The sequence below is a fragment of the Actinomadura meyerae genome, assembly GCF_900188445.1.
Classification (GTDB): domain Bacteria; phylum Actinomycetota; class Actinomycetes; order Streptosporangiales; family Streptosporangiaceae; genus Spirillospora; species Spirillospora meyerae.
Genome location: NZ_FZOR01000010.1, coordinates 1 through 57124, shown reverse-complemented (window position 1 = coordinate 57124; position 57124 = coordinate 1). Strand labels below are relative to the sequence as shown.

The window sequence follows — 57124 nt, the reverse complement described above, 5'->3', positions numbered from 1 at the left end:
TCCCGAAGATCCAGGTAGACGCGAACGTCCTGTACGTGAACAACGGCGACGTGGCGACCAGCGCAGGCGCGGGCGCGGGGATAGACCTCTGCCTGCACCTGCTACGCACCGACCAGGGCGCGGCCTACGCCGCGCACGTGGCAAGGAGCATGGTCATGCCCCCGCACCGCGAGGGCGGCCAACTCCAGTACGCGGCCCCACCACACCCCCGCCAGGTGGACGGTTCCCTAGGCCCGCTACTGGAGTGGGCAACGAGAAATCTGAGCGAACCCCTAACAGTGGAAGCTCTGGCAGCGCAAGCAGGCGTCTCCCCCCGCACCCTGGCCCGCCGCTTCACCGACCAGTTGGGCACGTCCCCAGGCCAGTGGCTGCTGTCCCAGCGCATAGCCGCAGCCCAGCACCTACTGGAGACGACGGACCTCCCCGTGGAGACGGTGGCCCAACGCACCGGCCTCTCCTCGGCCACGAACCTGAGAAGACGCTTCCGAAGAGCGAGAGCAACAACCCCAAGCGCCTACAGAAGACATTTCCAACCCCCGAACCCCCAAAAGGGGGTCTAGGGGCAAAGCCCCAGGGGCGGGCGGGCGGGGGATGGTGGAGGAACGGGGGGCTCCGGGGGGTCGCCCCCCCGGAAAAGGCGAAGGGTCCCCTGGGAAAGCCGCAAAGCGGCGACCAGGAGGACCCTAGGACCAGTAGCGGGGGCAGGATTTGAACCTGCGACCTCTGGGTTATGAGCCCAGCGAGCTACCGAACTGCTCCACCCCGCGGTGATGTCTCAAGTCTATGGCATGTGCGGGAGTGGTTGGGTCGGTGGCGGTCATTTGCAGGCGGGGATGTCGCCGTTGCCGGTGTTGAGGGCGTTGATGGCCTGGATGGTGCCGTGGAGGTCGTCGGCGCGGATGAGGCGGAGGCCGTCGGGGCGGGCGGCGACGGCGTCGTCGCAGTTGTCCTTGGGGGTGAGGAAGACGGTGGCGCCGGCCTTGCGGGCGGCGATCATCTTCTGCTGGATGCCGCCGATGGGGCCGACCCGGCCCTCGGGGGTGATGGTGCCGGTGCCGGCGATGAACTTGCCCTGGGTGAGGGGGCCGGGGGTGAGTTTGTCGTAGATGGCGAGGGAGAACATGAGGCCGGCGGAGGGGCCGCCGATGTCGCCGATGCTGATGTCGATCTTGAAGGGGAACTTGTACTGGTCGGAGAGGACGATGCCGACGACGGCGCGCTCGCCGGAGGGGTCGGCGACGGTCTTGACGGTGGCCTTCTGCTCGGTGCCGCCGCGCCGGTAGGAGAGCGCGACGGTGTCGCCGATCTTGTGCTTGGCCATGGCGCCGGTGACCTGGGAGACGCTGGTGACCTGGGCGCCGTCGAGCCGGGTGATCTCGTCGCCGGGCCGCAGGACGCCGTCGGCGGGGCGGCCTTTCTGGACGCCGTCGACGACGACGCGGGTGGTGAGGGGGATGCGCAGTTCGCGGAGGGCGGCGGCCTCGGCGTTCTGCTGGGAGTCCTGCATCGCCCGGGTGTTCTCCTGGTCGACCTCTTTGGGCGACTCGTTCTTGGGGAAGATCGTCTCTTCGGGGACGATGGCGGTGTCGCCGTCGAGCCAGCCGCGCAGGGCGGTGAAGAGGTCGATGCGTCCGCCGGGCCCGCCGCGGTAGGTGACGGTGGTGAAGTTGAGGTTTCCCTGGGCGGGGTAGGTCTTGCGGCCTTCGATGCGGATGAGGGGCTGGCCCTTGTCGTTCGTGCCGAGGGTGTTGCTCGTGGGTCCCGGCATGAGCGCGACGTAGGGGACGCGCATGAAGGAGCCGATGACGGCGAGCAGGAGGACGAGCACGCTCGCGACGGAGAGCGTGGCGGCACGGCGAGACATGCCGGAAACTCTATGCGGTCGGCGGGCTCAGCAGGCTCCGACCCATTCGTCGCCGCCGTCGGTGAAGGTCTGGTGCTTCCAGATGGGGACGCCGGCCTTGAGGTCGTCGATGAGGCGGCGGCAGGCGTCGAACGCTTCGGCGCGGTGGGCGCTGGAAGCGGCGACGATGACCGCTATGTCGCCGATGCGCAGGTCGCCGACGCGGTGGACGGCGGCGAGGCCGTGGACGGGGTGGTCGGCGGCGACCTTCTCCATGACGGCCCGCAGTTCCCGTTCGACGGTGGGGTGGGCGCTGTAGGACAGGCCGCTGACGGCGCGGGCGTGGTCGTGGTCGCGGACCGTCCCGGCGAACAGGGCGATGCCGCCGGCGCCGGGGGCGCCGACGGCGCGGTAGACCTCGTCGACGGACAGGGGCGTCTCGCGGACGCCGGCCAGCCGGATGACGTCGCCGGCTTCAACGCTGTGGGTCACGTTCGCAGGCTACCTCCCGGTGGCCGCCCTCTCCGGGGTGGGGACGCGCGGGGGGCGCGCTACTCCCGCCCGGCGGCGCCGGGGTCGTCGGGGTCGAAGGTGGCGGCGAGCACGTCGGGGAGGCCGGGGACGAGGTCGGGCCCGCGCAGGACGGCGTCCTCGCTGTCGTGGCTGCGCATGCGGACGGCGGCGTGGCGGGCGCCGTCGCGCAGGACGCCGATGACCATGCGGACCTCTTCGCGCGCCGGGTGGTTGCCGACGAACTCGGCGGCCTCGGCGGCGTCGTCGGGGATCTCGTCCTCGATGTCGGACGGGAGGACGACCCGTTCGATGACGAGGGCGCAGCCGTCGACGGTGTCGGGCCAGACGATGCCCGCGAGGGCCTCTTCGACGCTGCTCCCCTCGGGGAGGGCCTCCTGCTCGATGGGGACGAGGGCGTCGGCGTCGGCGGGCAGCTGGTCGGCGAGGCCGGGCTCGGCGCGGCGGAGTTCGGCGCTGCGGACGAGCGCGTAGAGGCTGGGGGCGCTGTCCCAGCCCCGCTCCGCCGAATGACGTTCAAGATCCAGCACGGCTGTTTCCAAAAGACTCACGGGCCCATCTTTCCCCCTTCGGCGGCGGTGAGTGCCGGAACCTTCGCCGCAGTCGGTAAGTTGCATGTACAGCACCGGCGGGCGGCCGGTGAGCGAGTTTCTCGATCGGAGGGGCCGACTTGACCTTCCGGACTCCCGCTTTCGGGCGCCGGCTCGGTACCGGGCGGACGCGGACCGTCCTGCCCGCTCTGGTGGCGCTGGCCGCGCTGCTGGTCGCGTTCATGGTCTTCACGGCGATGTACACCGACCTCCTGTGGTACCGGTCGATCGGTTTCTCGACGGTGTACACGACGCAGCTGCAGGCGAAGATCGTGCTGTTCTTCGGCGCGGGGCTGCTGGTGGCGCTGGTGGTGGGCGCCAACGTGCTGGTCGCCTACCGGCTGCGTCCGGCGTACCGGCCGCTGTCGGTGGAGCAGCAGGGCCTGGAGCGGTACCGCTCGGTGATCGATCCGCGGCGCCGGCTGATCGCGGTGTCGCTGCTGGGGCTGCTGGGGGTGCTGACGGGGTCGTCGGTGGCCGGCCAGTGGCCGGTGTGGCTGGCGTTCCTCAACCGGACGCCGTTCGGCATCGAGGACCCGCAGTTCCACAAGGACGTGTCGTTCTACGTCTTCACGTACCCGTTCCTGCGGCTCGTGCTGGGTGTGATCTTCGCGACGGTGATCCTGTCGATCCTGGCCGCGGTGATGGTGCACTACCTGTACGGGGGGCTGCGGCTGCAGGGGCCGGGCGACAAGGCGAGCCCGCCGGCGCGCGCGCACCTGTCGGTGCTGTTCGGGCTCTTCATCCTGCTGAAGGCGGTGGCGTACTGGTTCGACCGGTACGGCCTGGTGCATTCCGAGCGCGGGGTGACGACGGGCGCGTCCTACACCGATGTCAACGCGCTGCTGCCGGCGAAGACGATCCTCGCCGTGATCGCGCTGCTGTGCGCGGCGATGTTCTTCAGCAACCTGCTGCGGCGCGGCATGATGCTGCCGGGCGTCGGGTTCACGCTGCTGGTGCTGTCGGCGATCCTGCTGGGCGGGGTGTACCCGCTGCTGATCCAGCAGTTCCAGGTGAAGCCGGACGAGCTGGCCAAGGAGCGCCAGTACATCGAGCGCAACATCAAGTTCACCCGCGCCGCCTACGGCGTGGACGGCGCGAAGGTCGTCCCGTACGGCACGCAGCCCGTCACGGACAAGAAGAAGCTCCAGGAGGACGCCGAGAAGATCGGCGGCGTGCGCGTCCTCGACCCGAACGTGGTCGGCGAGACGTTCCAGCAGCTCCAGCGGATCCGCCCGTTCTACCAGTTCCCCGACACCCTGGACGTGGACCGCTACCAGGTGGACGGCAAGCTCGTCGACACGATCGTCGCGCTCCGCGAGCTGTCGGGGGCGCCGGCCGGGCAGCGCAGCTGGGTGAAGGACCACATGGTCTACACGCACGGGTACGGCTTCGTGTCGGCCTACGGCGACCGGTTCGACTCCCGCGAGCCGGCGTTCATCACCCGCGACATGCCGGCGTCGCCGAGCCAGCGGATCCAGGTGACCAAGCCGGAGATCTACTTCGGCGAGCGCTCGCCGGAGTACTCGGTGGTCGGCGGCAAGGGCCAGCAGGAGCTGAACTACCCCGACAACAGCCCGTCCGGGCAGCAGAGCAGCACCTACTCCGGGCAGGGCGGGGTCCGCATCGACTCGTTCCTGCACAAGCTGCTGTACTCGGCGAAGTTCCAGGACAAGAACCTGCTGCTGTCGGGCGCGATCAACAAGGACGCCAAGATCCTCTACGACCGGACGCCGCGCCAGATGGTGCAGAAGGCGGCGCCGTGGCTCACGCTGGACGGCGATCCGTACCCGGCGGTGGTGAACGGCCGCATCCTGTGGATCGTGGACGGCTACACGACGTCCAGCAGCTACCCGTACTCGGAGGAGATGAGCCTCGGGGAGGCGACCCGCGACACCATCACCGACACCCGGTCGGCGGTGGCGCGGCAGGCGAACGACCACGTCAACTACATGCGCAACTCGGTGAAGGCCACGGTGGACGCCTACGACGGCACCGTGCACCTCTACCAGTGGGACGAGAACGACCCCGTGACGAAGACGTGGATGAAGGTGTTCGACAACACCGTCCAGCCGCGCTCGTCGATCCCGCCGGACCTGGAGGCCCACTTCCGCTACCCGCAGGACCTGTTCAAGGTGCAGCGGAAGGTCCTCACCAAGTACCACGTGACGGACCCGTCGGCGTTCTACAACGGCGAGGGCTTCTGGGAGGTCCCGCAGGACCCGACGGTGCGGGGCAAGCGCCAGCCGCCGTACTACCAGAGCCTGCGGATGCCGGGCCAGGACACCGAGTCGTTCGCGCTGACGACGGTCTTCAACCCGCGCAACAACCCGCAGCTGGCGGCGTTCATGGCGGTGGGGTCGACGCCGGGGCGCGACTACGGGCAGATCCAGATCCTGCAGATGCCGCGGAACGCGCAGCCGCAGGGCCCCGGCCAGGTGCAGAACTCGTTCGAGACCGACTCGAAGGTCAAGGGCGACCTGTTCGCGCTGCGGCAGGGCGGCACGAAGACCGTGGCCGGCAACCTGCTGACGATCCCGTTCGGCGGTGACCTGCTGTACGTCGAGCCGATGTACACCAAGGCCGCGGGCGGCGCGGAGCAGCAGCCGTACCCGATCATGGGCAAGATCCTGGTCCGGTACGGGGAGAACATCGCCGCGGCGGACACGCTGCAGGACGCGCTGAAGCAGGTCCTGGGCGCCGAGGGCGAGTCCGCGCAGCCGGGGGCGCCGCCGGAGTCGCCGGGATCGCCGGGCGGGCAGCAGCTCAGCGCGGCGGCGCAGAAGGCGATCGCCGACCTGAACAAGGCCGTGACCGACTACGAGAACGCCCAGAAGAAGGGCGACTATCCGGGCATGGGCGACGCCTGGAAGCGGATCAAGAGTGCGCAGGCCGCGCTGGCGGCGGCGGGGAAGGCCCCGCCGAAGGCGTCGCCGAGCCCGACCCCGTCGCCGTCCGGGTCGCCCTCGGGGTCGCCGTCGCCGAGCGCCAGCCCGCCGGCGAGCTGAAAGGCGCCGCCAGGCGAGCTGAGCGGGCCCGCCGCCGCTGCCCCCGGGCCGGGGTCAGCGGCGGCGCTTGCGGGCGCGGCGGATCGCGGCGGCGCCGATCGCGGCGACGGTGGCGCCCGCGGCGGTCGCCATGGTGGCCTCCTTGCCGCCGACGCGGCGGCCGACGACCGCGTGCCGCCCGGCGGTCTCCTCCATGATCGCGCGCAGGGCGGCGGCGTTGTCGTGCAGCGGCTTCCACCCGGCGGCCCGCAGGCGGGCGCAGTCGACGACCCACGGGTAGGCGACGTAGTGCAGGTCGGTGGCGGGCGCCGGGGTCATGCCGAGCCGGTGCAGCCGCTGCGCCATGCCGAAGGTGAGGGCGGCGGGCAGCTCGAAGGTGCGCTTGCCGGTGATCTCGGCCACCTCGTCGGGGCCGAGCCAGCCCTCGGAGCCGACGGCGACGGGCCCGCGGACGTCCTCGACGACGACGGTCTCCAGCGCGGACGCGAGGTCCTCGATGTGGCAGAACTGCCAGCCGGGGGTGCTGCCCTTGACCGACAGCAGCCGGGGCGCCTCGAAGTGCCGGGTGATCACGGTGTCGACGCCGGGGCCGGCGAGCGCGGCGGGCCGGACGACGGTGACCTCCAGGCCGGGGTGGGTGACGGGCGCGGTCGCGGCCAGCTCCTCCATCTCCAGGAAGTCGCCGGCGATGCTGGTGCTGGCCTCGGCGAGCAGCGGGGCGTCCTCGCCGAGCGGCACCTCGTTCCCCGGCTCGGCCCCGTACACCATCGCGGACGTGACGAGGACCACCCGGCGGACGCGGGCCGCCGCGGCGGCGGTGACGACCGTCTGGGCGCCGCGGACGTTGTGGGTGCGGCGCTCGCGCTGGTCGGCGTCCGGGGAGCGCTCGATGTCCAGGTTGACGAGCACGTCGACGTCGGAGAGCCGCCCGGACAGCAGCGGGTCGCGGATGTCGGTGACGCGCCAGGTGACGCCGGGCACGTCGCCGCGCTGCCCGTCGATGGCGACGACCTTGCGGATCTCTTCCCGTTCGGCGAGCCGGGCGGCCAGCAGCCGTCCCGCCCCGGAGGCGGCGCCGGTGACGGCGACGACCGGGCCCTTGCTACGCCGAGGGCGAACCTTGCCCGTTGCCACGGGGCTGCCCCCTTCCTTGAGTACGCGACCTTGCCGGGACCGGCTAACGTTGCGGATATGAGCCCATCATGCATCCCAGGGGCGAACCGATGAGTGACACTCCCTTCGGCTTCAACCGTCCCGGCAACGGCGACGACGACGACCGGCCCCAGGATCCATTCAAGGGCATGGGCGGCGACATGGCGCAGTTCGCCGACATGCTGCACCGGTTCGCCGACATGATCGGCGCGCAGGGTGCGGGCGGCGGGGGCGGCGGCCCGCTGAACTGGGACCTGGCCAAGAACATAGCGCGCCACACGGTGGTGGAGCAGGGCGACCCGTCGGTGGTGGACGCCGAGCGCCGCCAGGTCGAGGAGGCGCTGCGGCTGGCCGACCTGTGGCTGGACGAGCGGACGACGCTCCCGGCCGGGATCCGGACGCCGCGGGCGTGGAGCCGGTCCGAATGGATCGAGCAGACGATCCCCGTGTGGGCCAAGGTGTGCGACCCGATCGCGACCCGCATGGTCGAGTCCATGGGCGGGGCGCTCGGCGGCGGCGACATTCCGGCCGACGTGCAGGCGATGGCGGGCCCGCTGATCGGCATGGTCAAGCAGATGGCGGGCGCGATGGTCGGCGGCCAGGCCGGGCAGGCGCTCGGCGCGCTGGCCCGCGAGGTCACCGGCTCGGCCGACGTGGGGCTGCCGCTGGCGCCGGACGGCGTCGGCGCGCTGCTGCCCGCCGGGGTCGAGGCGTTCGGCGCGGGCCTGGAGGTCTCCGACGACGAGGTCCGGCTCTACCTGGCGCTGCGCGAGGCCGCCCACCAGCGGCTGTTCACGCACGTCCCGTGGCTGCGCTCGCACCTGCTGGGCGCGGTCGAGGAGTACGCCCGCGGCATCACCGTCGACCTCTCGGGGATCGAGCAGGCCGTGCAGGGCCTCGACCTGAGCAACCCGGAGGCGATCCAGGAGGCGCTGGGCGGCGAGATCCAGCTCCAGCCGGAGGAGACGCCCCGGCAGAAGGCGGCGCTGGCCCGGCTGGAGACGGCGCTCGCGCTGGTCGAGGGCTGGGTCGACACGGTCGTGAACGAGGCCGCGGAGGGGCGGCTGCCCGGCTCGGTGAAGCTGGCCGAGGCGGTGCGGCGGCGCCGCGCGACCGGCGGCCCGGCGGAGCGGACGTTCGCGACGCTGGTCGGCCTGGAGCTGCGGCCGCGGCGCCTGCGGGAGGCCGCGGTGCTGTGGCGGTCGCTGGGCGAGGCGCGCGGCATGCGGGGCCGGGACGCGGTCTGGGACCACCCCGACCTGCTCCCGACGGCCGACGACCTCGACGACCCGGACGGCTTCGTGCACGGCCGCGACGAGATCGAGGGCCTGTCCGACCTCGACTGGTCCGACCTGACGAAGGCTCCGGAGGAGGGCGAGAAGCCCGACGACGAGAGCCCGGACGACAAGGGCCCGGACGAGAAGGGCCCGGACGGCGAGGGGCCCGGCGGCGGGAGCCGCCCGGACGACGGCGGGCCGCGGGCATGAGCCGCGCACGCCCGTCCCGGGTTCCCGGCTGCCGGTACGAGCCCGGATCGTCCACGAACGCGGTCCGCCGCCGGGTCGCGCGCGCCAGCCTGTGCTGGCAGCGCCCGATCGACCAGGAGCGGCGCCGCCGCCGACCCGACAACTCCCGCTACCCCCGGGTGGGCCGGGCCTGACGTCGGAGCCCTGACGTCGGAGCCCTGACGGAGAAGCACGGTCACGCGGAAGGCGCGGCCCGCGGGAGATCGTGACGATCTCCCGCGGCCACATCCTGCTATCCGGGAGCATCGACCCATCATGAACAAGACCGACGTCATCGAGCGCACGGCCGAGTACGCCAGGGAGACGCTGGAGGCCGACTCGTCGGGGCACGACTGGTGGCATGTGGCGAGGGTCCGCCGGCTGGCCCTGGAGCTGGCCCGCGAGGAGCGGGCCGATCCGTACGTGGTCGAGCTGGCCGCGCTGCTGCACGACATCTCCGACTACAAGCTCAACGGCGGCGACCTGGCCAAGGGGCCGCGCACGGCGTTCGAGTGGCTGGTCGGGCTGGGCGAGCCGGAGAGCCTCGCGCGGGACGTGTCCGGCATCATCGCGGCGATGTCCTTCAAGGGCGCGGGCACGGCGTCGGAGATGGCGACGATCGAGGGCAAGGTCGTGCAGGACGCCGACCGGCTCGACGCGCTCGGCGCCATCGGGGTGGCGCGCGCGTTCGCCTACGGCGGCCACAAGGGCGAGCCGATGCACGTGCCGGGGCTGTCCCCGTACCTGCACACGTCGCTGGACGACTACCTGAACCGGCAGGGCAGCACGATCAACCACTTCTACGAGAAGCTGCTGCTGCTCAAGGACCGGATGAACACCGAAGGCGGGCGCAGGCTGGCCGAGCGGCGGCATCGCGTCCTGGAGCGGTTCCTCGACGACTTCCTCTCCGAGTGGGACGCGAAGGATCTCGGGTGACCGAGGGCCCCGCCCCGCACGCCGACGCGCTCTCGGTCCTGCGGCGCTGGCAGGCGCCCGACGCCCGGCAGGAACGCCTTCGCGAGGCGTTCGTTGAGCATCTGCTGGCCCGTCCCGACGGCACGGGCCGCGGCTGCGACCGCGGTCACGTCACGGTCGGGGTCGCCGTCCTCGACTCGGCGGGCACGAGCGTGCTGCTGACCCACCACCGCGGGATGGGCCGGTGGGTGCAGCTCGGCGGCCACTGCGAGCCGGGCGACCCGACCCTGCGGGACGCCGCGCGGCGGGAGGCCGCCGAGGAGTCGGGCATCGCGGGGCTGGAGGTGGCGGCCGCTCCCTTGCGCCTTGATCGCTATGACGCGCGGTGCGACGGCCGTGGCCTGCCGCATCTGGACGTGCAGTTCACGGCGACGGCTCCGCCCGGGGCCGTGCCGGAGCCGGGGCCCGGCGGGGACGAGGCGCGGTGGTTCCCGGTGGAGGCCCTGCCGGAGTCCGCAGACGAGGGGACGCGCGCTCTGGTCCGGGACGCGGTCGCCGCCGTAACGCGGGGCTGAGCCGTTCAGCGGCCGAGCGGGTGGCCTTCCAGGAGGGCGCGGGTGTTCTCCCAGCCCTCCAGGCCCGGGTCGAGGAAGCGCAGGTCGCCGGGGGTGCGGAGGCGGTGCCAGCCGGGGCCTTGCGGCACCTGGCCGGGGCGGGGCGCGGCGGCGCGCAGCCGGGCCAGGGCGTCCGGGGTGTCGAGGCCGACGCCGTGCAGGGCGGCGTCGAGCCAGCCCGGCACGGGGAGGCGCGCGGCGAGCGCGACGAGGCCCTGCCCGGCGCCTTCGGCCTGGCAGGCGGCGGCCGGGGCACTGCCGAGGGCGCGGAACAGTTTGCCGAGCAGCAGCGGCGGCAGGTCGGGGGCGTCCGCGGCGACCAGGGCCGCGGACCCGGCGCCCAGCTTGTGCAGGGCCGCGAACGCGCCGGCGAGCGTGCCCGCGCGGACGATCGGCGTGCCCGGCCAGGTGACCGCCTCGGCGTCCGGCTGGTCGGGCGGGTCAAGGACGAGCGCGGGCGTCACCAGTTCGAGCCCGGCGACGACCTCGTAGGCGTCCTCCAGCAGCGCGAGGCGGAACTCACCGGGGTCGACACCGGCGGGCGCCGCTCCCCCGTGGCGTGCGGGGAACGACAGCACCGCGGCGAAGCGGGCGGACGCGGCGGGGCCGTCGGTCACCCGGCGGCCTCGCGCGGGAACTCGTCCCCGGGGTGCAGCCCGTCGCCGTGGTGGATGCCGCCGACCTCGTCGCCCGGCGCGTCCGCCTCCAGCGGCAGGTGCGCCGCGGCGGCGACGCCCTCCAGGTAGCCGCGGGCGCGGTCCGCCTTCGGGTAGTTGGCGACCAGGTCCCAGAAGTCGGCGCCGTGCCCGGGGATGAGCAGGTGCGCCAGCTCGTGGACGAGGACGTAGTCGACCACCCAGCCCGGCATGCCGCGCAGCCGCGTCGACAGCCGGATCGTGCCGTCGTCGGGGGTGCAGGACCCCCAGCGGGCGCGCTGGTTGGCGACCCAGCGGACGCTGGTGGGGTCGGCGCGGCCGTCCAGGTAGCGGCGGGACAGCTCGCGGGCGCGCGACTGGAGGTCGGCGTCGGTGGGCCGCCTGCGGCGCTCCCGCTCCGCGAGCCGTTCCAGGATGGTCGCGATCCACTGTTCCTCTTCGGCCTTGCTCAGCCTCGACGGAACCATCACCACCACCTTGTCGCCGTCACGGTAGGCGGACACGGTTCGCCTGCGGCGTGCGCTGCGGCGGACCTCAACGTTTGGGGGCACGCCTGAACCGTACTCGAAGATTTGCCCACGCCAAAGAGGGTGTTTGACGTTGCCGCAGGTCAACGCCTATTTTTTTGCCATCCCCGGTGGTTAGGGCAAATGCCCTCGGGGCGGCTCCGGCGGCTTTACTCGCCGGTGAATTCGGGGCTGCGCTTCTCCCACTGGGCGGCCAGTCCCTCGCGCATGTCGCGGGACGACATCGTGACCGGCTGCGCGAGCGACTCCCAGCGCAGCGCCTCGTCCATGCCGGAGTGCCCGCCGCCGGCGAGCGCGACCTTGGTGAGCCGCGTCGCGATCGGGGCCTGCGCGGCGACCCGGGCGGCGACGCCGAGGGCCTCCTCCAGCAGCGCCGCGCGCGGGAACGCCCGGTTGACCAGGCCGTGCCCGGCCGCCTCGGCGCCGGTGAGGACGCGTCCGGCCAGCAGCATCTCGCGGGCCAGCGGCAGCCCCGCCACCTCGGGGAGCAGCCAGGTCGCGGCCATGCCGGGATGCAGCCCGAGGGCCGTGAACGGGGCGAGGAGCTTGGCGTCGTCGGCCGCGTAGCGCAGGTCGCAGGCGAGGGCGAGGCACAGCCCGGCGCCGACGGCGTGCCCGTTGACGGCGGCGATCGTCGGCACCTCCAGGCCGCGGATCGCCAGCCACGTCCGGTAGAACTCCAGCATCCGGTCGCGCAGCGGCGGGACGGCGACGGAGCCCGTGTCGGCGAGCCAGGACAGGTTCCCGCCGGAGCTGAACGCGCTGCCGGCGCCGGTGACCACGACGCAGCGCAGCCCGGCGTCGCCGCGCAGTTCCGCGATGGCGTCCTTCCAGGCGGCGGTCATCTCGTCCGACATCGCGTTGCGGCGGCCGGGGTCGTTCAGGGTGAGGACGGCGACCCCGTCGGGGCGGCGTTCGACCAGCAGCGGGTCGGCGGAGTCTCCGGGCATGCCCGGCACGGTACCGAACCGGGCTCGGCCACGCCCGCACCGGGCCGTGAGAAAGCGCACACTTACCACATCGCGGCAGGTCAGCGAGGTGGGCCGGATACGGGCCCGGCTTTACCCCGCACTGGTTGTGGCGTGAACGACATCCGATCACCGACAATGTACGGCGTGAGCGATCTTCCCCGCCGCGCGGTGACGCGGTCAGCCAAGCTGGCGTCCCTCCCCATCGGCTTCGCGGGCCGCACCGCCCTCGGCGTCGGGAAGCGGACCTTCGGCAAGCCGGCCGAGGCCGTCGCGATGGAGATCCAGACCCGCACCGCCGAGCAGCTGTTCAAGGTGCTCGGCGAGCTCAAGGGCGGGGCGATGAAGCTCGGCCAGATGCTGTCGATCTTCGAGGCGGCGCTGCCGCCGGAGATCGCCGGGCCGTACCGGGCCACGCTGACCAAGCTGCAGGAGGCCGCTCCCCCGCTGCCGGCGTCGACCGTCCACAAGGTGCTGGAGGAGTTCCTCGGGCCGGACTGGCGCGACTACTTCGAGTCGTTCGACGACCGGCCGGCCGCCGCCGCGTCCATCGGGCAGGTGCACCGCGCCGTCTGGCACGACGGCCGGGCCGTGGCGGTGAAGGTGCAGTACCCCGGCGCCGGGAAGGCGCTGATCAGCGACTTCAATCAGCTCGCGCGCCTCGGCCGGCTGTTCGGCGTGCTCATGCCGGGGCTGGACGTGAAGTCCATGCTCGCCGAGCTGAAGGAGCGGGTGGTCGAGGAGCTCGACTACACGATCGAGGCCGAGTCGCAGTCGCTGTTCCGCGAGGCCTACCTCGACGACCCCGACTTCTACATCCCGGAGGTCATCGCCCAGTCCGGCGACATCCTGATCACCGAGTGGATGGACGGCACCCTCCTGTCGAAGATCATCAGCGATGGTGACCAGGAGACCCGGAACCACGCGGCCCTGCTGTACTGCCGGTTCCTGCTGTCCGGGCCGAAGCGGTCCGGGATGCTGCACGGCGACCCGCACCCCGGCAACTTCCGGCTGCTGGCCGACGGCCGGCTCGGCGTGCTGGACTTCGGCGCCGTCGACCGCATCCCCGGCGGCTTCCAGCAGCGGCTCGGCCTGCTGCTGCGCATCGGCACGATGGCCGACATCGACGAGGTCGAGGACGCGCTGCGCCGCGAGGACTTCATCCGCGAGGGCGTCGAGATCGACACCGAGTCGCTGCAGGCGTTCCTCGCCCCGATCACCGAGCCGTTCGTCACCGAGACGTTCAAGTTCAGCCGGGAGTGGCTGCGCGACATGGCCGCCCAGGTCACCGACCTGCGGCCGTCCAACGTCGTCCGGCAGCTGAACCTGCCGCCCGAGTACGTGATCATCCACCGGGTGCTGTCGGCCGGCACCGGCGTGCTGTGCCAGCTCGAATGCGAGATCCCGGCCCGCGCCGAGTCCCTGAAGTGGGTGCCGGGCTTCGCCGGCGACGAGGACGGGGAGCTCGTCTCCGGCTGACCGTGACCGGCCACGCCGGGCTCGGGCGCCCCGGGTCGGGCGGGGCCGGTGAAGGCGGACATGGCGGAGCCCCGCGCACTGATGGGGTGCGCGGGGCTCCGCTCTTCCTCGCGCGTCCGGTGGAGTGGGGCCATCGGACGCGCTCCACGTGCCCGCCGGGAGGCGCTCCCGTCCGCCAAACCATCCAAGAAGGACGGACGGGGCCTCGACCGGGCGGGCACTTCTTCGTCTCTACACCGTTCGTCTCTACACCGTTCGTCTCCACACGTTCGCCGGAGGCGGAGGCCGGCCCCCGTGAGCGGCCTCCGCGACGGTCAGTCCCGGTAGCGGGGCTTCGGAACGTGCGGGTACCGCTCTCCCCGCGCGGTCGGGGCGAGCAGCACGCGCCGGACGCGGGACGCCCTCGTCCGGGCGTCCCGGCGCGCCCTCCGCAGAGCGCGCACGCGGGCGGCCATCTCGTCCGGCACGGTCGCCGGTATTCGTTCTCTCGACAGGTCCTGGCTGAGCAACGTCATCTCGTTCTCCCGGGCCGCCCGGAGGCGCGGTCCCCGCGTGGGGGCCACGCCTCCGGGGTCGATTCGGCTGAGCGTCGCGGGCATCGCCGCCTCACACCGCCACTTCGTCGGGCCGCGGGTGCTTGCGCGGGCGGCCGCGCGGCCGCTTGCGCGGCACGATCACACCGCGGACGAAGAGCTCACCGCCCCAGACGCCCCACGGCTCCTTGCGCTCGAGAGCGCCGGCGAGGCACTCCTTGCGGAGCGGGCACTCCAGGCACAGGGCCTTGGCGAGCTCGACATCGGCGGGAGCCTCGGCGAAGAACAGCTCCGGGTCGGTCCGGCACGGAAGCGTGAGGTCCTCCTCGCTGATCGCGAGGGCCCCCTGCATCACAGTCACCCTTGTTCCTCTCGTTGGATCTCAACGGGTGTTTCGGTGGGTCTGGGCAAAGAGAAAGGCCGCGGATCCGGTGTCTGGATCCGCGGCCTGGGGGCTTGCCGGTTGTCTTGCTAGACCGGTCGCCTCCAGGGGTACGGACCCGACACGCCACCCTTGGTGGCGCCCATGTGGGCCGTGGCCGGAGCCGGGACGCTGGCGTCCTCGACGAGGAGTTCGAAGACACTCCGCCCCTGGTCGTCCTGGATCAGCTGCTCGAATCGCAGGTCGCGCAGGCCGCGCAGGTTCGCACGCTGCTCGCCGCGCTGGTTCGCACGCTGCTCGTCGCGCTGCCACGCCTGGGCATAGGCGCCGGGCATGGCGAGGCGGGACGAGGACGTGCCGCGCACCGAGGCACAGAGCACCGAGGTGCCGGGGCGTGCGTCGGTCCAGGACGCCGTGAATTTGGTCAACGTGCTGCTCACCGGACTACACACCACCTCTCGGGCTCCTCGGGCCGGGCCGGCGGATCAAGATCCACACCGGACGGCCGGTTGATTGCTCGCGACGAGCGTACGGGGATCTCGCCGAATCACACAAGATATTTTTGACCTGCGGTTTTGTGGGTGAGTTCACCCTTTTCCCGGAAACCCGGGGTGCCTCACCGGCGTCGAACCTCACGGGAGTCCCCTGCGGAACGATCTTCCCAAGGGTACGGCGGGGCGGGCCCCGCCGCCACCGTGATCAGCGCTCGCGCTCGCCGTCGGAGACGCGGACGAGGCCCTCCTGCATGACGGAGACGACCAGCTCCCCCTCCCGGGTGAACACCTGGCCGCGGGCGAGGCCGCGGGCGCCGCCGGCGAACGGCGTGTCCTGGTAGTACAGCAGCCAGTCGTCGGCGCGGAACGGCCGGTGGAACCACATCGCGTGGTCGAGGCTGGCGCCCATCGTCCGCTTGTCGCCCCAGGCCAGGCCGTGGTTGAGCAGGACGGTGTCGAGCAGCGTCATGTCCGAGGCGTAGGTCATGAGGCAGACGTGCAGCAGCGGGTCGTCCGGCAGCTCGCCGTCCACCTTCAGCCACACCTTCGACTCGGGGGTGGCGAGCGCCGGGTCCTTGGCCGCCTCCCAGGTCAGCGGCGTCGCGTGCCGGATGTCGAACGGGCGCCGGGTGACGAACTCCCGCGCGCCGACCTCGCCGAACAGCGGGGTCAGCCGGGTCAGGCCGTCCGGGAGCGTCTCGGGGGCGGGCGCGTCCGGCATGGCGGCCTGGTGGAACGGGCCCTCCTCGACGATCTGGAACGACGCCGACAGCGTGAAGATCGCCTTGCCGTGCTGGACGGCCGTGACCCGCCGCGTCGTGAACGACCGCCCGTCCCGGACCCGGTCGACGGTGTAGACGATCGGGACGAGCGGGTCGCCGGGCCGGATGAAGTAGGCGTGCAGCGAGTGCACGGGCCGGTTCGCGGGGACGGTGCGCCCGGCGGCCACCAGTGCCTGCCCGGCCACCTGGCCTCCGAAGACGCGCTGCCGCCGCTCCTCGGGGCTGCGGCCGCGGAAGATGTCGTTCTCGATCTGTTCGAGATCGAGCAGGTCCAGCAGGGCCTTCAGCGATTCCTTCACGGCGGCCAGTCTTCCCTATCGGTCCCAGTGACCGGGATCTCACCCCCGGCGGCACCGGCCCGTCCGGCCCGTCCCCGTGACCGGAATCTCACCTCCGGGCGAGCGCATGCGGGCGGGCCCGTCCGGCGGGGCTCGGGGTCAGTGGCCGCAGAGGGTGAGGACGGCGTCGCCGTAGCGGTCGAGCTTGACCCTGCCGACGCCCGGGATGCGGGCCAGGTCCTCCAGGGACTCGGGGGCGTGCTCGGCGATCGCCTGCAGGGTGGCGTCGGTGAACACCACGTAGGCGGGGATCTTCTGCTCGGCGGCGACCTCGGCGCGCCAGTCCTTCAGGGCGAGGAGCAGCTCCTCGTTCAGCTCGGACGGGCAGTCCTCGCAGCGGCCGAGCTTGCGCTCGACGGCGGCGGTCAGCGGGCGGCCGCACACGCGGCACGGCTGCGGGCCCTTGGCGGGGCGGCGCTTGGACCGGTCGGCGCGGGGCGGGGTGTGCGTGGTGGTCTTGCCGGTCAGGCCGTCCAGGAAGCGGGACGGGCGGCGCGTCTGCGACCCGCCGGGCGAGCGCGACAGCGCCCACGACAGCGCCAGGTGGACGCGGGCCCGCGTGACGCCGACGTAGAGGAGGCGGCGCTCCTCCTCGATCTGCGCGGGCGTCTTGGCGTAGACGATGGGCAGCGTGCCCTCGGCCAGCCCGACGAGGAACACCGCGTCCCACTCCAGGCCCTTGGCGGCGTGCAGCGAGGCGAGCGTGACCCCCTCCAGCGGCGGCGCGTGCTGCGCGGCGGCGCGCTCCTCCAACTCCGCGACGAAGTCGGGCAGGGCGGCCTTGGGGTTGTCGGCCGCCATGTCCTCGGCGAGCTGGGCGAGCGCGGCGAGCGACTCCCAGCGCGCGCGGGCCGCGCCCGCGCCCTCGGGCGGCTGGTCGGTGAACCCGGCCCCCGACAGCACGTGCCGGACGGTCTGGATCAGCCCCATCCCCTCGGTCTCGGGGTCGGCGCCCGCCCGCGCGGCGCCGCGCAGCCGGACCACCGCCTCGCGCACCTCGGGCCGCTCGAAGAACCGCTCCGCGCCGCGCAGCACGTACGGGACGCCCGCCGCGGCGAGCGCCGACTCGTAGGTCTCGGACTGCGCATTGACCCGGAACAGGATCGCGATCTCCCGCGCGGGGACGCCCTCGTCGATCAGCTTGCGGGCCTGCCGGGCCGCGTCGTCGGCCTCGGCGACCTCGTCGTCGTACTCGTTGAACACCGGTTCGGGGCCGTCCGCGCGCTGGGCCAGCAGCTCGAGCCGGTGGCCGCCGCCCCGCGCCTGCCCGATCACGCCGTTGGCCAGCCGGACGACCTGCGGCGTGGAGCGGTAGTCGCGGACGAGCTTCACGACCTTCGCGTCCGGGTGCTCGCGGGTGAAGTCGAGCAGGTGGGAGGGGGACGCGCCGGTGAAGGAGTAGATCGTCTGGTTGGGGTCGCCGACGACGCACAGGTCGTCGCGGTCGCCGAGCCAGGTGTCGAGCAGCATCTTCTGCAGCGGGTTGACGTCCTGGAACTCGTCCACCACGAAGTACCGGTACTGCTCGCGGACCTGGTTCGCGACCTCCCGGTGCTCGGTGAGGACGGCGGCGGTCAGCTCCAGCATCCCCTCGAAATCGAGCAGGTTGCGCTCCCGCCTGAGCTGCTCGTACATCGCGTAGACGCGGGCCACGTCGACGACGTCGGCGGGCGGCCGGCGGCCGGCCTTGGCGACGGCGGCGGGGTAGTCCTCGGGGCGGTGCTGGGTGACCTTCGCCCACTCGATCTCGCTCGCGAGGTCACGCAGCTCGGTGCGGCCGAACGACAGCCGGCACGCGCGCGCCGCGTCCGCGACGAGCCCGATCTTCGAGTCGACGATCTTGGGCGCCTCGCCGCCGACGACCCGGGGCCAGAAGTAGCTCAGCTGCCGCAGCGCCGCCGCGTGGAACGTGCGGGCCTGCACACCGGGCGCGCCGAGCTGCCGCAGGCGGCTGCGCAGCTCGCCCGCGGCGCGCGTGGTGAAGGTCACGGCGAGCACCCGCTGCGGCGTGACGACACCGGTGAGCGTCGCGTAGGCGATCCGGTGGGTGATGGCCCTGGTCTTGCCCGTCCCGGCGCCCGCGAGCACGCACACCGGCCCTTTCACCGCCTCGGCGACCGCCCGCTGTTCGGGGTCGAGTCCCTCCAGCACCGACTCAGCCAACATGCCCCCATACTCGCAGCCCGTCCCACATGCCTCAGCCGATACGCCGCCTGTGGACAAGCCGGAGCCGAACGGGGCCGAACGAGGCCAGGCAAGGCCGGACAGGGCCAGGCGGGGGGCGGGCAGGAATGCCGGGGGGCTGTCTACTGTTCTGCCGTACGCACGGACTGTCCGCGCGAACAGTGTCCGAACGAACGAGGAGACCGCGAAGCGATGGCGACGCCGACGACCGGCCAGCTCACCATGTACACGACGACCTGGTGCGGGTTCTGCCGCCGGCTGAAGAGCCAGCTCGCGCGGGACGGCATCGAGATGGTCGAGGTCGACATCGAGCGCGACCCCGAGGCCGCCGACTTCGTCATGAGCGTCAACGGCGGGAACCAGACCGTCCCAACGGTGCTGTTCCCGGACGGCACGGCGGTGACGAACCCCAGCGCCAAGGAGGTCAAGCGCCGCCTGGCGGAGATCGCCAAGGCCGGCTGACCCCTCGCCCACCGACCTGCCCGAGAAGGCCCGCCGACCGCGAGGTCGGCGGGCCTTCTCCGGTGCTGTGCGGCCGTGCTGTGCGGCCGGTCAGAGTCGTATGCGGCCGGTCAGAACGGCGGCATGTTGGGGAGTTCGCCGCCGTACCAGCGCATGATGAGCTGCGCGGCGATGGACAGCGGGCCCGGTGCGACGATCTCGCCCGCCTCGATGGCGGCGCGCAGCTCGTCGCGGGTGTACCAGGCGGCGTCCAGGATCTCCTCCGGGTCGGGGTTGAGCGGGACGCCGCCGTCCGCCCGCGCGGTGAAGCCGAGCATGAGGCTCTGCGGCAGCGGCCACGGCTGGCTGCCCAGGTAGTGGACGTCCCGGACGGGCAGCCCGACCTCCTCCTTGACCTCCCGCGCGACGGCCTGCTCCAGCGACTCGCCCGGCTCGACGAACCCGGCGAGGATCGAGCGGCGGTCGGCGGGCCACTGCGGGCCGCGGGCCAGCAGGATGCGGTCGTCCCCGTCCGTCACCAGCATGATCACGGCCGGGTCGACGCGGGGGAAGTGCTGCGAGCCGTCCTCCGGGCAGACGCGCACGTGCCCGGCGGACGCGACGCGGGTCCGGGCGCCGCAGCGCGGGCAGAACCCGTGGGTGCCGTGCCAGTGCTCCAGCGCGACGGCGTGGGTGAGCAGGCCGGAGTCGCGGTCGCCGAGGAGGGCGCCGACGCGGCGCAGCCCGGCCGGCTCGGCCCCCTCGATGGCGGGCAGCGGGCCGGACACGCCGAAGTACACGGTGCCGTCGTCGTCCGCGCCGAGGAGCCAGCGCTCGCCGTCCGGCGCCTGCGCGGGCGGGACGAGCACGAGCGCCGGACCGGGCTCGTGGACCACCAGGGCACGGCCGTCCTTGACGACCAGGACGCGCGTCCGCGGATCGTTCCAAGCGGCGTCCAGCCATGCCTCGTCGCGGCGGTTCAACGCGGCCCGGTCGAGCGTTCCGCGCGCGAGCGCGAGCCACTCCAGTGGGGCTTCGGTCACAACTGCTCCTCTCCGGGGTACTTCAGCGCAGCGCGGTGGCGAGTTCTTCCCACAGGTACGCGGCGGCCTCGGCGCCCTTGAGCAGCAGCGGGATCTCGACCTTCTCGTTGGGGGCGTGGATGCGGTCGCCGTTCAGCCCGACCGCGAGGAACACGAGCGGGGCGTCCAGGATGTCGGCGATGTCGGCCTCGGGGCCGCTGCCGCCCTCGCGGGTGAACAGCACCTCGGTGCCGAAGGCCCGCTCCATCGCGCGCCGCGCGGCGGCGACGCCGGGCGAGTCGATCGGCGAGAAGCACGGGCGGACGCCGCCGCCGGGGCAGCGCACCTCGGCGTCGACCCCGGGCGGGGCGTGCTCGGCGACCCACGCCTTGAACGCCTCCTGGACCTTGCGCGGGTCCTGGCCGGCGACGAGCCGGAAGGAGATCTTGGCGTGGGCGTCGCGGGGGACGATCGTCTTGCCGCCCGGCCCGGTGTGCCCGCCCCACATGCCGTTGATCTCGGCGGTGGGGCGCGCCCAGATGCGTTCGAGGGTGCTGTAGCCCTTCTCGCCCTGCGCGGCGCGGCTGTCGCCCGCGGTGCGCAGCCATTCGTCCTCGTCGAACGGCAGGCGCGCGAACGCCGCGCGCTCCTCGTCCGTCAGCGGGACGACGTCGTCGTAGAAGCCGGGGAGGGTGACGCGGCCGTCGGCGTCGTGCAGGGCCGCGAGCAGCCGCGCCATGGCGTGCAGCGGGTTCGGGACGGCGCCGCCGAACGAGCCGGAGTGCAGGTCGGTGGACGGGCCGCGCAGCGTGACCTCGGCCTCGGTGAGCCCGCGCATCCCGGTGCACATGGACGGGACGTCCGCCGCCCACATCGTGGTGTCGCTGATGACGACCGCGTCGCAGGCGAGCCGGTCGCGGTGGGCGCGCAGCAGGTCGGCGAAGTGCACCGACCCCGACTCCTCCTCGCCCTCGACCAGCAGCCTGACGGTCACCGGCGGGGCCTGCCGGCCGGACGCGGCGAGCAGCGCGCGCAGGCCGAGCGCGTGGAAGAAGATCTGGCCCTTGTCGTCGGAGGCGCCGCGCCCGATGAGCCGGTCGCCCTTCTCGACGGGCGCGAACGGGTCGGTGTCCCACTCGGAGAGGGGCTCGACCGGCTGGACGTCGTGGTGGCCGTAGACGAGCACGGCGGGGGCGCCGGGGTCCTCGGCGGGCCATTCGGCGAAGACGGCCGGGTGGCCGCCGGTCTCCCACGTCTCCACGGTCGGGAAGCCCTGCTCCCGCAGGTAGGAGGTGAGCCAGGCCGCCGATCGGCGCACGTCGCCGGCGTGCGCCGGGTTCCCGGAGATGGACGGGATGGCCAGCCACTCCTTGAGATCGGAGACGAACCTGTCCCGTTCCGCCTGGATGTAGGCGACCACGTCGTTCACCCGCATGCCCCTTCGCATGTGTGTTCTGTCGTACCGTTGCAGCGGTTCCACGGCCGGCACCGCCGCGAGCTTACATCGACGTCAACGCAGTGTTAGGGGAAGCAGCTTGATCCTCATCGATCCGCCGCTCTGGCCCGCGCGCGGGCGTGTCTGGTCGCACATGGTGAGCGATGTCTCGTTCGAGGAGCTGCACGCGTTCGCGGCGGAACTGGGGATGCCGCCCAGGGCCTTCGAGCGCGACCACTACGACGTCCCGTCCGAGCTGTACGAGGCGGCGGTGCTGCAGGGGGCCCAGGCGGTCGGCTGCCAGGAGCTGCTGCTGCGGCTCACCAGGGCGGGCCTGCGCCGCCGCAAGGAGTACCGTCCCCGCGCCGCTCACTGAGGGCCGGGCCAGGGCTCAGGTGTTGACAGGGCTCAGGCGTTGAGCAGCATCAGTTCCGTCCGGATGTTGTTGCGTGCGCGTTCCTCGAACCGTTCGCGCGCGGGCGGCGTGTGGAAGAGCTTGGGGAGGGCCAGGAGGCCGTTGAGCACTTCGGCGCGTCCGGCGGAGAAGAACTCGTCGGGGACGAACGCGTACTCCTCCCGGACGGCGGCGGTGTAGGCGGCGTACTCGCCGGGGCCGGAGCCGAGGACGGCGAGGTCGGCGTCGCACAGGACCTGCCCGTTGCGGTCGTCCTCGTCCGGAGCGTGCGTGGTCGTCAGCTCGACCAGCCGGGCCACCTCCTGGACGCCGGCGGGCGAGAGGTCGGTGTCGGCGAGCATGCGGGTCGCGAGGCGGGCGCTGCGCTCCTCGTTGTCGGCGCGCTCGGGGTCGTAGACGGCGTCGTGGAACCAGGCGGCGAGGCGGACGAGGTCGGGATCGTCCGCGTGCCCGGCGAGCTCGTCCACCAGGTCGAGGACCGCGGTCAGGTGCGCCCGCGTGTGGTAGCGGCGATGCGGCTCGCCGTAGCGCTCGTCCAGCTCCGTCCCGATATGCCGGGTGTGAGGCCCTGCCAGCGCGACCCACCGGTCGACAAGATCCATGGCCCCATCCTGGCGGACGCCCCGCCGGGCGGTGACACGCGGTGCGGTCGTTCTTGCGCGCGCGGTGCCGCCCCACCACTATGATCATTGCGAGTTAGGCAAGGCTTACCTCACCCGCGAACCGAACTGGCCCCGCGAACCGAACTGGCCCCGCGAACCGAAATGGAAAGGCCGATCGTGGCTGCCTCGCTCTACCTGGTCGCCGGGAAGGCGACCGACTCGGTGACGTACGGGTTCGTGCCCGCCGCCGCCCGCCTCGGACTCGACGCGGTACTGCTCACCGACCGCCCGGCAGCCCACCGGTCCGGCCCGCACGCGTTCGGCGGACCGGTCGTCGAGTGCGACGTCTCCGACTTCCGTGACATCGTCCACCGCATCGGCGGCGCGCGCGCCGGCGGCGTGCCCGCCGCGGTCTTTTCCAACAGCGACTTCCTGCAGGCGCCCGCCGCGCTCGCTGCCGCGTACTTCGGCCTCCCCGCCAAGGACTGGCGGGCCGCCACCCGCGCGAAGAACAAGGCCCTGATGCGCCGCCATCTCGCGGACATCGACCCGGTCTTCTCCGCCGACGCGCGCGCCGTGCCGCCGGACGCGCCCTATCCGCTCGTCCTGAAGCCGCGCGAGGGCGTTGCCAGCGAGGACGTGTTCCTGGTCGAGGACGCCGCCGAACTGGCCGCGCGCGTCGGCGAGATCGCCGCCCGGCGCGACGACCCGCTCGTGGCTGAGGAGTACCTGCCGGGGGATCTCTACACGCTGGAGACCCTCGGCGATGGACGGGAGCTGCGCGTCCTGGGTTCGTTCCGCACGACGGTCTCGCCGCCGCCGTTCTTCGTGGAGGAGCGCCTTGAGTGGACGGCACCGCCCCCGGAGACGCCCCAAGTGCTGCGCCAGTTGGAAACACTGGGGGTCGGGTTCGGCGCGTGCCATACCGAGTTCGTCGTCCATGAGGGCCGGGCCCGCATCATCGAGGTCAACTACCGGCTCATCGGCGACCACTGCGACTTCCTGCTGGCCGACCTGCTGGGCATACCGCTCTTCGAGCAGATCCTCCGGGTCCACCTGGGCGAGCCTGTGCCGAGCGTGCACGTCCCGCGTCCGCGGCACGCCGTCGCGGAGCCGGTCATCGCCGACCGCTCCGGCACCCTCACGGGCGCCCCCGGCCCGATGCGGGTGGACGATGGTGCGGTGCGACTCTCCTACCGCCCCCAGCGCGCGGTGGGCGAGCCGGTCGCGGTGACCCGCACCAACCGCGACTACCTGGGCACCGTGCGCGCGATCGGCCCCGGCCCGGACGAGGTCGAGGCCGCGCTGGCGCGCTTCCGCGCCGAGCACAGCTGGACGATCACGTGACCGACCGCGCCGAGGCGGCCCCGCCGCCGGACCGCGGCGAGGGCGCGCTGGCGGCCCGCGTCCTGGACGCGCTGCTCCGCGAGGACTACGGCGGCATGCGGCGCCTCGTCCGGGACGGGAGGTTAGAACTGCCCGGCCGTTCCGTGCGGCTGCTGCGCGCGCGCCCGGTCTTCCTCTCCGAACTCGTGGTGGCTCCCGGGCAGGATCTGAAGCTGAGCGACGTCTTCCGGGCCGTCCGCTCGGTCGCCGACCCGCGCGACGACACGGCGGCCTTCGAGCGCGAATGCCGCGCGGCGCTGGCGGCCGGGAAGCTGCTCGACGACGCGCGTCCCGCCGTGCTCCGGCGGCTGGCGCACCTCCCGGACGCTCTGCGGACCGGCCCCGGGACGTTCTACGAGTCGCTGGCGGCCTACAACGACCACCCGGTGCATCCGGCGGGGCGGAGCCGCGCGGGGCTCTCCATGGCCGGTCTGAGCCGCTACGCGCCCGAGTTCGCGCCGTCGTTCCCGCTGCGGTGGGCGCCGGTGCGGAACCCGGTGCTCGCCGGGCGGCGGCCGGAGTGGTGGCCCGCCCCGTCCGACGTGGGCCTCCGCTCCGAGGCGGGGGCGTTGTTCCCCGTCCATCCGCTCGCGGTGCGGCGGGTGCGCGAGGAGGCGGGCACGGCTCCGGCACCCGAGCCCTTCCTGCGGGTGGGCCCGACGCTGTCGATGCGGACCGTGGCCGTGCTCGGCGGCGCGGCGCCGCCCGTCCACGTGAAGATGCCGCTGCCGACCAGCACGCTCGGCCTGCGCAACCGGCGCACCATCATGCCCGGGACACTGCATGACGGGGCGCTGGTCGAACGCATCCTCCGCAGGGTGCTCCAACGCGAACCGGCGCTCCCGGTGTTTCTCGCCGACGAGCAGACCTACGGCCACGCCAACGACCCGCTCCTGGCCTACCTCGTGCGGCGCTTCCCACCGGAGACGGCGCGCGCGCACGTCGTCCCGGTGGCGGCCCTGCTCGCCGAGGCACCTGAGGGCGGCTACGTCATCGAACGCTGGGACGTCGAGAAGCTCTTCGGCGCTTACCTGTCGGCGCTGTTCGAGTGGAACGTCACGCTGTTCCGCTACGGGATCGCGCTGGAGGCCCATCAGCAGAACGTCGCGCTCGTCCTGGACGACACCTCGCCCCTGCGCCTCCTCATCAAGGACAACGACGGCGCGCTCATCGACCCGTCGCGGCTCGGGGAGCGGCTCGCCCCCTCCCCCGGCGCGGACCCGCGCGACCTCATCGACCGCCGGATGACGACCGCCGACCCCGACGCGCTCGCCCGCGTGTTCGTCACCATCACGCTGCACCTGTGCGCCGCGGCGGTCGCGGTCGGCCTGGCCGACCGGGGCCTGCTCCCCTGGCGCACCGGGCTCGCAATGGTCCGCGAGCGGCTCGACGGGGCGCTCGGCCCAGCGGACGCGTTCCTGCGCTCCCGCACGCTCGACGCCGCATCCCTGCCGGGCAAGGCGATGCTCACCGCCGGAACCCTCGTCGACAAGGCCAGGACCGGCGCGGCCGACATCAACAAGCACTACGGCCCACCGGGGCCCAACTACCTACTGGACGCGACGTGCCGCTGACTGCGCCCACAGAACTCACCGGACCGGCCGTCACGGCCGGCGAAGCCACCGCGACCGCGCTGCTCAACTGCCTGATCCGGGAGGTCTGCGCGCCCGAGCAGCAGCTGTGGCCGGACGGCGGCCACCTCGTCGCCCGCCTGCCCCGTGCGGGCGTCGTTCTGCGCGCGCGCCTGACGCGCCCTCCGGTCGGGCCCACCTACCGCCTTGCGCCGCCTTACGAGGAGCAGCGGGGGGACGAGTGGATCACCGCGTCCTGGGACAGGCTGGCGAACCTCGTCGCGGGCGAACTGGAGCTGGCGACCGGCCGCCCGAACCCCGAGTTCCTCACCCAGGTGGAGGACAGCCATACCGCACTGGCCGCGATCCTCGCCTCCGGGGGCGAGGCGTCCGGCGACCGGTACATCGCCTCAGAGCAGGCTCTTGTCGCGGGGCATCGGTTCCACCCGTCCCCCAAGTCGCGCCAGGGGGCTCCTGCTGACTGGCTGCGGTACGCGCCGGAGACCCGGGCCCGTTTCCGTCCGCACTGGCTGGCCGTCCCGGACGACCTCATCGCCGAGGAAGGGGACCCTGACGCCTTCGCGGCCCTGGCCACCTACGGGCCTCCCCCTCCACCCGGCCGGACGCTGCTGCCCGTCCACCCTTGGCAGTTCTCGCTGCTCGCGGACAACCCCGTCCTGAAGAAGGCTCTGGCGCAGGACCTCCTGGCCGACCTCGGCCCGTCCGACACCGAGGCGGTCCCCACCTCGTCGGTCCGGACGGCGTACCTGCCGGACGCCGACGTGTTCTGCAAGTTCAGCCTGGACGTCCGCATCACCAACTGCGTGCGCAAGAACGCCTGGTACGAGCTGAGCGGCGCGATCGCCCTCAACGAACTGCTGCCCCCCATCTTCGACAAGCTCGGCTCCACACTGCTTGCAGAGCCCGCCTACCGCAGCGTCGCGCTCCCCGACCGGCGCCTGTACGAGGGGCTGGGGGTGATCCTGCGCCAGGGCGTCCGTTCCCTGCCCGGCACACCGCTGCTGGCCGGCGCCTTGACCGACCCCTACAGCACGCTTCTCGAAGACCTCCCCGTCCTGGAGACCGAGGACGGGGCCCGTGCCTGGTGGGCCGCGTACGTGGCACACGTGGCGCCGCCCGTCCTTCACGCTTACCTGGACCACGGCATCGTTCTGGAGCCGCACCTCCAGAACGTCCTGATCTGCGTCGACCCGGAGGGCATGCCCGTCCACGCCGCGTTCCGCGACCTGGAGGGCACCAAGCTGACCGCCGGCCGCTGGGACCTCTCGCACCTGCCGCCCCGCGTCGCCGAAAGCCTCACCTACACGCCCGACCGGGGCTGGAACCGCGTCGTCTACTGCCTGCTCGTCAACCACCTCACCGAAGTAGCCGCCGCCGTCGCCGACCTCCATCCGCACCTGGAAGGGACGCTCTGGCAGGACGCGCGGGAGCACTTCGCCGCCCACGACCGCCACCCGCAGATCAGGGCGCTCCTGGCGGGGGTTCCGGTTCCGGCGAAGGCGAACCTCCGCACCCGCTGGTCCCGCGTCGCCGACCGAGGCGCCACCTACGTCCCGACCACCAACCCGCTCGCCGCACCCCGCCCCCTCTGAACCGCCCCCTCTGAACCGACCGCTGAAACCGACCGTTGTGAACCGACCGATATGAACCTCGCCGAATTCGCACTCAGCCTCGACGGCTACCCGGCCTACATCTATGACTTGCCGGGGCTGCGGGAACACGTCCGAGCCATCCGCACGGCACTCGGCTCCACGGAGCTGTTCTACGCCGCCAAGGCCAACCCTGACGCCGAGATACTCCGCATCCTGGCACCCCATGTGGACGGCATAGAGGTGGCCTCGGGCGGCGAACTGGCCCACGTCCGGGAGACCCTGCCCGGTACGCCGCTCGCCTTCGGCGGCCCAGGCAAGACACCCGAAGAGCTGCGTCTGGCCTTGACCGTCGACCGGGTGCACGTGGAAAGCCCAAACGAACTCAGGAATCTGGCCGCCCTGGGCCCGGCCGACATCCTTCTCCGCGCGAACCTGCCCCTGCGCACGCCGAACGCCGCACTCACCATGAACGGGCCTTTCGGCATGGACGAGGACTCCCTCGACGAATGCGCTCGGCTCCTGGCCGACAACCCGCATCTCACCCTGCGCGGCATCCACGCCCATCTGGCCTCTGGCCTGGACGCGCCCACCATGCTCGACCTCGCCCAGCAGATAGCCGACTGGGCGCTCCCTTGGCTGAAGGCCCACGGCGTGGACGATCCCGAACTGAACGTGGGCGGTGGAATGGCGGTGGACTACACGTCCGCCGAAGCGCTCTTCGACTGGCGCACCTATGGCACCGGCCTGGCCTCCATCCCGGCCAAGGTGCGTATAGAGCCGGGCCGTGCCATCACGGCCTACCACGGCTGGTACGTCACCGATGTCCTGGACGTGAAGACGACCAGGGGCGAGACCTACGTGATCCTCAGGGGCGGTACGCACCACCTCAGAACCCCGGTAACGAAGGGCCACGACCAGCCCTTCAGCGTCCTGACCGCCACGGGCCCGGAGTCACCCGCCACCCTCGTCGGCCAGTTGTGCACCCCGAAGGACGTGTTCGCCCGCGACGTCCCCGTCCCGCCTCTCTCCCCCGGCGACGTGGTCGCCTTCGCCATGGCCGGCGCCTACGCCTGGAACATCTCCCACCACGACTTCCTGATGCACCCCAAGCCGGCCTTCCACTACCTGCGCTGAGCTCCCATTCGTCCAAGACCCGGCGGCGGCGGTGGGCGACGATGGGGGCGTTCCACATCGCGATCACGTTCTGCTTGGAGATATCGATGACGATTCGCCGCGTCGTGCCCAACGTAGAGTCCACGGCCGTGGAGGAGAGCCGGGAGTTCTACGGGCGCCTGGGGTTCGAGGAGGTCATGAACCAGGGATGGATCGTGACGCTCGCCTCCCCGTCCGTACCGACGGCCCAGGTCAGCTTCATGACCGGCGACAAGACCGCGCCCGTCGTCCCGGACATGAGCGTCGAGGTGGACGACGTGGACGCGGCCTACGCGGCCATGCGGCAGAGCGGCGCGGAGATCGTGCACCCCTTGCAGGACGAGGAGTGGGGCGTGCGCCGGTTCTTCGTCCGCGACCCCAACGGACGGGTCGTGAACGTCCTGGGCCACCGCTGAGCAGCGTCAGGGACGCGGCTCCCCGTACCAGCGCCAGGAGGTGAGGCGCGGGCGGCCGGGAAGTTCCGCGCGTCCCGTCGCCCACAGCAGCGTCGTCCAGGGGTCGGTGTCGCGGGGCGCGTCGGGGAACAGGCGGCCGAGCGTCCGCGAGCACAGGCCCGCGGGCGGCTCCCAGGCGAGGCCCAGCCCTTCGGCGAGGTCGTGGGTGTGGACGAGCGTCTCCACGATCCCCATGGCGGCGAAGCCCTCGGCGTCGGCGGCCCCGAAGACGTGGTGGGCGCGGACATCGGGAGAGGTGGTCCGCACCATGGCGACCAGCAGGCCGCCGCAGGCGTCGAGCACTTGGAGCAGCCCGTCCGGCCCGGCGTCGCGGTTCGCGTGGATGGCGTTCTTCGGCCCGCCCTGACGGCGGCTCTCCCAGACGAACGGCACGTCGCCGTCCTCGGGCGGCGCCTGCGGGGCGAGCTGGACGGCGTAGGCGAACAGGTCGTCGCTGAGATGCTCGACGGTCTCCCAGCAGGTCCAGTCGAGCGACCCGGCCTTGCCGTCCCAGGCGTCCGGCGGCGCCTCCCGGAGGGCGGACACCGCGAGCCGGACGGCCAGCTCCACGTCGTCGGCGGTCACGGCATCCCTGGAGATCGTCATGCGCCGACGGTAACCGACGCCGCGCGGTGCTCAATATCTCTGGAAAGCGCGGGTATGGGCGTGGCGAAGGACGAGGGGAAGGAAAGACGTTGCCATTGCTCGACCAGCTGCGGTCAGGGGTGCGGGCCGTCCGCGCCGTGCGGGACACGGGGGTCGTGCGGCCGATCCGGCCGGACCGGGCCGCGCGGCTGCTGTTCCCGTACGTCCGGTACGGGCCGGTGCCCGCGACGATCGGCGCGATGGCGGCGCTGCGGTTCCCGGACCGGACCGCGCTGATCGACGAGCGCGGCGCGCTCTCCTACGCCGAGCTGGAGCGGCGCGCGGCCGCGCTGGCCACCGCCCTCCGCCCGCGCACCGGGGACGGGCGGGTCGGCGTCCTGTGCCGCAACCACCGCGGGTTCGTGGAGACGCTGCTCGCGGTGTCGCGGCTCGGCAACGACGTCGTCCTGCTCAACACCGACTTCTCGGGGACGCAGCTCGGGCAGGTCGCCGAGCGCGAGGGCATCGAGCTGCTCGTCCACGACGCGGAGTTCGCGGCGGCCGTCGCGGACTCCGGGTTCGCCGGCCGGCGGCTGCTCGCCTGGACGGACGGCACCCCGGAGACCGACGGCACCCCGGACGCGGACGTCGAGACGGTCGACGCGCTCATCGGCGGCACCGAGCCCGAACCGCTGCTCCCCCGCCGCACCGGCGCCGTCATCGTGATGACATCGGGGACCACCGGCACGCCGAAGGGCGCCCGGCACGACATGTCCCTCGGCGCGCTGCTGCCGGCCGCGCTGACCCACGCCATGCGCGTGCCCGTCCGGGCCGGGGCGCCGATCGTCGTCGCGCCGCCGCTGTTCCACATCCTCGGCTACGCGTACACCGCGGTCGGGCTCGGCATGGGCATGCCGCTCGTCCTGTCCCGCCGGTTCGACGCGCGCGCGGCCCTCCAGGCCGTCGCCGACCACGAGGCCGAGGCGCTGGTGGCGGTGCCGCTGATGCTCCAGCGCATCCTCGACGTCGCCGACAGGCCGGAGACGCCCACCCTCCGCGCGGTGGTGTCGGGCGGCTCGATCCTCCACCCGCACCTGTCGGAGGCGTTCATGGACGCGTTCGGCGACGTCCTCGTCAACGTCTACGGCGCGACGGAGACGGGCTGGGCCACCATCGCCACGCCGGCGGACCTGCGCGCCGCGCCGGGCACCGTCGGGCGGCCGTCGCTCCGGCTGACCGTCCGGATCCTCGACGAGGACGGCCGGGAGGTCCCGCGCGGCGAGACCGGCGAGGTCTACACCGGCGGCGGCCTGCGGTTCGCCGGCTACACCGGCGGCGGGGGCAAGCCCGAGCTGGACGGCCTGACGAGCACCGGCGACCTCGGGCACCTCGACGCCGACGGGCGGCTGTTCATCGACGGCCGCGCCGACGACATGATCGTCTCCGGCGGGGAGAACGTGTTCCCCGGCGAGGTCGAGGACCTGCTCGGCGGCCATCCGGACGTCGCGGACGTCGCGGTCACCGGCGTGGACGACGACGCGTTCGGCCAGCGGCTCGCCGCGCACGTGGTGCGGGCGCCCGGCTCGGCGGTCACCGAGGACGACCTCAAGGAGCACGTGCGCACGCACCTGGCCAGGTACAAGGTCCCGCGCGACATCCGGTTCGTCGAGGAGCTGCCGCGGACCAGCACGGGGAAGGTCAGGTCGGCGGCGCTGCGCGGGTGAGGGCGGCGCCCGGGCCCAAGGCCGCACGGTCCCGGACGCGCCCGGTCACCGGTTCGGGCGGCCCCGCGGATTTCCGGCACGGCGGGTCATGCGGCACCGCGCGTCACGGCACCGCGCGTCACAGCACCGCGGATCATGCGGCCCCGCGGTTCTTGGCCGCCATGCAGATGCGCGCGAGGTCGTTGAGGGCGTCGGCGCGCCGCTCGTCCAGGGACCGGCGGTCGCCCGGCCCGGCCTCGGCGAGGGTGTCGATGACCAGCGAGAACACCGGCCATTCGGCGGGGCCGATGGCGCCCTGGAAGTCGACGCCGTCGGCCAGGTCGTCGAGGTCGAGGTTGCGCGCGAAGGTGGCGAGGGCCGCCTCGGCCGCGACGACGCCGATGCGCATCGCCAGCGCGGCGGGCTCGCGGTCGAGGGACCGCACGGTGGTGGAACCCATGCCCGACAACCTAGAACATATGAGCGAGCCGCGTCGAACATTCGCTCGAATCGTTACCCGGCGATCGCCTGCTGGAACAGCAGCGTGTGCGTGAAGTGCAGGACGCCGTCCATCACGCTCGGGCGCATGCCGGTCGCGGGGCCGCCCGCCAGCTCCTCCTCCAGCTCCCGCCTGATCTGGGCGGCGGCCTCGGCGGGGGTCCCGCTGAACTCCAGCCACGGGTCGAGCGGCCGCACGTGGTCGAACGTCTCGGTGCGCTTGACCTCGGCGCCCGCCGCCGCGACCAGGTCCGCGATCCGCGCCTCGGTGAGCACGGTGCCGTGCGAGGGGTCGCGGAGCCGCTCGATCCGGTCGGGGTCGCCCTCCGCGCCCTCCGGCCGGACGAGGTCGGCGACGACCAGCGCGGCGCCGGGCCGGCTGACCCGGGCCATCTCCGCCACGACCGCCGCGGGGTCGGCGGTCTGGTGCAGCGAGAAGCGGGTCATGACCAGCGTGAACGACCGGTCGAGGTAAGGCAGGGCGGTCGCGTCCCCGTGCGTGAACGTCACGTTCGTGAGACCGTCCCGGTCGGCGCCGCGCTTGCCCTCGGCGAGCATCGCGGGCGTGAGGTCCAGGGCGGTCACGTGCCGGACCCGGCGGGCGATCGCGCGGGACACGATGCCGGTCCCGGCCGCGACCTCCAGCACGACGTCCTCCAGGTCGAGCTCCGGCTCGACGAAGCGGACGAGCCGGTCCAGGTGGCGGGTGAAGGCGCCGTTGCGGGACGGGTCGGCGAACCCGGCCGCCTGCTTGGAGAACTCCCGGACGACCTTCTCGTCGTGGGTAACCGTCACGTCGCCTCCCTCGGATGGTTGCCCGGATCATCCCCGAAAGCCCGCACTGTGACCAGAGGGGAGTGAGACTCATCACCCGCCCGCGCGGAGAATCACACCGAGGCGCGCCCCGGAGCACCCGGCGGCGTCACCCGGCGGCGTCACCCGGCGGCGTCCATCCGGTGGCGTCACCCGGCGGGGACGCCGTCGAGCAGCGCGGCGAGCCCGTCGGCGTCCAGCAGGTCGGCCGGGCGGACGGTGACGTTGGCGGCGACGTAGTGGAACGCCGCGCTGACCTCGGAGACGTCCACCCCGGCGAGCGTCGCCCACGCCAGCCGGTACGCGGCGAGCTGCACCGCCGCGAACCGCGCCTCGTCCCCGGACGGCGGCGCGCCCGTCTTCCAGTCGACGACTTCGTAGCCGCCGCCCGGCGCCCGGAACACCGCGTCCATCCGGCCCCGGACGAGCCGGTCGCCGATGATCGTCTCGAACGGCACCTCGATGTCGAGGGGTTCGCGGGACGCCCACTCCGACTCCTCGAACCGCTGACGCAGCCGGGCGAGCTGGGAGTCGTCGGCGGCGCCCTCGTCGGCGGCGCCGGGCAGCTCGTCGGGGTCGAGCAGGCGCTGCTGCCCCCAGCGACCCTCCAGCCAGGCGTGGAACGCGGTGCCGCGCCGCGCGTAGGGGGCGGGCGGGCGCGGCATGGGGCGGCGGATCTGCCGGGCGAGCGCCGCCGGGTCGCGCGCGAGCGACACCAGCGACGACACCGACAGGTGCGCGGGCAGCTCGACGAGCAGGCCGTCGCCGGAGCGGCCCCGGTCGCGCTCGGCGAGCAGCAGCTCGACGTCGCGCGCCCACGCGGTCATCCGGGCGCGGTCGGCCTCCGACAGCCCGGCGTCGCCCGCCCAGTGCCGCGTCCGCCCGGCCATCTCGTCCTCGACCATGCGGGCGCCCTCGACGACCGCCTCGTAGCGCTGGCGGGCGGTCAGGTCGGAGTGGCCGCGCTCGCCGGGGGCGACGGGCCACTGCGCCTCCTCGGGGTCGGCGAGCAGCGGGTTGGCGGCGCCCTCCTCCGGCGGGTCGGTCCACACGGCGACGGACCCGGCCCCGGCGACGCAGACGGCGCGCACCTCCTCCAGGAACGGCGACGGGCCGAGCGGCCGCCCCGACGACCCCCACCAGTAGCCGGTGGCGATGAGCAGGCTGGACGCGCGGGTGACCGCGACGTAGGCGAGCCGCCGCTCCTCGCGCAGGTCGCGCTCGGCGCACGCCTGGTCGAACGCGGCGAGGTCGTCCTTCTCCAGCCCGGTCAGCGCGGGCAGGTCGGCGCGGTCGCCGCGCAGCATGAACGGCAGGACGCGCGGGTTCGCCGTCCAGCGGGTGGCGTTCTGCGGCGGCGACGGGAAGATCGACCCCTTGGCGGGGCCGCCGTCCTTCCGCGGCGTGTACGACAGGCCCGGCACCACGACGACGGGCCACTCCAGGCCCTTGGAGGCGTGGACGGTGAGCAGCTTGACGCTGTCGGTCTCGCCGACGCGCCCGGCCTCCAGCCCGAACTCCTCGGTCTCGGCGGCCTTGAGGTAGGCGAGGAACGCGCCGAGCGTCGGGTCCTCGGCGTCGCCCGCGAAGGTGGCGGCGGCGTCGATGAAGGCGTCGAGGTCGGCGCGGGCGGTGACGGGGTCGAGCCCGGACCGGGCGGCGACCTCGATGTCGAGGCCGAGGGCCCGCTCGACCTCGGTGACGAGGTCGGGCAGCGGCAGCCCCACCTGGCCGCGCAGGCCGCGCAGCTCGTCGCGGAGGCGGCGCAGCCGCCCGTACCCCTCCGGCGAGTAGGCGTCGGCCGGGCCGAGGTCGTCGAGCGCGTCGACGAGGCTGCCGGTCTCCTGGTTCAGCTCGCCGACGAGCTGGCGCAGCGGGTCGTCGGCGGCGCCGGGCTCGGCGGCCTCCTCCGGTGCCGCCTCCGGCGCGTCCGTGCCCGCCCCCGGGGCGCCGCCGGCCTTCTCCGGCTCGGGGCGCTCGGGCGGGGTGACGTCGCGGGCCGCCTCCTGGGCGAGGGCGCGGGCGCGGCGGCCCAGCGCGACGAGGTCGCGGGGGCCGAGCCGCCAGCGCGGGCCGGTGAGCAGCCGGGCGAGGGACGCCCCGGCGGTCGGGTCGTGCATGACCCGCAGCGTCGCGACGACATCCTGGACCTCGGGGACGGTGAGCAGCCCGCCGAGCCCGACGACCTCGACGGGGATGCCGCGAGCCTCCAGCGCCCGCCGGATCAGCGGGAACTGCGACCTCTTGCGAGCCAGGACGGCGACGTCGCTGTAGCGCAGCGGCTCGGACTGCGGGCCGCCGTCGGGCGCGGTCTCGGGGTCGGCGGCCATCAGGCCCGCGATGCGCGCGGCGATGCGGTCGGCCTCGTCCTCGACCGTGGGGAACAGCGCGCACTCGACGCGGCCGCGGCCCTCGCGGCCCGCGCCCGGGACGAGGCGCGGCACGGCCTTCGTCTCGGCGCGCAGCTCCTCCTGCACCCTGGCCGCCGCCTCCAGGATCTGCTCGCCGTTGCGGAACGACCGGCTGAGCTGGACGACCGGCGCCGGCACCGGCCGCCGCCCGTCCGCGCCGGGCTGCAGGGGGAAGTCGTAGGCGAACCGCAGCAGGTTGCCGGCGCTCGCGCCCCGCCACCCGTAGATCGACTGGCACGGGTCGCCGACCGCCGTCACCGGGTGGCCGCCGGCGAACAGCGACCGCAGCAGGACGAGCTGCGCCTGGCTGGTGTCCTGGTACTCGTCGAGCAGGACGACGGAGAACCGGGACCGCTCGATCATCCCGACCTCGGGATGCCGGTAGGCGATCCGGGCGGCGAGGGCCATCTGGTCGCCGTGGTCGATGACCTCCCGGTCGGCCTTGGCGCGCGCGTAGGCGTCGATGAGCGGCATGAGCTGCTCGCGGACGGCGTGCTTGGCGAGGATGTCGCGCTGGGCCTTCAGCGGCTTCTTCACCGCGGCGAGCCGCTCGTCCAGCCAGGCGCCGACCTTGCGGACGTCCTCGGCGGTGCGCAGGTGCTCGGCGAGGTCTCCGGCCAGTTCCATGACGGCCTTGGTGACGGTGTCGGGCTGCCAGTCGATGCGGTCCATGGGGCCGTTGTAAACGTCGACGACCCGCGAGCAGATCTGCCAGGCGACGGCCGGCGAGATCAGCCGCATGGTGGGTTCGAGGGCCTCGCGCAGGGCGTGGTCGCCGAAGAGCCGCGCCGCGTACGAGTGGTACGTCGACACCATCGGCTCGCCGTCGAACAGCGCCTCGCCGCCGAGCCGTTCGAGCTCGTCGGCGGGCAGCACCTCGCGGAGCCTGTCCAGCCGCTTGCGCACGCGCACGCCCAGCTCGGCGGCGGCCTTGCGGGTGAACGTCAGCCCGAGGACGCGCTCCGGCCGGACGAAGCCGTTCGCGACCAGCCAGACCACCCGCGCGGCCATCGTCTCGCTCTTGCCCGACCCGGCGCCCGCGATCACCGCCATCGGCGCGAGCGGCGCCTCGATCACCCGGGCCTGCTCCTCCGTCGGCTCCGGGATCTCCAGCAGCCGGGCCAGCTCTCCCGGCGTGATCACCTCGCTCCCCCCGAGCTCACTGCGGGCCGTTCAGTCCGCGACCTGCCCGCCCTCGTCATGGACGGGGCAGCAGGAGCGTACGGGACAGGTGCGACACTTGTCGTTCGCCCGCGCCTGGAAGACCTCGCTCGCCATCCCGGTCGCGACGACCTCGATCAGCTTCTTCGGCCACTCGGGGTCGGCGTCCTCGGCGGGCGGCGGCTGCTCTTGCTCGCGGGCCCGCGCGGTGAACGCGGCCTTGCCGACCTGGACGAGCTTGGCGCCGCCCGGCTCGATCAGCCCGTGCCGCTCGAACGCGCCGAGCATCACCGCGTACTGGTAGACGCCGAGCTGCGGGTGCCGCGCCAGCTCGTCCTTGGGGACGGCGGTGGAGGAGGTCTTGATGTCGATGATGACGGCGCGGCCGTCCGCGTCGCGCTCGGCGCGGTCGATGCGGCCCTTGATGACGACGCGGCCGAGGTCGACCTTGAACGACTCCTCCAGCGCGACGACCTCGTTGGGGTTGTCCCGGTGCCAGGCGAGGAACTTGTCGACCATCGCCGCGGCCTGCTCGCGCTGCTTCTCCGAGTACCAGGAGCTGCGGAACTCCAGGTCGTTCCAGATGTCGTCGAGCCGCTCGGCGACGTGGACCTCGTCGACGCCGTCGTCGGCGCCCGCCATCTCGGCGACGGCGTGGACGACCTTGCCCATCGTGCTGTACTCGTTCGGCCCGCCCTCCTGCGCGCCGACGGCGGAGGCGAGCAGCCAGCGCAGCCCGCAGGTGGTGAACGCCTCGACCTGGGACGGGGAGATGGTGATCTGCTCGTCGTCGGCGAACGCGGGCCCGGGGTCGGACAGCGCGGTGATGGCGTACCAGTTCTCCGGTCTCGCGCCGCGCACGCCCGCGCGCGCGAGGCGGGCGAGATGCCCGGCGGCGGCGCGCCGCAGCGGTGCGGGGCGGGACGGGTCGGCGACGACCGAGCGCAGGTCGGCGACCAGCGCGGACAGCGACAGCCACCGCGTCTTCTCGTCCAGTTGCGACTGCTCGATGGCGCCCGGGAGCAGTTCGTTGAGGAACCGCGACGGGCGTTCTTCGGTGTCGTCCCCGCCGACGGCCGTCACCACCAGGCGCTTGCGCGCGCGCGTGACCGCGACGTAGAAGAGCCGCCGCTCCTCGTCGAGCATCTTGGCCGCCATGGAGGCGCCCGCCGCGGCGTCGCCGTCCGGCTCCGCCCCGGCGGCGTGCTCGATCAGCTCCTCGACGCCCAGCAGCGACCCGCGCAGTCGGACGTCGGGCCAGACGCCCTCCTGGACCCCGGCCACGACCACCACGTCCCACTCCAGGCCCTTGGCGCGGTGCGCGGTGAGGATCCGGACGGCCTCGCCCTGGGGCGCCTGCTCGGCCAGGGTGTCACCGGCGATCTCCTGGGACGCGATGTTGTCGACGAACAGCTCGGGCCCCGCCTGGGGAAGCCGGTCGACGAACCGCGCCGCGTGGTCGAACAGGGCCACGACCGCGTCGAGGTCGCGGTCGGCCGCCGCGCCGCGCGTCCCGCCCTTGGCGCTCTGCTCCAGCAGGGCGTCGGCCTGCCCGCTCGCCTGCCACACCGCCCACAGCACGTCCTCGGCGGTGCCGCCCTCGTGGACGGACCGCCGCGCCACGTCGATGAGGTGCGCGACGCGCTCGGCGGGCGCCCGCACCTTCTCGTGGACGAGGATCAGCTCGCGGGGGTCGTTGACGGCCGCGACGAGCAGCTCCCCCAGCGGGCGGTCGCCGCCCGACAGCTCCTCCAGGTCGCGCAGGGCGCGCTTGAGCCGCCGCATGGCGAGGGCGTCGGCGCCGCCCAGCGGGCCCGTCAGCAGGTCTTCGGCGACCTCCTCGTCCAGGAAGCCCTTCTTCAGCGCGGCCCGCAGCAGGACCAGGAACGGGCGGACGGCGGGCTCGGCGATCAGCGGCACCTCGTCGCCCGCGACGACCACCGGCACACCGGCCTGGGCGAGCGCGCGCCGCAGCACCGGGACCTGCCGCACGGCGCTGCGCACCAGGACGGCCATCCGCGACCACGGGACGCCGTCGAGCAGGTGGGCGCGGCGCAGCTCGTCGGCGACCAGCGCCGACTCCTGGCTCTCGGAGTCGGCGATGACGGCGCGGACCTCGCCGTCGTCCAGCTCCTCGACCGGGCGCAGCGCGCGGTGCTCGGCGGCGCCGGCCGACCCGGCGGGCAGGCGGCGCGCGATGCGGCGCGACGCCGCGAGGATCTCCGGGCCCATGCGGCGGCACGTCCGCAGCGCCACCACGGGCGCGGGCTCGCCGTCCAGCGTCGGGAAGCGGGTGGGGAACTCCTGGATGCCCCGCACGTCGGCGCCGCGGAACCCGTAGATCGACTGGTCGGGGTCGCCCACCACGACGAGGTCGCGGCCCTCCCCGGCGAGGTGGTGCAGGAGCGCCTCCTGCGCGGGGTCGGTGTCCTGGTACTCGTCCACGAAGACGACGTCGTAGGCGTCCCGCTCGCGGATCCGCACCTCCTCGTCCGCGAGCATGCCCGCGGCCATGTGGATGAGCTCGCCGTAGTCGTAGGTGGGGACGGGGTCGAGCAGGAACCGGTCGACGTAGCGCTCCATGAACCCGCCGATGGCCGGCCAGTCGTCGCGCCCGCGCATGCGTCCCAGCGCCACCAGGTCTTCGGGGCCGTACTGCCGCTCGACGGCCCGCAGGCTGAAGTCGCGCAGCTCTTCGGCGAACCCGCGCGTCGCCAGGGCGGGCCTCAGGCGCTCCGGCCAGTCGCGCGCGCCGTCCGCCAGCTCGCCCTCCAGCAGCCGGCGCACCTCAAGGAGCTGCTCGGGCCCGGACAGCAGGCGCGGCGCCGGCTCTCCGTTCAGCACGGCGTCGCGCCTGAGCAGCGCGTAGGCGTAGCTGTGGAAGGTGAGCGCGAGCGGGGTGCGGGTGGTCCGGTGCAGGCGCCCGGTGATGCGCTCGCGCAGCTCCCCCGCCGCCTTGCGGCTGAACGTCAGGACGAGCACGCGCTCCGGATCGACGCCGCGGTTCTCGATGCGGTCGACGACCGCCTCGACGATCGTCGTGGTCTTCCCGGTTCCGGGCCCCGCCAGCACCAGCAGCGGACCGCCGGCGTGCTCGACGACCCGCCGCTGCTGCTCGTCGAGCACGGGCGGGACGGCCCGCGCGGGACCGGCGCGGCGCACGAGACGGTAGGAACCTGAGGGCACAACAGTTCATTGGAACAGATCACCGGGACGGTTCTGACCACAACGCACGCATGTCGCCAGGGAGAAAAACCACAACCGGCCCGCTCAGGACGGACCCTCCCAACGCGCCCGCCCCATGTCGACCCGCACGCCGTCCGGGCGCAGCGGCGTCCCCTCCTCGCGGTAGTGCTCGTGGGCGCGGCGCTCGTGGCAGCGCGGCGGGCCGCCGTCGGCGCGGACGACCCGCCACCACGGGACGCCGCCGCCGTACAGCGACATGACCCGGCCGACCTGCCGCGGCCCGCCGCGCCCGACCAGCTCGGCGATGTCGCCGTAGGACAGGACGCGGCCCGGGGGGATGCTCTCCACCGCGTCCAGCACCGCCTCGGCGTACTCGTCGGGTTCGACGTCAGGTTCGAACGGCATCCGACGATTCTCCCGGATCGCGCGGCGCGCCGCGCAGGAACACCGCCGACCCCGCCAGGCCGAACAGCGCCACCGCGCAAACCAGCACGTAGGCGAGGACGAGCCCGCCCGACCGGCGCACCGCCTGGACGGGCCGGACGGGGCCGTCCGCGAACCGGCGGCCGGCCGGCAGCCCGGCGCCGCTCATCCGGGCGCGGGCGAGCCCGTCGGAGGCGGCCAGCGCGGCGGCGGCGTCCACCGTCCCGAACCCGACGCCCCGGTCGTAGCCGCGCGCCGGCCGGTTCCGGGTGCTCGCCGTGATCGCCTGCGTGACGAGCGCGGGGGCGAGGCCCGGATGCCGGGACCTGATCAGCGCGGCGACGCCGGACACGAACGCGGTCGCGGGGCTCGTGCCGTCCCCGACCCAGTACCGCCCGTCCGGGCCCGCGCCGATGACCTGCACGCCGGGCGCCGACACGACCACGCCGGAGTTGCGGTTGGAGAACCCGGCGTGCCGCCCGCGCGCGTCCACGGCGGCGACGGAGATGACGCCCGGGAACGACGCCGGGTAGAAGTACTTCGCGGACGCGCGGCCCCTCCCCTTCACGCCTCCCGGGCTGCCCTCGGCGCCGCTGTTGCCGGCCGCGGCGACCACGACGACGTTGCGGCGGATCGCGTAGGCGACGGCGTCGCGCTCGGCCGCCGTCGGGTACGAGCGGCCCAGCGAGAGGTTGATCACGTCGGCGCCGTGGTCGACCGCGTACCGGATGCCGTCCGCGATCGTCCCGGCGAAGCGCTCGGCGCCGGTGAACTCCGCGAAGCCCGGCTCGTCGCGCTCCAGGATGACCCGCAGCGACAGCAGCCGCGCCTCGGGCGCGACGCCGACCATCCCCAGCGCGCGGCCGGGCCCGTGGCCGTGCCCGGCGATGATGGACGCCATGTTGGTGCCGTGCAGCCGCTTCGGCCGGGCGCCCGCCGGGCCGGCGCCGCGGGTGAGGTCGGGGCCCACGGTGACCGATCCCGCCAGGTCGGCCTGGTCGGCGTCCACCCCCGAGTCGAGGACGGCGACGGTCACCCCGCCGCCCTTCGCCATCGTCCACGCCCGCGGGACGTTGAGGGATTCCAGAACGGGCGTCACGGCGTTCCGCACGCTGTCGGCACGGGCCGCGGCGGCGGGCGCGGGGACGGCGACGAGCACGGCCCCGGCCGCGGCCAGCGCGGCGGCGAGGCGCCTCAGCACCGCCACTCCCGGTCGCCGCAGCGGACCTCGGCCGGCGCGGCCAGCGGGTCGAGGACGCCGCGCACCAGCTGCGGCGCCAGCTCGGCGAGGTCGGCGAGCGGGCCGCGCAGCGCGGGCCGCCCGTCGGCGTACCCGGCGGTCGCGGCGACCACGTACGGGCCGCGCTGCGCGGCGGCGGACGCCTGCCGGGCCGCGTCGCCGAACCGGGCGGCGACCGACCCCGCGAACGGCAGGGCCCGCAGGCCGGGGCGGGGAGCGCCGTCCGGGAACCACTGGACGGCCTCGCGCGCGGACCGCTCGTCCGGGAACACCGCGACCCCGACGGTCACCGCGAGCCCCTGCGTCTGGTCGAGGTAGGTGGCGCGGAGCACGGCGCGGCAGCCGCGGACCGCGAGCGAACGGGCGAGCGCGTCGTCGGCGGCCGGCGCGCAGCGGGTGTCGGTGCCGATCCCGACCCGCCGCGCCGTGGCCGGGGACGACTGGCCGAGCGTGTACCCGATCCCGGCGGGGAAGATCCGCCCGGCGGGCCACGCGCGGTACCGGCCGGCGACCTCGGCGGCCGCCGCGGCGGCGCGCTCGGCGGGCGTCGGGCCGCGGGTCAGCTCCGCCGACAGCCGCACCGCGGCGACGACGAGGACGGTCGCGCACGCGGACGCCGCGACCAGCGCCGCCGTCCGGCGCGACACCCGCCACCATCCCGGTTCCGGCTCGGTGCCCGGGGCGGAGATCTCAGCGCGCGACACGCTGCGGAGCGTAGCCCAAACGGCGATCAGTACGGGGGCGCCGGCGACGCGCCGCGCGGCGGGGGCGGCCCCGGCGGCTCGTACGGAGGGCGCTGCGGGCCCTGCGGCCGGAGCGGCGGCCGCCCGGGCGGCCGGGCGGCCGGCTGTCCGGGAGGTCCCGCGGGACCGGGCGGCGCGCCGCCCGCGGGCTTCGGGTGGCGGCGCCGGAACGCCAGGGCGATCCCGCCCCCGCCGGCGGCCCCGCCGATGCCGAGCACCAGGATCACGCCGATGACCCAGCGGACCCAGGCGGGGTGGTCGATGATGGGCACCGGCCCCGGGTCCTCCGCGCCGAACCGCTGCCCGGTGGGCTTGCCCTTCGCGGACCCCTGCGGGGTGGCCGCGAGCGAGTCCGCCGCCGACAGGGCGCGGGCGGCGTGCACCTCGCCGAACCCGATCTCCGGGTCGTAGCCGTCCTTCGACGCCCCGCGGGCGCTCTGCACCAGCGCCTGCGACACCAGCGCGGGCGCCATGTCCGGGTGCTTGGCGCGGATCAGCGCGGCGACGCCGGACACGACCGCGCTGGCGTCGCTGGTGCCGGAGCTGACGAAGTACCGGCCGCCGGGGCCGGCGACGGGCAGCCCGGCGCCCGGCGCGGACAGCACCACCGAGTAGTTGCGGTTGGAGAACGGCGCGCGCGCGTGGCCGGCCGTCGTCGCCGCGACCGCGATGACGCCGGGATAGGACGCCGGGTAGGAGTACGGCGCGAACCCGTCGTCGTCCAGCAGGCGCTGCTCGTCGCCGTCGTTGCCGACCGCCGACACCACCACCACGCCCTTGCCGATGGCGTAGCCGACCGCCTCGCGCTCCTCGGGCGTCTCGTCCTCGCGGCCGAGCGAGAGGTTGATGACGTCGGCGCCGTGGTCGGCGGCGTAGCGGATGCCGCGCGCCACCGACGTCTCCGCCTGCTCCGACGTCCGGTAGCGGGCGTAGCTGGCGTCCTCCGGCTCGCCGATCGCGCGGATGGCGAGGATGCGGGCCTGCGGGGCGATCCCGATGATCCCGGAGCCGCCGCCGGGGCCGTGCCCCTGCCCGGCGATCAGCGACGCCATCCCGGTGCCGTGCAGCCGCGCGGGGGTGCTGCCGCCGTCGACCTTGGCGAGCATGTTGGGCCCGGTGGTGACCTTGCCGCGCAGATCCGCCTGGTTCGGGTCGACGCCGGAGTCCACGACGGCGACCGTCACCCCCGCGCCCTTGGTGACCTTCCAGGCGGCGTCCATGCCGAGGATGTTCAGGATGGGGCGCTGCCGGTCGCGGACCTCGTCCGCGTGCGCCGGGGCGGGCGGCAGCCAGCTCCCCGCCAGCGCCGCCACCGCGATGGCCGCGGCCGTCCGCGCGCGCGTCAGCATTCCCACTCCGGGTCGTCGCAGTCGGGCAGCGCCTTGGTGGCCAGCGCCCGCGCGACCGCGTGGCCGAGTTGCGGCGCGAGGGCGAACGGGTCGCCGGGCCGCGCCTTCTTGATCGCGGACGCGGGCCGGCCGTCCGCCTGCCCGGCCGCGGTCAGCACGACGTAGGGGCCGCCGCGGTCGATCGTCCGGTCCTGCCGGGCCTCGTCGGTGAACCGGGCGGACGCCGTGCCCGGGAACGCGGCGGCGTGCAGCGCGGGCGCCACCGAGCGGGAGCCGTCGCCCGGGCCCTGCGAGCCGGGCAGCTCCTTGAACGCGCGGTCGGCCTTCCAGGGGTCGGGGAACGCGACCACCCCGACGGTGACGACGACGCCCTGCAACTGGTCGGTGTACGTGGCGCGGAGGACGGCCTTGCAGCCGTACTTGGCGAGCGTGCCGGCCATCTCCTCGTCCACCGCCTGGGCGCAGTCGGTGTCGGGGACGATGCCGGTGCGGGACGCGTACTCGCTGTGGTTGCCGCCGGGGCGGTAGGGGATCTTGTCGGGGAAGATGCGGCTCGCGGGCCACGCCTCCCAGCGCTGCGCCACCTCCCTGTTCGCGGCCGTCTGCAGCTCCGCGGTGGTGGGCTCGCGGTTGATGGTCGTCCAGGCGCCGACCATGGCGAAGGCCGTGGTGCAGAAGTAGCAGCAGCCGACGACGAGGGCCACGACCATCCACTGGCGCCCGGTCAGCCCGAGGACCGCGGGCCGGCCGGGCGGCGGCGGAGGCCGCGGCGGGCCCGCGTACGGGGGCCCCGGAGGACCGGCGTACGGGGGACGCGGCGGAAGCGGCGGCTGCTGGGAGGGAGGCGGGAATGCCACAACAGTCAAGATTAACTGTGTTTTACGACAATCCACCTGTCATTGCGTCGAGTACACCGCCGCGTCCGGTCCCGCGGCAGCGGAAAGCCCCTCCGCGGAGGGGCTTCCACCTGCGGGGACGTCAGGACGACGTCAGGACCCGGTGCCGAACGTGTTGCGCGCCTCCTGGGCGGCGTCCTTGGCCTTCTCACCGACCTGCTTGGTGCCGCCGGCCGCCTGGTCCTTGCGGCCCTCGGCCTCCATGGACCGGTCGCCGGACTGCCGTCCGGCCTCTTCCTTGCCGTGTCCCATGGCCTTCTGAGTCTTGTTCTTGAGCTTGTCGATGAAGCTCATGGTTGCACCTCCCGTGTGTTGGGCGACCCATGCCCGTTACAGGACGGCCCATGCGCCTCCCTTGACCGCGCGTGCCGGCGGGCACGGATCGCCCGCCTGCGCGTTCCGGGGACGGCGCCTGCGGGGAATGCGGGCGGACGTGGCAAGGTTGTGCGGTGAGAGGAGGGGGCCGCCCCGCCTCTCCAACAGCCGAGCGTCAGCACAGGAGCACCCACCGTGTCGTTGCCACCTCTGGTCGAGCCCGCAGCGGAGCTCACCCGCGACGAGGTCAACCGCTACTCGCGGCACCTGATCATCCCCGACGTGGGCATGTCCGGGCAGAAGCGCCTCAAGAACGCGAAGGTCCTGGTCGTGGGCGCCGGCGGGCTCGGCTCCCCCGCGCTGCTCTACCTCGCCGCCGCCGGGGTGGGCACCCTCGGCGTCATCGACTTCGACGTCGTCGACGAGTCCAACCTGCAGCGGCAGATCATCCACCGGCAGTCGTCCCTCGGCAAGCCGAAGGTCGAGTCGGCCGCCGAGACCGTCCGTGAGGTCAACCCGCTGATCGACGTGGTGGTGCACAACACCGCGCTCGACCGCGACAACATCATGGACATCTTCTCCCAGTACGACCTCATCCTCGACGGCACCGACAACTTCGCCACCCGCTACATGGTGAACGACGCCGCCGTGCTGCTCGGCAAGCCGTACGTGTGGGGGTCGATCTACCGGTTCGACGGCCAGGCGTCGGTGTTCTGGGCCGAGCACGGCCCCTGCTACCGGTGCCTCTACCCCGAGCCGCCGCCGCCCGGCATGGTGCCGTCGTGCGCCGAGGGCGGGGTGCTCGGCGTGCTGTGCGCGTCCATCGGCTCGATCCAGGTCAACGAGGCCATCAAGCTGCTGGCCGGCATCGGCGAGCCGCTCGTCGGCCGCCTGATGATCTACGACGCGCTGGAGATGACGTACCGCTCGGTCAAGGTCCGCAAGGACCCCGAGTGCCCGCTGTGCGGCAAGAACCCGACGCAGACCGAGCTGCTGGAGGACTACGAGGCCTTCTGCGGCGCCGTCTCCGACGAGGCCGCCGAGGCCGTCAAGGACTCCACGATCACCGTCCACGACCTCAAGGGCATGCAGGACCGCGGCGAGGACATCTTCCTCGTGGACGTCCGCGAGCCCAACGAGTACGAGATCGTCTCGATCCCGGGCGCGACGCTCATCCCGAAGGGCGAGTTCCTGAACGGCTCCGCCCTGGAGCGGCTGCCGCAGGACAAGAAGATCGTCCTGCACTGCAAGTCGGGCGTCCGCTCCGCCGAGGCCCTCGCGGTCGTGAAGAGCGCCGGCTTCGCCGACGCCGTCCACGTCGGCGGCGGCGTCCTGGCCTGGGTCAACCAGATCGACCCCAGCCAGCCGTCCTACTGACGCGAACCCACTGACGCGAACCCACTGACACGAACCGGAGGCCCCCGCACCCGCCAGGGTCCGGGGGCCTCCGCATGCCCGCCGCCCGCCCCGGCCGGATTCAGGCGTCCGACGGGGGGCGGTAGGTGAGGCCGATCTGGGGGCTGACCTCGGCGAGCATCAGCTCGAACATGGGCTCGGCGTCCTCCAGGGCGAACTCCAGGTGGCCGAAGACCTCCAGGCTGACCCCGCCCTGGAGCCGGATCCAGCACTTCAGGAACTGCTGGATGACGCCGAGCGGCAGGTCGACGCCGACGACGTCGTCGCGGTAGCGGCGCAGCTGCGGCAGCAGGACGGGGTCGATCTCGTCGTCGGAGGGGACCGGGAACGGGCTCTTGTTCCACAGCTCCAGGAACAGGGCCATGAACGTCCAGCCGAACTGGCGGGCGCACTCCTCGGCGAAGTCGATCTCCTCCTGGTGGCCGGTGCCGCGCACGGGCGCGCCGAACAGCAGCGCGTACTCGCGGGGGTGCGCGAGGGACCAGGTCCGGAACCGGCGGGACACCACCAGGAACTTGCCGCTCATGTCGTCGTGCGGGACGTCCTTCAGCGCGGCCTGCAGCTCGCCCGTCAGCTCGCTGAACAGGTCGCCGACCAGGTGGCGCAGCAGTTCGTTGTGGCTGCCGAAGTAGCGGTAGAGCGCCGGCGCGGTCATGCCCATCTCGCGGGCGATCGCGCGCAGCGTCACCGCCTCGGCGCCCTCCTCGACGAGGATCCGCCGGGCGGTCTCGGTGATCTCCCGGACCGTCGCCGCACGCAGCCGATCACGCCGTGTCTCCACTGAGCCGCCCTCTTCTCCCGGTGCTTCCGCCGTCCGTCGCATGATTCCCCAGAAACACCCTTGACGAAAGCTAACGCTGTATGCGAAGTTAACGCTGTTTGCAGCTTACACCGTTTACTTCCGTGATGGATAGTAGCGAGACAGGGGAGCGGGTCATGTTCGAGCGATGGGGACGGTGGGTCCACCGGCGGCGCCGGTGGGTCCTCGGGGCGGCCGGCGCCGTGCTGGTCTTCGCCGGCGTCTGGGGGACGGGCGTGTTCGGCGCGCTGACCTCCGCCGGCGGGTTCGACACGCCGGGCAGCGAGAGCGCGCGGGCCGCGCAGGTCGCCGAGCGCGACCTCGGCCGGGACGAGGCGGACGTCGTGGTCCTGTATCAGGGGCGGACCACGGTGGACGACCCGTCCTACCGGGCGTCGGTCGAGCGGGCGCTGGCCGCGCTGCCGCAGGAGAAGATCGCTTCGGTCGACACCTACTGGACGACCGGTGCTCCGCAGCTCGTGAGCGGCGACCGCACGGCCACCTACGCGGTCCTGCGGCTCGCGGGCGCCGACGCGGGTGCGCGGAGCGACAACTACGCCGACATCAAGGACGACCTGACCGAGGTCGGCGGCGGGCTCACCGCCAAGGTCGGCGGGGCGGTCGGCACCGAGACCGCGATCAACGACCGGGTCTCGTCCGACATCGGGCGGGCCGAGGCCATGGCGATGCCGGTGCTGCTCGTGCTGCTGGTGCTGATCTTCGGCGGGCTGGTGTCGGCGAGCCTGCCGATGCTGATCGGCGGCATCGCGATCCTCGGCTCGTTCACCGCGCTGCACGCGCTGACCTACGTCACCGACGTGTCGATCTTCGCGGTGAACATCACCACCTTCCTCGGACTCGGCCTCGCGATCGACTACGGGCTGTTCATGGTCAGCCGCTTCCGCGAGGAGGTCCGGCGGGACGGCGCCTCGGTCGAGGACGCCGTGGCCGCGACGATGGCCACGGCCGGGCGGACGGTCGCCGTGTCCGGGATCACCGTGGCGGTGTCGCTGTCGGGGCTGCTGCTGTTCGACCAGAACTTCCTGGTCTCGATGGGCTACGGCGGCATCGCCACCGTCTTCGTCTGCATGATCGGCGCGCTGACCGTGCTGCCGGCGCTGCTCGCCGTCCTCGGCACGAAGGTCGACGCCCTCTCCGTCCGCCGGCGCCGCGCGAAGGCGCCCGCCGGGCAGGACGGCCGGTGGGGGCGGCTCGCGCACAGCGTCATGCGCCGCCCGGTCGTCTACGTCGTCGCCACGGTGGCGCTGCTGCTCGCGCTCGGCGCGCCCTTCCTGCACATCAACTGGGGCGGGGTCGACGCCAGGGTCATGCCGGAGAACGCCGACGCGCGGGTCGTCGCGGAGACGCTGGACACGCGTTTCCCGCGCAACGCGACCAACCCGATGGAGGCCGTGGTGACCGGGACGTCCGACCAGGCGGCGATCCGGGCCTACCAGGACCGCCTGGCGGCGGTGCCGGGGGTGACGGACGCGGCGGTGACCGGCGCGAAGGGCACCACGGCGCGGATCGCGCTGCGCTACTCCGCCGACCCCGACTCCGACGCCGCGCGCCGGCTCGTGCGCGACATCCGGGACGTCCCGCCGCCGCCGGGCGCGGAGGCCCTGGTGGGCGGCACGACCGCGGACGTCGTCGACCAGCTCGACAGCATCGGCCGGACCCTGCCCTGGCTCGCGGTCCTGGTGGGCGGCGCGACGTTCGTCCTGCTGTTCCTGGCCTTCGGGTCGGTGCTCCTGCCGCTGAAGGCGATCGTGATGAACACCCTGTCGCTGTCGGCCACCTTCGGCGCCGTCGTGCTGATCTTCCAGGACGGGCACCTGTCCGGCCTGCTGGACTTCACCGCCACCGGCTCGATCTCCCCGGCGATGCCCATCCTGATGCTCGCCATGCTGTTCGGCATCTCGATGGACTACGAGGTCTTCCTGCTGTCGCGGGTCCGCGAGCAGTACGACCTGACCGGCTCCAACACCGCCGCCGTCGCCGCCGGCATGGCGCGCACCGGGTCGATCATCACCAGCGCGGCGCTGCTGTTCATCGTCGTGATCGGCGCGTTCGCCACCTCCGGCATCACGTTCATCAAGATGACCGGCCTCGGCATGGCCATCGCCATCGCCATGGACGCGACGATCGTGCGGGCCCTGCTCGTCCCGGCCGCGATGCGGCTGATGGGCCGCGCGAACTGGTGGGCCCCCGGCCCGCTCGCCCGGCTCTACGGCAAGTACGGCATCCGCGAAGGCGACGCTCCCGCCGAACGGCGGCCGGAGCTCGAACCGGTCGGCTGAGCCCGAACCGCTCGCCCGGATCCGGGCGGGCCGCTTCGGTGGCCGGTGGTCGCGACCACCGGCCACTGAATCGTGTCAAAGCAGTACAAAACGGTGTTTACCCTGCTTGACGTAGCACCGGGCGGGCGGGCGGGGAGCGGCGGATGTTCGAGCGATGGGGCCGGTGGGTCCACCGGCGGCGCCGCTGGGTCCTGGCGGCCGCCGGCGCCGCCCTCGTCTTCGCGGGCGTGTGGGGAACGGGCGTGTTCGGCGCGCTGTCCTCGGCCGGCGGCTTCGAGACGCCCGGAAGCGAGAGCACCCGCGCCACCCGGATCGCCGAGCAGGCCCTCGGGCGGGACACGGCCGACGTGGTGGTCCTCTACCAGGGCGGGCGCACGGTCGACGATCCGTCCTACCGGGCGTCGGTCGAGCGGGCGCTCGGCGCCCTGCCGCCGGACAAGGTCGCCTCGGTCGACACCTACTGGACGACCAGGGCTCCGCAGCTCGTCAGCGGCGACCGCACGTCCACCTACGCCGTGCTGGAGCTGGCGGGCGCCGACGAGGCCGCGCGGGCGGACTCCTACCAGGCGATCAAGGACGAGCTGGCCGAGGTCGGCGGCGGCCTCACCGCGAAGGCCGGCGGGCCGGTCGCGACCTCGGCCGCCATCGACGAGCGCGTCACCGCCGACATCACCCGCGCCGAGGCCATCGCGATGCCCGTGCTGCTCGTCCTGCTCGTGCTGATCTTCGGCGGGCTGGTCGCGGCGAGCCTGCCGCTGCTGGTCGGCGGCTTCGCCATCCTCGGCTCGTTCACCGCGCTGCACGCGCTGGCGTACGCGACCGATGTGTCGATCTTCGCGGTGAACATCACCACCTTCCTCGGGCTCGGCCTCGCGATCGACTACGGGCTGTTCGTCGTGAGCCGCTTCCGGGAGGAGCTCAGGCGCGACGGCGCCTCCCCCGAGGACGCCCTGGCCGCGACGATGAGCACCGCGGGCCGCACCGTCGCGGTGTCGGGCGTCACGGTCGCGATCTCGCTGTCCGGGCTGCTCCTGTTCGATCAGAACTTCCTGGTCTCGATGGGCTACGGCGGCATCGCCACCGTCTTCGTCTGCATGGTCGGCGCGCTGACCGTGCTGCCGGCGGTGCTCGCCGTCCTCGGCCCGAAGGTCGACGCGCTGCCGCTGCTGCGCCGGCGGGAGACGTCCCGGGGCTGGTGGGGGCGGCTCGCGCACAGCGTCATGCGCCGCCCGGTCGTCTACGCCGTCGCGACGGTGGCGCTGCTGCTGGCGCTGGGCGTCCCGTTCCTGCGCATCAACTGGGGCGGAGTCGACGCCGCCGCGCTGCCCGCCGGCACCGACGCCCGCGCCGTCGCCGAGGCCCTGGACGCGAACTTCCCCCGCAACGCCACCACCCCGGTCGACGCGATCGTCACGGGAACGTCCGACCGGGCCGCGATCGACGCGTTCACCGACCGCCTGGCCGCGCTGCCCGGCGCCGCCGAGGCCACCGTCACCGGCGCCGAGGGCTCGACGACGCGGATCGCCGTCCGCTACGACGCCGCCCCCTACTCCGACACCGCCCGCGACCTCGTGCGGGAGGTGCGCGACGCCGCGGCGCCGCCGGGCGCGCAGGTCCACGTGGGCGGCGCCACCGCCGACGTGGTGGACGAGGTCGGCGGGCTCGGCGGCACCCTGCCGTGGCTGGGGCTGCTGGTCGGGGGCGCGACGTTCCTGCTGCTGTTCCTGGCGTTCGGGTCGGTGGTGCTGCCGCTGAAGGCGATCGTGATGAACGTGCTGTCGCTGTCGGCCACCTTCGGCGCCGTCGTCCTGGTCTTCCAGGACGGGCACCTGTCCGGCCTGCTCGGCTTCACGCCGCTGAGCGCCATCGCGCCCGCCATGCCGATCCTGATGCTGGTGATGCTGTTCGGCATCTCGATGGACTACGAGGTCTTCCTGCTGTCGCGGGTCCGCGAGCAGTACGACCTGACCGGCTCCAACACCGCCGCCGTCGCCGCCGGCATGCAGCGCACCGGCGGGATCATCACCAGCGCGGCGCTGCTGTTCATCGTCGTGATCGGCGCGTTCGCCACCTCCGGCATCACGATGATCAAGATGGTGGGGGTCGGGATGGCGGTCGCGGTGCTGCTGGACGCGACGATCGTGCGGGCGCTGCTCGTCCCCGCGGCGATGCGGCTGATGGGCCGCGCGAACTGGTGGGCGCCCGGACCTCTGGCGCGCCTCTACGGCAGGTACGGAATCCGTGAAGCGCCGGTCACCAATCCGCGGAAACCGCTTGTGGTCCCCCTCGAGGCGGCGCGAGACTGAACGGCATTCCACCGGCACCGGCTCGCGTGACGCGTACCGCGACGGCTCCCGTCCGGCGGATCCCATTCCACAAGCGCACGGATGTCCTTGGGGAGGCACCATGTCCACGCATGCGATCATCGACGCCGAGGCGGAGCTCGAGCACCTGGAGCGGCTCACCGGCGCCCTGCGGGCCGCGGGCTGGTCGGTCGAGGTGACCGCGCCCGCCGGCCGCCGCCCGTCCGCGCTCGTCGCCGACCCGCGCATGCGCCGGATCAACGAGAGCGTCATCGCGGCGCCCGAGGGAACCGGCGGCGGCTCCTGGGCCTACTTCTACGGCTGGGGCGAGCGGATCGGGCCGTGCTCCGACCCGTCCGGCGCCGCGGCGGTGCTCGGCCGCGTCCTCACCGCCCGCCGCGACAACTGAGCACCGCCCGCCGCGACGAGTGAAGACCTCTCCGAAGGGTCAGGCCGACTTGCGGCTCCGGCTCTTCGCGGGCTCCTTCTTCGCGCCGGACTTCGCCGGCGACTTGCGTGCGGCGGGCTTCTTGGCGGCCCCCCGGCCGGACGCCGCCTTGCCGTCCTTCTCGCCGCGGCTCTTCTTGGCGGCCTCGACGCTGGCGCGCAGGGCGCTGAGCAGGTCGGCGGCGGGCTCCTCCTCGGCCTCCTCCGGCCGGGTGACCTCCCGGCCCTCCACCTTGGCGTCGATGACCGCCTGGAGCGCCTCGCGGTAGGCGTCCTTGTACTCCGACGGGTCGAACTCGCCCTCCATCGACTCGATCAGCGACGTGGCCATCGACAGCTCCTGCTTGCGGATCTCGATGTCCTCGTCCAGGAACGGGAAGTCCGGGGTGCGGACCTCGTCCGGCCAGAGCATCGTCTCCAGCACGAACACGCCGTTGCGGACGCGCAGCGTGGCGAGCGACTCGCGCTGCCGCAGGGCGATCTTCACGACCGCGACCTGCCCGGAGTTCTCCAGCGCGTCGCGCAGCAGCACGTACGGCTTGGCGCCCTGCGCGTCCGGCTCCAGGTAGTAGGACTTCGCGAAGTAGATCGGGTCGACCTCCTCCTGCTCCACGAACTGCAGGACGTCGATCCGGCGGCTCGACGACAGCGGCAGCTCGGCGAAGTCCTCGTCGGTGAGGATGACCATCTCGCCGGACGGCAGCTCGTACCCCTTGGCGATGTCGGAGTACGGCACCTCCTCGCCGTCGATCTGGCAGACGCGCTTGTACTTGATGCGGCCGCCGTCCTTCCGGTGCACCTGGTGGAAGCTGACGTCCCTCTGCTCGGTCGCCGAATAGAGCTTCACCGGTATGGTCACCAGCCCGAACGAGATCGCGCCCTTCCAGATACTCCGCATGCTCCGTCCTTACCCCGCGCGATCCGGCTCCTAGCGTCGCAACCTCCCGTGATTTGCGCCAGAACGAGCCGTTGATCCTTTTCTGCGGGGCGGGACCGGGTAAGACGCGTACATGACCATGCCGTGGCCCGTTGAGCCCATGATGGCCGCCACCGGGGAGCTGCCCCCCGACGGCGAGCACTGGGGCCTGGAGCTGAAGTGGGACGGGGTCCGCGTCCTGGCGCACGTCTCCGCGGACGGCGTGCGGGCCGGCGGGCGGCGCGGCGGCGACGTGACCGGGCGGTACCCGGAGCTGTCCGCCCTGGCCGACCTGCTGCCCGACCACGACGTCGTGCTGGACGGCGAGGTCGTCGCCTTCGACGCGGGGCGGCCGAGCTTCGAGCGCCTCCAGCGGCGGATGCACGTCGAGCACCCCGACGCCCGGCTGATCCGCCTCGTCCCCGTCCGGTACGTCGTCTTCGACGTGCTGTACCTGGACGGGCACCTCCTCTACGACCTGCCGTACACCGACCGCCGGTCGCTGCTGGCCGACCTGGACCTGGCCGGAACCGGTCCCGTGGAGGTCCCCCCGTACCTGCACGGCGCGGACGCCACGCAGGTGCGCGAGTTACTCGCCTTCACCCGCGAGCAGCGTCTGGAGGGCGTCCTCGCCAAGCGGCTCGACTCCCCGTACCGGCCGGGACGCCGCGTCGACTTCTGGCGCAAGGTGAAGAACTTCATGACGCGCGAGGTCGTCATCTGCGGGTGGAAGCCCGGCAAGGGACGCCGGGAGGGCGGAGTGGGCTCGCTGCTCCTCGGCGAGTACGACGTGAAGGGCATGCTGGGCTTCGTCGGCCACGTCGGCACGGGCTTCACCGACCGCGCCCTGGACGAGCTGTACGAGACCCTGTGGCCGCTGCGCCGCCCCACGAGCCCCTACGACGAGGCCGTCCCGCGCGAGTTCGCCAAAGACGCGCAATGGGTTGAGCCACTGCTCGTCGGGGAGGTCGCCTACAGCGCCCGCACCCGGGACGGCCGCCTCCGCTTCCCGTCCTGGCGGGGCCTGCGTGACGACAAAGACCCCCTGGAGGTCACGAGTGAGCAGTAGACCGGCGCGCGCCGAACCCTCCGGAGGCGACGCGTGAGCGGCGAGAAGACGACCGTGGAAGTGGACGGGCGGCAGCTCTCGCTGTCCAACCTCGACAAGACCCTCTACCCGGAGTTCACCAAGGGCGAGGTCATCGACTACTACGCGCGCATCGCCCCGGTGATGCTGCCGCACCTGAAGGACCGGGCCGCCACCCGGATCCGCTGGCCGGACGGCGTCGACGGCGGCAAGTTCTACGAGAAGAACGCGCCGTCCCACACCCCGGACTGGATCCGCACCGCGACCGTGCCGAGCCCCGGCAGCACCCGGGGCCGCGAGACGGTCGACTACATCGTGGTCGACGACCTGCCCACGCTCGTGTGGTGCGCGAACCTCGCGGCCCTGGAACTGCACATCCCGCAGTGGAAGGTGGGGCCGCGCGGCAAGGTGCACGCCCCCGACCTCCTCGTCTTCGACCTCGACCCGGGCCCGCCCGCGACGGTCATCGAGGCGTGCAAGGTGGCGCTGCTGCTGGAGGAGCTGCTCGGCGAGGACGGCCTGGAGGCGTACCCGAAGACCAGCGGCAAGAAGGGCCTGCACATCTACGTCCCCGTCAAGGAGCCGAAGGAGGCCGAGCAGACCTCGCGGTACGCCAAGGGCATCGCGGAGCGTCTCGCCATGGAGCACCCCGACCTCGTCGTGGCGAAGATGGAGAAGCGCCTGCGCAAGGGCAAGGTCTTCGTCGACTGGAGCCAGAACAACCCGGCGAAGACGACCGTCGCGCCGTACTCCCTGCGCGCGGCGAGCCGCCCGTCCGTCTCGACGCCCGTCACCTGGGACGAGCTCGAATACTGCGAGGACGCCGCCGACCTCGTCTTCTCCCCCGCCGAGGTGCTGGACCGAGTGGACGAGCACGGCGACCTCCTGGAGCCGATCCTGAAGGACCACCGGCCGCTGCCCTGAGAATCCCGCCCCGATTCGCATGCCCTATGTGTTCGAACCGGCACGCTCCGGGACCGGATCCGCCACCATGGACGCGGGGACACCGAGCGGGGCGGAAGGAAGAGCAGTGTCGCAGAACCACCACTACGACGCCGTGGTCCTCGGCGGCGGGACGGCGGGGGAACTGGTCGCGGCGGGGCTCGCCCGCGCCGGCCGGGACGTCGCCCTCGTCGAGGACCGCCTGGTCGGCGGGGAGTCGCCGTACTTCGCGTGCGTGCCGTCCAAGTCGCTGCTGGCGTCGGCGCGGCGCGGGGAGACCTGGGAGATGGCGCTGGCGCGCCGCGACGAGCTGGCCGGGCGGCGGGGCGATCCCGCCGGGCACCGCGGCGACGATCCGGCCGTCGCGCGGATGGCCGAGGCCGGCGTCACCGTGCTGCGCGGCCGGGGCCGCGTCCTCGAACCGGGGCGCGTCGAGGTGGACGGGGCGGTGCACGGCTACGGCGACCTCGTCGTCTGCACCGGCAGCGAGCCGGTGATCCCGCCCGTCGAGGGGCTCGCCGACGTCCCGCTGTGGACGAGCGCGGAGGCGCTGTCGGTGCCCGACCTGCCGCGCCGGCTGGTGATCCTCGGCGGCGGCCCGGTCGGCTGCGAGCTGGCCCAGGTGTACGCCGCGTTCGGGTCGCAGGTCGCGGTCGTGGAGGCGTCCGGCCGGCTGCTGACCGCGGAGGCGCCGTTCGCGGGCGAGGTGATCGCCGACGCGCTGCGCCGGATGGGCGTCGACCTGCGGCTCGGCGCCGCCGTCGGCAACGTCGAGCGCAAGGACGTCGGCGTGCGGCTCTGGCTGTCGGACGGCGGGACGCTCGACGCCGACCGCGTCCTCGTCGCCGCGGGGCGCCGGCCCCGCGTGGCGGGCCTCGGGCTGGAGGGCCTCGGCGTCGCCCTCTCCCCCGGCGAAGGCATCCCCGTGGATGAGACCTGCCGGGTGCCGGCCCGTACGGGGGGTGTGTGGGCGGCCGGTGACGTCACGGGCATCGCCCGTACCACGCACGCCGCCCGCTACCAGGCGCAGATCGTCCTGTCGAACCTCCTCGGGCAGCGCCGGGAGGCCGACTACCGCGCGATCCCGCGCGTCGTCCACACCTCGCCCTCCGTCTATTCGGTGGGGATTTCGCCCAGGCGGGCCGCGGAACTCCGCATAGACCTCCTCACGGCCGGGTACGACCTCGCGGCGACGGCGCGGGCGACGGTGGAGGCCGACGAGCGCGGCCGCGTCGAACTGTACGCCGACCGCTCCCGCGGGCTGCTCGTCGGCGCCGCCGCGGCCGGCCGCCACGCCGAGGAGTGGATGAGCGAGATCGCTCTGGCCATCCGCGCGGAGACGCCGCTGAGCCTGCTCGCCGACGTCGTCCACCCGTTCCCGACCTACGGCGAGGCCGTCGAGGCGCCGCTGCGGGAGCTGGCTGAGCGGCTGCGCGACGCCACATCGGAGGACGGCACATCGGAGGAGGACCGAGATGAGCGAGACCGACGACCTGGACCGGCAGGCGCCCGTTGAGGCCAACGAGGCCGACGCCGCCGAGCAGCGCGCCGCGCTCGACGAGGTGGCCGACGGCCCCGTCGCCGCCCCCCTGCCGGACGAGGCGAACGAGGCCGACGCCGCCGAGCAGCGGCTCGAGGTGCCGGTCGACGAGGACGACTACGACCGGTGACCGGCGCCGGCCTCAGGCACAGGCGGGAAGGTTCTCGGACACGGCCGGGGCGGGGTGGCGACCGCCCCGGCGGGAATACACTGACCTGCGCGAAGGAACGCCGCCGCGGCGAGAATGTGCCCGACGGAGTTACCCACGCGTAGGATGGTGTGATTGTTCACACGCGGCGGACGACCCCCACCCGCCGCGACGATTCGGTGATCGGAGAGTGTGGTGACCGCGACCCCGGACGCCCGCCCCCGCGGTACGCGGCTGCCGCGGCTGGCGCGCCGCAGGCAGCTGCTCGGCGCGGCCCAGGAGGTGTTCGTCGCGCAGGGGTACCACGCTGCGGCGATGGACGAGATCGCCGAGCGCGCAGGCGTCAGCAAACCCGTGCTCTACCAGCACTTCCCGGGCAAGCTGGAGCTGTACCTGGCCCTGCTGGACGAGCACGCCGAGAACCTGGTGCGGATCGTCCGGGAGGCGCTGGAGTCCACCACGGACAACAAGCTGCGCGTCCAGGCGAGCATGCAGGCCTTCTACGACTTCGTGGCGGGCGACGGCGAGGCCTACCGGCTCGTCTTCGAGTCCGACCTGCGCAACGTGGCGCCCGTCCGGGCCCGCGTCGACCGCGCCAACCAGCAGTGCGCGGAGATGATCGCGCAGGTCATCGCCGAGGACACCAACGCCCCCGCCGAGGAGGCGCACCTGCTCGGCATGGGCCTGGTCGGCATGGCGGAGGTCAGCGCCCGGTTCTGGCTCTCCCAGCACCGCGCGATCCCGAAGGACACCGCCGAGAAGATCATCGCCCGGCTGGCCTGGCGCGGCATCTCCGGTTTCCCGCGCACGACCGACCAGGGCTGAACCGGCGCCGCACGTCCGGTCCGCGCCGCCGCCGTGCGGCCGGACCGCGGCGTTCACCCTCGGCACAACCGGCCGCCCGCGCGCCGGGTGATCTCCGTGCGACCATCGGGGGAGGGACCCGCCGGCGGTCGGCGGGACGCACACGGACGACTGGAGCAGCGCGTTGCAGGTTCGCATCGGGGTGCAGAACGTGGCCAAGGAACTCGTGGTGGAGACCTCGCAGTCGGCCGACGAGGTGACGGAGGCCCTCTCCGCGGCGCTCGACGAGCCGAACGGCGTGCTGGTCCTCAAGGACCGGCGGGCCGGGCGCGTCGTGATCCCGGCCGCCCGCGTCGGCTACCTGGAGATCGCCGAGGACGAGCAGCGCAGCGTGGGCTTCGGCTCGCAGTACGCCTGACAGTGATGATGTAGGTGAGCGCCTCCCGCTGGGGTCTGGCCCAACGCCTGACTGGCCTGGTGCCTTCAACGGGATCTGCCGACCCTGC

At 73.4% G+C, this 57124-nt stretch carries 53 protein-coding genes and 1 tRNA gene (1 of these 54 cut by a window edge); 25 read left to right on the top strand and 29 right to left on the bottom strand.

Annotation, left to right across the window (positions count from 1 at the left end):
* Positions 1–560: the 3' portion of a GlxA family transcriptional regulator gene (locus CHF16_RS12885; RefSeq protein WP_089326230.1), read on the top strand. 403 nt of this gene lie to the left of the window's left edge; the window shows 560 of its 963 coding nt (coding positions 404–963); its start codon lies off the left edge, out of view; the stop codon is at positions 558–560.
* A 133-nt stretch (positions 561–693) separates the two neighbouring features.
* On the opposite strand, the gene CHF16_RS12880 is transcribed toward CHF16_RS12885, so the two are convergent.
* From CHF16_RS12880 to CHF16_RS12865, 4 genes are all read right to left on the bottom strand, one after another.
* A tRNA-Met gene (locus CHF16_RS12880) sits at positions 694–767 on the bottom strand.
* A 50-nt stretch (positions 768–817) separates the two neighbouring features.
* Complete coding sequence (locus tag CHF16_RS12875) at positions 818–1864, bottom strand: YlbL family protein (RefSeq protein WP_089326229.1); 1047 nt, start codon at positions 1862–1864, stop codon at positions 818–820.
* A gap of 27 nt (positions 1865–1891) precedes the next feature.
* Positions 1892–2335, bottom strand: coding sequence for a molybdenum cofactor biosynthesis protein MoaE (locus CHF16_RS12870; RefSeq protein ID WP_089326228.1), 444 nt, complete (start codon positions 2333–2335; stop codon positions 1892–1894).
* Between the two features lie 59 nt (positions 2336–2394).
* A complete protein-coding gene (locus CHF16_RS12865; protein WP_179271508.1) occupies positions 2395–2925 on the bottom strand; it encodes a PPA1309 family protein in 531 nt (176 codons plus the stop codon).
* A gap of 119 nt (positions 2926–3044) precedes the next feature.
* Between CHF16_RS12865 and CHF16_RS12860 the strand changes: the two genes are divergently transcribed.
* Positions 3045–5972, top strand: coding sequence for a UPF0182 family membrane protein (locus CHF16_RS12860; RefSeq protein ID WP_089326227.1), 2928 nt, complete (start codon positions 3045–3047; stop codon positions 5970–5972).
* Positions 5973–6026: 54 nt separating this feature from the next.
* Here the strand turns inward: CHF16_RS12860 and CHF16_RS12855 are convergent, their stop codons facing one another.
* Entirely contained in the window at positions 6027–7106 is a 1080-nt protein-coding gene (locus CHF16_RS12855) for an NAD-dependent epimerase/dehydratase family protein (RefSeq protein ID WP_089326226.1), read from the bottom strand.
* Between the two features lie 89 nt (positions 7107–7195).
* Here CHF16_RS12855 and CHF16_RS12850 point away from each other — a divergent pair, with 89 nt between their 5' ends.
* The 4 genes from CHF16_RS12850 to CHF16_RS12840 all read left to right on the top strand — a co-directional run bounded on the left by CHF16_RS12850 (position 7196) and on the right by CHF16_RS12840 (position 10119).
* Positions 7196–8611: a zinc-dependent metalloprotease gene (locus tag CHF16_RS12850; protein ID WP_089326225.1), complete on the top strand. Its 1416-nt coding sequence runs from the start codon at positions 7196–7198 to the stop codon at positions 8609–8611.
* Positions 8608–8784, top strand: coding sequence for a hypothetical protein (locus tag CHF16_RS40250; protein ID WP_171068930.1), 177 nt, complete (start codon positions 8608–8610; stop codon positions 8782–8784). The genes CHF16_RS12850 and CHF16_RS40250 overlap by 4 nt, the downstream gene beginning before the upstream one ends.
* Before the next feature lie 121 nt (positions 8785–8905).
* The gene (locus CHF16_RS12845; protein ID WP_089326224.1) at positions 8906–9565 is read left to right on the top strand and encodes an HD domain-containing protein; all 660 of its coding nucleotides are present in this window, start codon (positions 8906–8908) and stop codon (positions 9563–9565) included.
* On the top strand, positions 9562–10119 hold the full coding sequence (locus CHF16_RS12840) for an NUDIX hydrolase (protein WP_089326223.1): 558 nt from the start codon (positions 9562–9564) through the stop codon (positions 10117–10119). Before CHF16_RS12845 ends, CHF16_RS12840 begins: the two co-directional genes overlap by 4 nt.
* Before the next feature lie 5 nt (positions 10120–10124).
* Here CHF16_RS12840 and CHF16_RS12835 read toward each other — a convergent pair whose 3' ends face one another.
* From CHF16_RS12835 to CHF16_RS12825, 3 genes are all read right to left on the bottom strand, one after another.
* On the bottom strand, positions 10125–10775 hold the full coding sequence (locus CHF16_RS12835) for a hypothetical protein (RefSeq protein WP_245868430.1): 651 nt from the start codon (positions 10773–10775) through the stop codon (positions 10125–10127).
* Positions 10772–11317, bottom strand: a complete 546-nt coding sequence (locus CHF16_RS12830) for a M48 metallopeptidase family protein (protein WP_089326222.1) — start codon at positions 11315–11317, stop codon at positions 10772–10774. The genes CHF16_RS12835 and CHF16_RS12830 overlap by 4 nt, the downstream gene beginning before the upstream one ends.
* 173 nt (positions 11318–11490) lie before the next feature.
* Positions 11491–12291, bottom strand: coding sequence for an enoyl-CoA hydratase/isomerase family protein (locus tag CHF16_RS12825; protein WP_089326221.1), 801 nt, complete (start codon positions 12289–12291; stop codon positions 11491–11493).
* Between the two features lie 165 nt (positions 12292–12456).
* Between CHF16_RS12825 and CHF16_RS12820 the strand changes: the two genes are divergently transcribed.
* Positions 12457–13788, top strand: coding sequence for an ABC1 kinase family protein (locus CHF16_RS12820; RefSeq protein ID WP_089326338.1), 1332 nt, complete (start codon positions 12457–12459; stop codon positions 13786–13788).
* Between the two features lie 314 nt (positions 13789–14102).
* Here the strand turns inward: CHF16_RS12820 and CHF16_RS12815 are convergent, their stop codons facing one another.
* From CHF16_RS12815 to CHF16_RS12795, 5 genes are all read right to left on the bottom strand, one after another.
* Positions 14103–14303: a hypothetical protein gene (locus CHF16_RS12815; protein WP_089326220.1), complete on the bottom strand. Its 201-nt coding sequence runs from the start codon at positions 14301–14303 to the stop codon at positions 14103–14105.
* A gap of 91 nt (positions 14304–14394) precedes the next feature.
* Complete coding sequence (locus CHF16_RS12810) at positions 14395–14673, bottom strand: WhiB family transcriptional regulator (protein ID WP_089326219.1); 279 nt, start codon at positions 14671–14673, stop codon at positions 14395–14397.
* Positions 14674–14792: 119 nt separating this feature from the next.
* On the bottom strand, positions 14793–15143 hold the full coding sequence (locus CHF16_RS12805; protein WP_089326218.1) for a hypothetical protein: 351 nt from the start codon (positions 15141–15143) through the stop codon (positions 14793–14795).
* Between the two features lie 259 nt (positions 15144–15402).
* On the bottom strand, positions 15403–16278 hold the full coding sequence (gene tesB / locus CHF16_RS12800) for an acyl-CoA thioesterase II (RefSeq protein ID WP_089326217.1): 876 nt from the start codon (positions 16276–16278) through the stop codon (positions 15403–15405).
* Between the two features lie 138 nt (positions 16279–16416).
* The gene (locus tag CHF16_RS12795) at positions 16417–18483 is read right to left on the bottom strand and encodes an ATP-dependent DNA helicase UvrD2 (RefSeq protein ID WP_089326216.1); all 2067 of its coding nucleotides are present in this window, start codon (positions 18481–18483) and stop codon (positions 16417–16419) included.
* Between the two features lie 210 nt (positions 18484–18693).
* Here CHF16_RS12795 and CHF16_RS12790 point away from each other — a divergent pair, with 210 nt between their 5' ends.
* A complete protein-coding gene (locus CHF16_RS12790; protein ID WP_089326215.1) occupies positions 18694–18963 on the top strand; it encodes a mycoredoxin in 270 nt (89 codons plus the stop codon).
* 110 nt (positions 18964–19073) lie between these two features.
* Here CHF16_RS12790 and nudC read toward each other — a convergent pair whose 3' ends face one another.
* Positions 19074–19985: an NAD(+) diphosphatase gene (nudC, locus tag CHF16_RS12785; RefSeq protein WP_089326214.1), complete on the bottom strand. Its 912-nt coding sequence runs from the start codon at positions 19983–19985 to the stop codon at positions 19074–19076.
* Positions 19986–20007: 22 nt separating this feature from the next.
* Positions 20008–21399: a dipeptidase gene (locus tag CHF16_RS12780; protein ID WP_089326213.1), complete on the bottom strand. Its 1392-nt coding sequence runs from the start codon at positions 21397–21399 to the stop codon at positions 20008–20010.
* Between the two features lie 100 nt (positions 21400–21499).
* On the opposite strand from CHF16_RS12780, the gene CHF16_RS12775 reads away from it, so the two are divergent.
* Complete coding sequence (locus CHF16_RS12775) at positions 21500–21775, top strand: DUF4031 domain-containing protein (RefSeq protein ID WP_218826646.1); 276 nt, start codon at positions 21500–21502, stop codon at positions 21773–21775.
* 32 nt (positions 21776–21807) lie between these two features.
* Here CHF16_RS12775 and CHF16_RS12770 read toward each other — a convergent pair whose 3' ends face one another.
* Positions 21808–22416: an HD domain-containing protein gene (locus CHF16_RS12770; protein WP_089326212.1), complete on the bottom strand. Its 609-nt coding sequence runs from the start codon at positions 22414–22416 to the stop codon at positions 21808–21810.
* Between the two features lie 177 nt (positions 22417–22593).
* Between CHF16_RS12770 and CHF16_RS12765 the strand changes: the two genes are divergently transcribed.
* The 5 genes from CHF16_RS12765 to CHF16_RS12745 all read left to right on the top strand — a co-directional run bounded on the left by CHF16_RS12765 (position 22594) and on the right by CHF16_RS12745 (position 28554).
* Positions 22594–23763 (top strand): ATP-grasp domain-containing protein, encoded by a 1170-nt coding sequence (locus CHF16_RS12765; protein ID WP_245868424.1) that lies wholly within the window; start codon positions 22594–22596, stop codon positions 23761–23763.
* On the top strand, positions 23760–25376 hold the full coding sequence (locus CHF16_RS12760) for an IucA/IucC family protein (RefSeq protein WP_245868423.1): 1617 nt from the start codon (positions 23760–23762) through the stop codon (positions 25374–25376). Before CHF16_RS12765 ends, CHF16_RS12760 begins: the two co-directional genes overlap by 4 nt.
* The gene (locus CHF16_RS12755) at positions 25367–26986 is read left to right on the top strand and encodes an IucA/IucC family protein (protein ID WP_089326210.1); all 1620 of its coding nucleotides are present in this window, start codon (positions 25367–25369) and stop codon (positions 26984–26986) included. Before CHF16_RS12760 ends, CHF16_RS12755 begins: the two co-directional genes overlap by 10 nt.
* A gap of 51 nt (positions 26987–27037) precedes the next feature.
* Positions 27038–28120 (top strand): alanine racemase, encoded by a 1083-nt coding sequence (locus CHF16_RS12750; RefSeq protein ID WP_089326209.1) that lies wholly within the window; start codon positions 27038–27040, stop codon positions 28118–28120.
* 86 nt (positions 28121–28206) lie between these two features.
* Positions 28207–28554 (top strand): VOC family protein, encoded by a 348-nt coding sequence (locus CHF16_RS12745; protein ID WP_089326335.1) that lies wholly within the window; start codon positions 28207–28209, stop codon positions 28552–28554.
* Positions 28555–28560: 6 nt separating this feature from the next.
* Here CHF16_RS12745 and CHF16_RS12740 read toward each other — a convergent pair whose 3' ends face one another.
* The gene (locus tag CHF16_RS12740) at positions 28561–29199 is read right to left on the bottom strand and encodes a maleylpyruvate isomerase N-terminal domain-containing protein (protein WP_089326208.1); all 639 of its coding nucleotides are present in this window, start codon (positions 29197–29199) and stop codon (positions 28561–28563) included.
* 89 nt (positions 29200–29288) lie between these two features.
* Between CHF16_RS12740 and CHF16_RS12735 the strand changes: the two genes are divergently transcribed.
* Positions 29289–30902 carry an AMP-binding protein gene (locus tag CHF16_RS12735; RefSeq protein WP_245868421.1) on the top strand — a complete coding sequence of 538 codons (1614 nt, stop codon included), beginning with the start codon at positions 29289–29291 and terminating at the stop codon, positions 30900–30902.
* 133 nt (positions 30903–31035) lie between these two features.
* On the opposite strand, the gene CHF16_RS12730 is transcribed toward CHF16_RS12735, so the two are convergent.
* The 10 genes from CHF16_RS12730 to CHF16_RS12680 all read right to left on the bottom strand — a co-directional run bounded on the left by CHF16_RS12730 (position 31036) and on the right by CHF16_RS12680 (position 43895).
* Positions 31036–31341, bottom strand: coding sequence for a hypothetical protein (locus CHF16_RS12730; protein WP_089326206.1), 306 nt, complete (start codon positions 31339–31341; stop codon positions 31036–31038).
* A gap of 53 nt (positions 31342–31394) precedes the next feature.
* A complete protein-coding gene (locus CHF16_RS12725; protein ID WP_089326205.1) occupies positions 31395–32174 on the bottom strand; it encodes a class I SAM-dependent methyltransferase in 780 nt (259 codons plus the stop codon).
* A 167-nt stretch (positions 32175–32341) separates the two neighbouring features.
* Positions 32342–35746 carry an ATP-dependent helicase gene (locus CHF16_RS12720; RefSeq protein ID WP_089326204.1) on the bottom strand — a complete coding sequence of 1135 codons (3405 nt, stop codon included), beginning with the start codon at positions 35744–35746 and terminating at the stop codon, positions 32342–32344.
* Positions 35747–35776: 30 nt separating this feature from the next.
* Positions 35777–38950, bottom strand: a complete 3174-nt coding sequence (locus tag CHF16_RS12715; RefSeq protein ID WP_089326203.1) for an ATP-dependent helicase — start codon at positions 38948–38950, stop codon at positions 35777–35779.
* A gap of 84 nt (positions 38951–39034) precedes the next feature.
* Complete coding sequence (locus CHF16_RS12710; RefSeq protein WP_089326202.1) at positions 39035–39355, bottom strand: MGMT family protein; 321 nt, start codon at positions 39353–39355, stop codon at positions 39035–39037.
* Positions 39339–40574 carry a S8 family serine peptidase gene (locus CHF16_RS40870; RefSeq protein WP_089326334.1) on the bottom strand — a complete coding sequence of 412 codons (1236 nt, stop codon included), beginning with the start codon at positions 40572–40574 and terminating at the stop codon, positions 39339–39341. Before CHF16_RS40870 ends, CHF16_RS12710 begins: the two co-directional genes overlap by 17 nt.
* Positions 40568–41317 carry a hypothetical protein gene (locus CHF16_RS40865; protein WP_143227959.1) on the bottom strand — a complete coding sequence of 250 codons (750 nt, stop codon included), beginning with the start codon at positions 41315–41317 and terminating at the stop codon, positions 40568–40570. Before CHF16_RS40865 ends, CHF16_RS40870 begins: the two co-directional genes overlap by 7 nt.
* A gap of 26 nt (positions 41318–41343) precedes the next feature.
* Positions 41344–42705 (bottom strand): S8 family serine peptidase, encoded by a 1362-nt coding sequence (locus CHF16_RS12695; protein WP_089326200.1) that lies wholly within the window; start codon positions 42703–42705, stop codon positions 41344–41346.
* On the bottom strand, positions 42699–43562 hold the full coding sequence (locus CHF16_RS40240; RefSeq protein WP_179271506.1) for a hypothetical protein: 864 nt from the start codon (positions 43560–43562) through the stop codon (positions 42699–42701). The genes CHF16_RS12695 and CHF16_RS40240 overlap by 7 nt, the downstream gene beginning before the upstream one ends.
* Before the next feature lie 132 nt (positions 43563–43694).
* Positions 43695–43895, bottom strand: a complete 201-nt coding sequence (locus CHF16_RS12680; RefSeq protein ID WP_089326198.1) for a CsbD family protein — start codon at positions 43893–43895, stop codon at positions 43695–43697.
* Positions 43896–44111: 216 nt separating this feature from the next.
* Between CHF16_RS12680 and moeZ the strand changes: the two genes are divergently transcribed.
* The gene (gene moeZ, locus CHF16_RS12675) at positions 44112–45293 is read left to right on the top strand and encodes an adenylyltransferase/sulfurtransferase MoeZ (protein WP_089326197.1); all 1182 of its coding nucleotides are present in this window, start codon (positions 44112–44114) and stop codon (positions 45291–45293) included.
* A gap of 100 nt (positions 45294–45393) precedes the next feature.
* On the opposite strand, the gene CHF16_RS12670 is transcribed toward moeZ, so the two are convergent.
* Entirely contained in the window at positions 45394–46113 is a 720-nt protein-coding gene (locus CHF16_RS12670; protein WP_089326196.1) for a TetR/AcrR family transcriptional regulator, read from the bottom strand.
* A gap of 155 nt (positions 46114–46268) precedes the next feature.
* Between CHF16_RS12670 and CHF16_RS12665 the strand changes: the two genes are divergently transcribed.
* From CHF16_RS12665 to CHF16_RS12655, 3 genes are all read left to right on the top strand, one after another.
* Positions 46269–48431 carry an MMPL family transporter gene (locus tag CHF16_RS12665; protein WP_089326195.1) on the top strand — a complete coding sequence of 721 codons (2163 nt, stop codon included), beginning with the start codon at positions 46269–46271 and terminating at the stop codon, positions 48429–48431.
* A gap of 143 nt (positions 48432–48574) precedes the next feature.
* Positions 48575–50737, top strand: a complete 2163-nt coding sequence (locus CHF16_RS12660; protein ID WP_089326194.1) for an MMPL family transporter — start codon at positions 48575–48577, stop codon at positions 50735–50737.
* Between the two features lie 100 nt (positions 50738–50837).
* Positions 50838–51143: a hypothetical protein gene (locus CHF16_RS12655; RefSeq protein ID WP_089326193.1), complete on the top strand. Its 306-nt coding sequence runs from the start codon at positions 50838–50840 to the stop codon at positions 51141–51143.
* A gap of 39 nt (positions 51144–51182) precedes the next feature.
* Here the strand turns inward: CHF16_RS12655 and ku are convergent, their stop codons facing one another.
* The gene (gene ku, locus CHF16_RS12650) at positions 51183–52079 is read right to left on the bottom strand and encodes a non-homologous end joining protein Ku (RefSeq protein WP_089326192.1); all 897 of its coding nucleotides are present in this window, start codon (positions 52077–52079) and stop codon (positions 51183–51185) included.
* 112 nt (positions 52080–52191) lie between these two features.
* Here ku and ligD (CHF16_RS12645) point away from each other — a divergent pair, with 112 nt between their 5' ends.
* The 6 genes from ligD (CHF16_RS12645) to CHF16_RS12620 all read left to right on the top strand — a co-directional run bounded on the left by ligD (CHF16_RS12645) (position 52192) and on the right by CHF16_RS12620 (position 57036).
* Positions 52192–53166, top strand: coding sequence for a non-homologous end-joining DNA ligase (gene ligD / locus CHF16_RS12645; RefSeq protein WP_089326191.1), 975 nt, complete (start codon positions 52192–52194; stop codon positions 53164–53166).
* Between the two features lie 33 nt (positions 53167–53199).
* Positions 53200–54108: a non-homologous end-joining DNA ligase gene (ligD, locus tag CHF16_RS12640; protein WP_089326190.1), complete on the top strand. Its 909-nt coding sequence runs from the start codon at positions 53200–53202 to the stop codon at positions 54106–54108.
* A gap of 106 nt (positions 54109–54214) precedes the next feature.
* Positions 54215–55642, top strand: a complete 1428-nt coding sequence (locus CHF16_RS12635; RefSeq protein WP_245868420.1) for a dihydrolipoyl dehydrogenase family protein — start codon at positions 54215–54217, stop codon at positions 55640–55642.
* On the top strand, positions 55602–55796 hold the full coding sequence (locus CHF16_RS12630; RefSeq protein ID WP_089326189.1) for a hypothetical protein: 195 nt from the start codon (positions 55602–55604) through the stop codon (positions 55794–55796). Before CHF16_RS12635 ends, CHF16_RS12630 begins: the two co-directional genes overlap by 41 nt.
* A gap of 213 nt (positions 55797–56009) precedes the next feature.
* Positions 56010–56639 carry a TetR/AcrR family transcriptional regulator gene (locus tag CHF16_RS12625; protein ID WP_089326332.1) on the top strand — a complete coding sequence of 210 codons (630 nt, stop codon included), beginning with the start codon at positions 56010–56012 and terminating at the stop codon, positions 56637–56639.
* A gap of 163 nt (positions 56640–56802) precedes the next feature.
* Positions 56803–57036, top strand: a complete 234-nt coding sequence (locus CHF16_RS12620) for a DUF3107 domain-containing protein (protein WP_089326188.1) — start codon at positions 56803–56805, stop codon at positions 57034–57036.
* The last annotated feature ends 88 nt before the right edge of the window (positions 57037–57124 follow it).

Excerpts from the sequence above, each read along its gene's own strand:
- CHF16_RS12875 (WP_089326229.1), bottom strand. The coding sequence starts at position 1,864 with ATGTCTCGCCGTGCCGCCACGCTCTCCGTCGCGAGCGTGCTCGTCCTC.
- CHF16_RS12850 (WP_089326225.1), top strand. The coding sequence starts at position 7,196 with ATGAGTGACACTCCCTTCGGCTTCAACCGTCCCGGCAACGGCGACGAC.
- CHF16_RS40250 (WP_171068930.1), top strand. The coding sequence starts at position 8,608 with ATGAGCCGCGCACGCCCGTCCCGGGTTCCCGGCTGCCGGTACGAGCCC.
- CHF16_RS12845 (WP_089326224.1), top strand. The coding sequence starts at position 8,906 with ATGAACAAGACCGACGTCATCGAGCGCACGGCCGAGTACGCCAGGGAG.
- CHF16_RS12825 (WP_089326221.1), bottom strand. The coding sequence starts at position 12,291 with ATGCCCGGAGACTCCGCCGACCCGCTGCTGGTCGAACGCCGCCCCGAC.
- CHF16_RS12815 (WP_089326220.1), bottom strand. The coding sequence starts at position 14,303 with ATGACGTTGCTCAGCCAGGACCTGTCGAGAGAACGAATACCGGCGACC.
- CHF16_RS12810 (WP_089326219.1), bottom strand. The coding sequence starts at position 14,673 with ATGCAGGGGGCCCTCGCGATCAGCGAGGAGGACCTCACGCTTCCGTGC.
- CHF16_RS12795 (WP_089326216.1), bottom strand. The coding sequence starts at position 18,483 with ATGTTGGCTGAGTCGGTGCTGGAGGGACTCGACCCCGAACAGCGGGCG.
- CHF16_RS12790 (WP_089326215.1), top strand. The coding sequence starts at position 18,694 with ATGGCGACGCCGACGACCGGCCAGCTCACCATGTACACGACGACCTGG.
- CHF16_RS12780 (WP_089326213.1), bottom strand. The coding sequence starts at position 21,399 with ATGCGGGTGAACGACGTGGTCGCCTACATCCAGGCGGAACGGGACAGG.
- CHF16_RS12770 (WP_089326212.1), bottom strand. The coding sequence starts at position 22,416 with ATGGATCTTGTCGACCGGTGGGTCGCGCTGGCAGGGCCTCACACCCGG.
- CHF16_RS12750 (WP_089326209.1), top strand. The coding sequence starts at position 27,038 with ATGAACCTCGCCGAATTCGCACTCAGCCTCGACGGCTACCCGGCCTAC.
- CHF16_RS12745 (WP_089326335.1), top strand. The coding sequence starts at position 28,207 with ATGACGATTCGCCGCGTCGTGCCCAACGTAGAGTCCACGGCCGTGGAG.
- CHF16_RS12740 (WP_089326208.1), bottom strand. The coding sequence starts at position 29,199 with ATGACGATCTCCAGGGATGCCGTGACCGCCGACGACGTGGAGCTGGCC.
- CHF16_RS12730 (WP_089326206.1), bottom strand. The coding sequence starts at position 31,341 with ATGGGTTCCACCACCGTGCGGTCCCTCGACCGCGAGCCCGCCGCGCTG.
- CHF16_RS12710 (WP_089326202.1), bottom strand. The coding sequence starts at position 39,355 with ATGCCGTTCGAACCTGACGTCGAACCCGACGAGTACGCCGAGGCGGTG.
- CHF16_RS12695 (WP_089326200.1), bottom strand. The coding sequence starts at position 42,705 with ATGCTGACGCGCGCGCGGACGGCCGCGGCCATCGCGGTGGCGGCGCTG.
- CHF16_RS12680 (WP_089326198.1), bottom strand. The coding sequence starts at position 43,895 with ATGAGCTTCATCGACAAGCTCAAGAACAAGACTCAGAAGGCCATGGGA.
- CHF16_RS12665 (WP_089326195.1), top strand. The coding sequence starts at position 46,269 with ATGTTCGAGCGATGGGGACGGTGGGTCCACCGGCGGCGCCGGTGGGTC.
- CHF16_RS12660 (WP_089326194.1), top strand. The coding sequence starts at position 48,575 with ATGTTCGAGCGATGGGGCCGGTGGGTCCACCGGCGGCGCCGCTGGGTC.
- CHF16_RS12655 (WP_089326193.1), top strand. The coding sequence starts at position 50,838 with ATGTCCACGCATGCGATCATCGACGCCGAGGCGGAGCTCGAGCACCTG.
- ku (WP_089326192.1), bottom strand. The coding sequence starts at position 52,079 with ATGCGGAGTATCTGGAAGGGCGCGATCTCGTTCGGGCTGGTGACCATA.
- ligD (WP_089326191.1), top strand. The coding sequence starts at position 52,192 with ATGACCATGCCGTGGCCCGTTGAGCCCATGATGGCCGCCACCGGGGAG.
- CHF16_RS12630 (WP_089326189.1), top strand. The coding sequence starts at position 55,602 with ATGAGCGAGACCGACGACCTGGACCGGCAGGCGCCCGTTGAGGCCAAC.